The sequence below is a fragment of the Kocuria cellulosilytica genome (genome assembly GCF_040981245.1).
Lineage (GTDB): Bacteria > Actinomycetota > Actinomycetes > Actinomycetales > Micrococcaceae > Kocuria > Kocuria cellulosilytica.
This window is the reverse complement of sequence record NZ_JAVFWZ010000006.1, coordinates 113868-170067: the sequence shown is the minus strand read 5'-3', so window position 1 is coordinate 170067 and position 56200 is coordinate 113868. Positions and strand designations below refer to the sequence as shown.

At 73.3% G+C, this 56200-nt stretch carries 50 protein-coding genes, 1 tRNA gene and 1 pseudogene (2 of these 52 only partly in view); 18 read left to right on the top strand and 34 right to left on the bottom strand.

The features are described from left to right. Positions 1-1275: the 5' portion of an AI-2E family transporter gene (locus tag RCG67_RS11040; protein ID WP_368826222.1), read on the bottom strand. The gene continues 129 nt to the left of window position 1, outside the view; only the first 1275 of its 1404 coding nucleotides appear in the window; the start codon lies at positions 1273-1275; its stop codon lies beyond the left edge, outside the window. Between the two features lie 111 nt (positions 1276-1386). On the opposite strand from RCG67_RS11040, the gene RCG67_RS11035 reads away from it, so the two are divergent. Next, positions 1387-1989, top strand: coding sequence for a nitroreductase family protein (locus tag RCG67_RS11035; RefSeq protein ID WP_368826220.1), 603 nt, complete (start codon positions 1387-1389; stop codon positions 1987-1989). A gap of 101 nt (positions 1990-2090) precedes the next feature. Here RCG67_RS11035 and RCG67_RS11030 read toward each other — a convergent pair whose 3' ends face one another. Then, entirely contained in the window at positions 2091-2987 is an 897-nt protein-coding gene (locus tag RCG67_RS11030; protein WP_368826218.1) for a Bax inhibitor-1/YccA family protein, read from the bottom strand. Positions 2988-3190: 203 nt separating this feature from the next. Between RCG67_RS11030 and RCG67_RS11025 the strand changes: the two genes are divergently transcribed. The 4 genes from RCG67_RS11025 to RCG67_RS11010 all read left to right on the top strand — a co-directional run bounded on the left by RCG67_RS11025 (position 3191) and on the right by RCG67_RS11010 (position 7366). Next, positions 3191-3475 carry a hypothetical protein gene (locus tag RCG67_RS11025; protein WP_368826216.1) on the top strand — a complete coding sequence of 95 codons (285 nt, stop codon included), beginning with the start codon at positions 3191-3193 and terminating at the stop codon, positions 3473-3475. Between the two features lie 16 nt (positions 3476-3491). Next, a complete protein-coding gene (locus tag RCG67_RS11020; protein ID WP_368826215.1) occupies positions 3492-3764 on the top strand; it encodes a hypothetical protein in 273 nt (90 codons plus the stop codon). Between the two features lie 141 nt (positions 3765-3905). Beyond that, on the top strand, positions 3906-6329 hold the full coding sequence (locus RCG67_RS11015; protein ID WP_368826213.1) for a S8 family serine peptidase: 2424 nt from the start codon (positions 3906-3908) through the stop codon (positions 6327-6329). A gap of 203 nt (positions 6330-6532) precedes the next feature. Further along, a complete protein-coding gene (locus RCG67_RS11010; protein WP_368826212.1) occupies positions 6533-7366 on the top strand; it encodes a hypothetical protein in 834 nt (277 codons plus the stop codon). A 51-nt stretch (positions 7367-7417) separates the two neighbouring features. Here the strand turns inward: RCG67_RS11010 and RCG67_RS11005 are convergent, their stop codons facing one another. The 5 genes and pseudogenes from RCG67_RS11005 to RCG67_RS10985 all read right to left on the bottom strand — a co-directional run bounded on the left by RCG67_RS11005 (position 7418) and on the right by RCG67_RS10985 (position 9698). Beyond that, on the bottom strand, positions 7418-7552 hold the full coding sequence (locus tag RCG67_RS11005) for a hypothetical protein (RefSeq protein WP_368826210.1): 135 nt from the start codon (positions 7550-7552) through the stop codon (positions 7418-7420). Then, complete coding sequence (locus RCG67_RS11000) at positions 7536-8039, bottom strand: hypothetical protein (protein WP_368826208.1); 504 nt, start codon at positions 8037-8039, stop codon at positions 7536-7538. The genes RCG67_RS11005 and RCG67_RS11000 overlap by 17 nt, the downstream gene beginning before the upstream one ends. A 461-nt stretch (positions 8040-8500) precedes the next feature. After that, positions 8501-8590 (bottom strand): annotated as a pseudogene (locus RCG67_RS10995) (DUF6578 domain-containing protein); the annotation flags it as partial. Positions 8591-8741: 151 nt separating this feature from the next. Further along, a complete protein-coding gene (locus RCG67_RS10990) occupies positions 8742-9311 on the bottom strand; it encodes a dihydrofolate reductase family protein (RefSeq protein WP_368826206.1) in 570 nt (189 codons plus the stop codon). 313 nt (positions 9312-9624) lie between these two features. Further along, positions 9625-9698: transfer RNA gene (locus RCG67_RS10985), tRNA-Leu, on the bottom strand. A gap of 288 nt (positions 9699-9986) precedes the next feature. On the opposite strand from RCG67_RS10985, the gene RCG67_RS10980 reads away from it, so the two are divergent. Together RCG67_RS10980 and RCG67_RS10975 are read left to right on the top strand one after the other, a co-directional pair. Beyond that, the gene (locus RCG67_RS10980) at positions 9987-10232 is read left to right on the top strand and encodes a hypothetical protein (protein WP_368826204.1); all 246 of its coding nucleotides are present in this window, start codon (positions 9987-9989) and stop codon (positions 10230-10232) included. Positions 10233-10419: 187 nt separating this feature from the next. After that, positions 10420-11046, top strand: coding sequence for a hypothetical protein (locus tag RCG67_RS10975; protein WP_368826203.1), 627 nt, complete (start codon positions 10420-10422; stop codon positions 11044-11046). 118 nt (positions 11047-11164) lie between these two features. Here the strand turns inward: RCG67_RS10975 and RCG67_RS10970 are convergent, their stop codons facing one another. The 17 genes from RCG67_RS10970 to RCG67_RS10890 form a co-directional block, all read right to left on the bottom strand. Further along, on the bottom strand, positions 11165-12574 hold the full coding sequence (locus tag RCG67_RS10970) for an NAD(P)/FAD-dependent oxidoreductase (protein WP_368826202.1): 1410 nt from the start codon (positions 12572-12574) through the stop codon (positions 11165-11167). A gap of 75 nt (positions 12575-12649) precedes the next feature. Beyond that, positions 12650-14113, bottom strand: a complete 1464-nt coding sequence (locus RCG67_RS10965; protein WP_368826201.1) for a S8 family peptidase — start codon at positions 14111-14113, stop codon at positions 12650-12652. Between the two features lie 33 nt (positions 14114-14146). Continuing rightward, on the bottom strand, positions 14147-15097 hold the full coding sequence (locus RCG67_RS10960; RefSeq protein ID WP_368826200.1) for a Ppx/GppA phosphatase family protein: 951 nt from the start codon (positions 15095-15097) through the stop codon (positions 14147-14149). Positions 15098-15180: 83 nt separating this feature from the next. After that, the gene (locus RCG67_RS10955; protein WP_368826199.1) at positions 15181-15777 is read right to left on the bottom strand and encodes a DUF501 domain-containing protein; all 597 of its coding nucleotides are present in this window, start codon (positions 15775-15777) and stop codon (positions 15181-15183) included. Between the two features lie 8 nt (positions 15778-15785). After that, entirely contained in the window at positions 15786-16568 is a 783-nt protein-coding gene (locus RCG67_RS10950; protein WP_368826197.1) for an FtsB family cell division protein, read from the bottom strand. Positions 16569-16694: 126 nt separating this feature from the next. Beyond that, positions 16695-17978 carry a phosphopyruvate hydratase gene (gene eno / locus RCG67_RS10945; RefSeq protein ID WP_368826195.1) on the bottom strand — a complete coding sequence of 428 codons (1284 nt, stop codon included), beginning with the start codon at positions 17976-17978 and terminating at the stop codon, positions 16695-16697. A 186-nt stretch (positions 17979-18164) separates the two neighbouring features. After that, positions 18165-18899: a MazG nucleotide pyrophosphohydrolase domain-containing protein gene (locus RCG67_RS10940; RefSeq protein ID WP_368826194.1), complete on the bottom strand. Its 735-nt coding sequence runs from the start codon at positions 18897-18899 to the stop codon at positions 18165-18167. After that, on the bottom strand, positions 18896-20020 hold the full coding sequence (locus tag RCG67_RS10935) for an adenosine deaminase (protein WP_368826319.1): 1125 nt from the start codon (positions 20018-20020) through the stop codon (positions 18896-18898). Before RCG67_RS10935 ends, RCG67_RS10940 begins: the two co-directional genes overlap by 4 nt. A 44-nt stretch (positions 20021-20064) precedes the next feature. Continuing rightward, positions 20065-21858: a hypothetical protein gene (locus RCG67_RS10930; protein WP_368826192.1), complete on the bottom strand. Its 1794-nt coding sequence runs from the start codon at positions 21856-21858 to the stop codon at positions 20065-20067. Positions 21859-21948: 90 nt separating this feature from the next. Next, the gene (locus RCG67_RS10925; protein WP_368826190.1) at positions 21949-23256 is read right to left on the bottom strand and encodes a thymidine phosphorylase; all 1308 of its coding nucleotides are present in this window, start codon (positions 23254-23256) and stop codon (positions 21949-21951) included. 18 nt (positions 23257-23274) lie between these two features. After that, the gene (locus RCG67_RS10920) at positions 23275-23706 is read right to left on the bottom strand and encodes a cytidine deaminase (protein WP_438612661.1); all 432 of its coding nucleotides are present in this window, start codon (positions 23704-23706) and stop codon (positions 23275-23277) included. Positions 23707-23713: 7 nt separating this feature from the next. Then, positions 23714-25153: an ABC transporter permease gene (locus RCG67_RS10915; protein ID WP_368826189.1), complete on the bottom strand. Its 1440-nt coding sequence runs from the start codon at positions 25151-25153 to the stop codon at positions 23714-23716. Then, entirely contained in the window at positions 25150-26406 is a 1257-nt protein-coding gene (locus tag RCG67_RS10910) for an ABC transporter permease (RefSeq protein WP_368826187.1), read from the bottom strand. Before RCG67_RS10910 ends, RCG67_RS10915 begins: the two co-directional genes overlap by 4 nt. Beyond that, positions 26403-27959, bottom strand: a complete 1557-nt coding sequence (locus tag RCG67_RS10905; RefSeq protein WP_368826186.1) for an ABC transporter ATP-binding protein — start codon at positions 27957-27959, stop codon at positions 26403-26405. Before RCG67_RS10905 ends, RCG67_RS10910 begins: the two co-directional genes overlap by 4 nt. 105 nt (positions 27960-28064) lie before the next feature. Next, positions 28065-29174, bottom strand: coding sequence for a BMP family lipoprotein (locus RCG67_RS10900; protein ID WP_368826184.1), 1110 nt, complete (start codon positions 29172-29174; stop codon positions 28065-28067). A gap of 106 nt (positions 29175-29280) precedes the next feature. After that, positions 29281-30528, bottom strand: a complete 1248-nt coding sequence (locus tag RCG67_RS10895) for an amidohydrolase (protein ID WP_368826183.1) — start codon at positions 30526-30528, stop codon at positions 29281-29283. A 39-nt stretch (positions 30529-30567) separates the two neighbouring features. Next, a complete protein-coding gene (locus RCG67_RS10890; RefSeq protein WP_058874359.1) occupies positions 30568-31695 on the bottom strand; it encodes a mannose-1-phosphate guanylyltransferase in 1128 nt (375 codons plus the stop codon). A 225-nt stretch (positions 31696-31920) separates the two neighbouring features. On the opposite strand from RCG67_RS10890, the gene sdhC reads away from it, so the two are divergent. The 4 genes from sdhC to RCG67_RS10870 all read left to right on the top strand — a co-directional run bounded on the left by sdhC (position 31921) and on the right by RCG67_RS10870 (position 35631). Next, entirely contained in the window at positions 31921-32301 is a 381-nt protein-coding gene (gene sdhC / locus RCG67_RS10885; RefSeq protein WP_368826181.1) for a succinate dehydrogenase, cytochrome b556 subunit, read from the top strand. Between the two features lie 6 nt (positions 32302-32307). Beyond that, positions 32308-32796: a succinate dehydrogenase hydrophobic membrane anchor subunit gene (locus tag RCG67_RS10880; RefSeq protein WP_368826180.1), complete on the top strand. Its 489-nt coding sequence runs from the start codon at positions 32308-32310 to the stop codon at positions 32794-32796. 112 nt (positions 32797-32908) lie between these two features. Beyond that, entirely contained in the window at positions 32909-34660 is a 1752-nt protein-coding gene (gene sdhA / locus RCG67_RS10875) for a succinate dehydrogenase flavoprotein subunit (protein WP_368826178.1), read from the top strand. Next, a complete protein-coding gene (locus RCG67_RS10870; RefSeq protein ID WP_368826177.1) occupies positions 34660-35631 on the top strand; it encodes a succinate dehydrogenase iron-sulfur subunit in 972 nt (323 codons plus the stop codon). The genes sdhA and RCG67_RS10870 overlap by 1 nt, the downstream gene beginning before the upstream one ends. 112 nt (positions 35632-35743) lie before the next feature. On the opposite strand, the gene RCG67_RS10865 is transcribed toward RCG67_RS10870, so the two are convergent. The 8 genes from RCG67_RS10865 to RCG67_RS10830 form a co-directional block, all read right to left on the bottom strand. Beyond that, a complete protein-coding gene (locus RCG67_RS10865) occupies positions 35744-36850 on the bottom strand; it encodes a YihY/virulence factor BrkB family protein (protein ID WP_368826175.1) in 1107 nt (368 codons plus the stop codon). A gap of 12 nt (positions 36851-36862) precedes the next feature. Then, positions 36863-37426 carry a 2'-5' RNA ligase family protein gene (locus RCG67_RS10860; protein ID WP_368826174.1) on the bottom strand — a complete coding sequence of 188 codons (564 nt, stop codon included), beginning with the start codon at positions 37424-37426 and terminating at the stop codon, positions 36863-36865. A gap of 28 nt (positions 37427-37454) precedes the next feature. Continuing rightward, on the bottom strand, positions 37455-38519 hold the full coding sequence (gene trpS, locus RCG67_RS10855) for a tryptophan--tRNA ligase (protein WP_368826173.1): 1065 nt from the start codon (positions 38517-38519) through the stop codon (positions 37455-37457). A 53-nt stretch (positions 38520-38572) separates the two neighbouring features. After that, positions 38573-39409 carry an exodeoxyribonuclease III gene (locus RCG67_RS10850; RefSeq protein ID WP_368826172.1) on the bottom strand — a complete coding sequence of 279 codons (837 nt, stop codon included), beginning with the start codon at positions 39407-39409 and terminating at the stop codon, positions 38573-38575. 63 nt (positions 39410-39472) lie between these two features. Next, complete coding sequence (locus RCG67_RS10845; RefSeq protein WP_058874351.1) at positions 39473-40000, bottom strand: hypothetical protein; 528 nt, start codon at positions 39998-40000, stop codon at positions 39473-39475. Between the two features lie 132 nt (positions 40001-40132). Then, the gene (locus RCG67_RS10840) at positions 40133-41020 is read right to left on the bottom strand and encodes a bifunctional methylenetetrahydrofolate dehydrogenase/methenyltetrahydrofolate cyclohydrolase (RefSeq protein WP_368826171.1); all 888 of its coding nucleotides are present in this window, start codon (positions 41018-41020) and stop codon (positions 40133-40135) included. A gap of 2 nt (positions 41021-41022) precedes the next feature. Continuing rightward, a complete protein-coding gene (gene glyA / locus RCG67_RS10835) occupies positions 41023-42309 on the bottom strand; it encodes a serine hydroxymethyltransferase (protein WP_368826170.1) in 1287 nt (428 codons plus the stop codon). Between the two features lie 35 nt (positions 42310-42344). Next, positions 42345-43571 (bottom strand): heparan-alpha-glucosaminide N-acetyltransferase domain-containing protein, encoded by a 1227-nt coding sequence (locus tag RCG67_RS10830; RefSeq protein ID WP_368826168.1) that lies wholly within the window; start codon positions 43569-43571, stop codon positions 42345-42347. A 230-nt stretch (positions 43572-43801) separates the two neighbouring features. Between RCG67_RS10830 and RCG67_RS10825 the strand changes: the two genes are divergently transcribed. From RCG67_RS10825 to RCG67_RS10810, 4 genes are all read left to right on the top strand, one after another. Then, positions 43802-44548: a response regulator transcription factor gene (locus tag RCG67_RS10825; protein ID WP_368826167.1), complete on the top strand. Its 747-nt coding sequence runs from the start codon at positions 43802-43804 to the stop codon at positions 44546-44548. Between the two features lie 10 nt (positions 44549-44558). Then, positions 44559-46094, top strand: a complete 1536-nt coding sequence (locus RCG67_RS10820; protein WP_368826166.1) for a sensor histidine kinase — start codon at positions 44559-44561, stop codon at positions 46092-46094. A gap of 193 nt (positions 46095-46287) precedes the next feature. Beyond that, positions 46288-49611, top strand: a complete 3324-nt coding sequence (locus RCG67_RS10815) for a beta-phosphoglucomutase family hydrolase (protein WP_368826164.1) — start codon at positions 46288-46290, stop codon at positions 49609-49611. Between the two features lie 35 nt (positions 49612-49646). Next, entirely contained in the window at positions 49647-50183 is a 537-nt protein-coding gene (locus RCG67_RS10810) for a gamma carbonic anhydrase family protein (protein ID WP_058874345.1), read from the top strand. A 44-nt stretch (positions 50184-50227) separates the two neighbouring features. Here RCG67_RS10810 and RCG67_RS10805 read toward each other — a convergent pair whose 3' ends face one another. Further along, entirely contained in the window at positions 50228-50809 is a 582-nt protein-coding gene (locus RCG67_RS10805) for a TetR/AcrR family transcriptional regulator (RefSeq protein ID WP_368826163.1), read from the bottom strand. Positions 50810-51055: 246 nt separating this feature from the next. On the opposite strand from RCG67_RS10805, the gene RCG67_RS10800 reads away from it, so the two are divergent. The 3 genes from RCG67_RS10800 (at position 51056) to RCG67_RS10790 (ending at position 55240) form a co-directional block, all read left to right on the top strand. Further along, on the top strand, positions 51056-52150 hold the full coding sequence (locus RCG67_RS10800; RefSeq protein WP_368826162.1) for a Gfo/Idh/MocA family protein: 1095 nt from the start codon (positions 51056-51058) through the stop codon (positions 52148-52150). 144 nt (positions 52151-52294) lie between these two features. Then, positions 52295-52819: an Hsp20/alpha crystallin family protein gene (locus RCG67_RS10795; RefSeq protein ID WP_438612660.1), complete on the top strand. Its 525-nt coding sequence runs from the start codon at positions 52295-52297 to the stop codon at positions 52817-52819. A gap of 198 nt (positions 52820-53017) precedes the next feature. Beyond that, positions 53018-55240 (top strand): NADP-dependent isocitrate dehydrogenase, encoded by a 2223-nt coding sequence (locus RCG67_RS10790; protein WP_368826161.1) that lies wholly within the window; start codon positions 53018-53020, stop codon positions 55238-55240. Between the two features lie 170 nt (positions 55241-55410). Here RCG67_RS10790 and purH read toward each other — a convergent pair whose 3' ends face one another. After that, positions 55411-56200: the final stretch of a bifunctional phosphoribosylaminoimidazolecarboxamide formyltransferase/IMP cyclohydrolase gene (purH, locus tag RCG67_RS10785; protein WP_368826160.1), read on the bottom strand. It continues 821 nt past the right edge of the window; the window shows 790 of its 1611 coding nt (coding positions 822-1611); its start codon lies beyond the right edge, outside the window; the stop codon is at positions 55411-55413.

Below are 56200 nucleotides of genomic sequence, written 5' to 3'. Positions count from 1 at the left end.
CTTGAGGGCGGCCTGCAGCCGTTCCTTGGCGCGGGTCCGGCGGAAGCGCTGGAGCTGGGCCATGACCTGGTCGCGGGTGAGGTCGTTGCGGCGCGCGTGCTTCTTGATCTCCCACGGGAAGTAGTACGGCTCCCACGGGATCTCGTCGTCCGCGCGCCACGCGCCGTTCACGAGATAGCGCACCACCGTGTTGAGGAAGGCCATCAGCGGCACGGCGAAGAGCGCCCCGGTGATGCCGAAGAGGATGGTGCCGGACGCCACGGCCAGGAACACCGCGAGGGGGTGCAGGGAGACGGCCCGCCCCATCACGAGCGGCTGCAGGACGTTGGACTCGATCTGCTGCACCAGGAGCACCACGGCGAGCATGGCCAGGGCGGTGCCGAAGCCGTCGGCCACGAGGGCGACGAGCACCGCCACGATCCCCGTGACCACGGCGCCCACGATCGGGATGAAGGAGCCCAGGAACACCAGGATGCCGATGGGCAGCGCGAGCGGGACGCCGAGCAGGGCCGCGCCGAGCCCGATGCCCACCGCGTCCACGAAGGCCACGAAGCCCTGGACCCGCGCGTACTGCACGAGCGAGGTCCAGCCCCGGCGGCCGGCGCCGTTGACGGCCCGCCGCGCGCTGACCGGGAACAGCCGGACCAGGAAGAGCCAGATCCGCTCCCCGTCCATCAGGAAGAACAGCAGGGTGAAGAGCATGATGATGATGCCGGTCAGCACGTTGCCCGCCGTCGAGCCGAAGGACATGGCGCCCGAGAGGATGGCCTCGCTGTTGTCCTGGACCGTGGTGCCGAGGTCGTCGATCCAGTCGTTCACGCTGTCGGCGCTGAGGTTCAGGGGCCCGTCCTCGAGCCAGCCCAGGAGCTGCTGCGTGCCGACCACCACGTTCTCGGACAGCTGCGCGAAGCCCAGCACGATCTGCCGGCCGGCGAGCACCAGCAGGCCCGTCACGAGCCCGATGAGCAGGAGCACCGCGAGGCCCGAGGCCAGGCCCGCCGGCACGTGCCGGCCCCGCAGCCACTTCACCAGCGGGAACAGGAGCCCGGCGAGCAGGCCCGCGATGAGCACGGGGATGATGACCACCGTGATCGTGGAGAGCATGTAGCCGAGCAGCCCCACGGCCGCGAGGATGATGATGAGCCGCCACGACCACGCCGCGGCGACCCGCACGGAGACCGCGACCCCTCCCGCGGCGTTGCCGTGCAACGGGGGGAGCTCGTTGCTCGGCCCGGGCAGCGGAGGCCGCTCGGCGTCGTGCGAAGTCGAAGGCATGAAGACATCTTGGCACGCCCGTGCGACCGGCCGGCGACGCCCGGCCGGGGCCCGGGACGCCCCGGGACGCCGCTCCTGCCCGCGGCGCGCGCACGGTGGAAGACTGGCGGCATGTCACGCACGTTCCTCCGCGTCCTCGCCCAGCGCCGGCCGGCGCCCGCCCTGACCCCGGACGCCCCTCCGCGGGAGGAGCTGGAGGCCGTGCTCCGCGCCGCCGCGGGCACCGCGGCCGCCGAGCCGGGGCTGAGCTGGCGGGTGGCCGTGACCACCCGCCGCTCCGCCCCGGAGCTCGCGGCGGCACTGGCGGGGATGACCCGGGTGCCCAACATGTCGGCGCCGTTCCCACGGCTCAAGAGCAAGCAGCTGCGCCGGCTCGCGGCGTTCCGGGGCGCCCTGAAGTGGGCAAGCACGGGCGGGTTGGGCTGCGCCCTCGTCTTCAGCCCCGACGACGCCCTGGGCCTCTCCCGCAAGGAGCAGCTCAACGCGGCGCACGGGGCCCGCCCGCTGCTCGAGGCCGCGTTCTGGGCGGCCGGCTGGGGCACCGTGTGGGCCGAGCGCGACGGCGCGCGCGAGGACGCGGTCCGCGCCTTCTACGGGCTGGCCGCGGAGGAGAAGCTCCTCGGCTGGCTGTTCGTGGGCCGCCCGCCCCGCGGCGTGGCGGCCGAGCACGCGGCCACCCGGCCCACCCCCGGGCCCCGGATCTCCTACCACTGAGGCCCGGCCTGCGCCCGCGCGCCGGGGCACGACGACGGCCCGGCCCCGCGGTGGGCGGGTGCCGGGCCGTCGTGGGCGGCGCTGGGCCGGAGCGGAAGGACCTAGTTCGAGGTCATCTCCCGGATGATCGCCAGGATGCGCAGGATCTCGATGTAGAGCCACACGAGCGTGACCGTGAGGCCGAAGGCCGCGGACCAGGCCATCTTCTCCGGGACGCCGACCTCGACGCCGCGCTTGATGTTCTCGAAGTCGAGCACGAAGCTGTACGCGGCCAGCAGGATGGCGATCGCGCCGATGGCCAGGCCCAGCCAGGGGCCGAGCGGGCTGTCGGTGCGGATGTTGAAGCCGAACAGCAGGACCGCGCCCAGGTTGACGAGGGCGAACACGAAGTAGGCCATGAGCGCGACCATGAAGATCTTGGTCGCCCGCGCGGAGGCCCGCAGCTTGCCCGAGCGGAAGAGCACGAGCACGGAGCCGAACACCGCAAGGGTGCCGATCACGGCCTGGACGGCGATGCCCGGGTACATGGCCTCGAACATCTGCGAGATGCCGCCGAGGAACATGCCCTCGAACAGGCCGTAGGCCAGGATCAGGGCCGGCGAGGGCTGGCGCTTGAACGCGTTGACCAGGCCCAGGACGAGACCGATCAGGGCACCGGGGATGGTGAGGATCGGCATGATCCAGCCGGCGAGCGCGCCGACGACCACGGCGCCGAGCACCGTGGCGGTGCGCATGATGACGTCGTCGTAGGTCATCCGGCCGGTCTGGTTGGTCCCGGCGGCCGGGGCGTTGTACATCGAGTCGAGGCGCTCGGCCGAGTACGGGGCGCCCTGCTGCGGCCGGCCGTAGCCGCCCTGCTGGTAGCCCGTCTGCCCGTAGCCGGGCTGCTGCTGGTAGGGGGTTCCGTAGGAGTTCTGTCCGTACTGGTTCCCGGAGGGCTGGGCGCTGCCTGCGCCAGGCTTCGAGAAATCGCGGAGAAGCGGGTTACCGCCGGCCATTGAGGGGTCCTTCCGTGGCACTGATGTGCGAGATGTGCCTCCAGGGTAGCAACGGGAACCGCACGGAAGCAGGAGAACTGCTGTGCTTAAGCCGAGGGCGTGCGCGCCGCCCGGTGCGCGGCCCCAGGAGAGCGGACAGACAGGTCTTTGCGGTTGCACACATGCTGGGGGGAACGACCGTCGTCCCGCTCCGGAGGCCCGTCATGCCCGAGTCCGCCGCCCACTGGGTGCCGCTGGCCGCGATCCCGGTCCTGCTCGCCGTCGGCTCCCTGGCCGTCCTGCAGTGGAGCCGCTACCTCGGCGCCATCGGCCGGCTGCGCCGCGCGCAGGCCTCCCCGGGCACATCCCCGGGCGCCGCCCCCGCCCCGCACACCGCCGCGTGGCTCGAGCACCGCAGCGCCGAGCACTACCGCCGGGCCTACCGCCTCACCTGGGCGGTGGCCGGGGTGCTCGCCGTGGGCCTGGGCGCCGCCGTGCTCGCGGGCTGAGCCGGGGCGCGCACCGGTGGTCCAGCTGCCCGGAGCCGTCCTCCTCTACGGCTGCCTCCTCGTCGCCGGGTCCGGCGCCACGGCCCTGTGGAGCCTGGTCCAGGCCGCGCTCGACCTCGCGCCGGCCGCGCGCCGCCGCTCCCCCGCCGTCCGCGCCACGGCCCGCGCCGCCGCCCGGAGCCACCTGGGCCGCGCCACGTCCGCGACCGCCGTGGCCCTGCTGGCCGCCGGCGTCCCGTCGCTGCTGCAGCACCTGCGGTGGCTCGCCGTGCTGGTGGGAGCCGTCTGACCCGGTCCGGCCGGGCCGCCCCGCGGACCTCGGAGCGTCACACTTCGTGATGAAGCCGTGATCTTGACTTAGATCTATTCGCATCGATTTGCATGTGAGAACCTGTTCCGGGATCCCCCCACCCCCCCCAGGAGTTCGCCCATGCAACGATCCATGCTCGCCCCCACCCTGTCCGCTCTCACCCTGGCCCTCGTGCTGGCTCCCCTCGCGCCCGCGACGGCCTCCCCCGCCGAGAACGCCACGAGCCTGCGCCCCCAGCAGCTCAGCGGCGAGGCCCCTCCGGAGATCACCGACCGGATGATCGTCAAGTACCGCACCCCCGTCAGCGAGGCCGAGTCGGAACGGGCCGTCGAGGACGCCGCCGCCGAGGCCGACGTCCCGGAGGCCGAGGAGACCACCGAGGTCCGCACCACCGGCGACGGCGCGGCCGTCGTCGAGCTGGCCGGCGAGGTCTCGACCGACCAGGCCGAGAAACTCGCCGACGAGCTCACCAAGGACCCGGCCGTGGCCTACGCCGAGCCCGACCGCCTCGTGTCCACCGCCCGGATCCCCGGCACGGACGAGGCGGAGCCGGAGGGCATGGGCTCCGTCGCCGCGACCGCCACCGACCCGGGCGTCCCGTCCCTGTGGGCCCTCACCAACCTGCGGGCCTTCGAGGCGTGGGACACCGCCACCGGCAAGGGCGTCACGGTCGGGGTCGTCGACACCGGCTTCGCCAACCACCCGGACCTGGACTCCCAGACCATCGGCGGCTACGACTTCGTCTCCACCGCCGCCCTCGGCAACGACGGCAACGGCCGGGACACCGACGCCCGCGACCCGGGCACCTACTCCACGGCCGGGCAGTGCTACAGCGGCTCCGCGGCCACCAACTCCATCTGGCACGGCACGCACGTGGCCGGGACCGTGGCCGCCAAGCGCGACAGCTACGGCACCGTCGGCGTCGCCCCCGACGCGACCCTGCTCAACGCCCGCGCCCTGGGCGCGTGCGGCTACGGCTACGTCTCCGACATGGCCGACGCCGTGCGGTGGCTGGCCGGGGACCCCGTGGCCGGGGCCCCCGCCCCGCGCAAGCGCGCCGACGTGATCAACATGTCCCTGTCCATGGGCGGGGCGTGCTCGCCGACCCTGCAGAACGCCATCAACACGGCCTGGTTCCGGAACATCCCCGTGGCCGTGGCCGCGGGCAACAGCGGCCGCCCGGCGATCGAGTACGCCCCGGGCAACTGCTACAACGTGATCACGGTCGGCGCCATCGGCTCCGACCGGGTCCGGGCCAGCTACTCCAACCACGGCGGCGCCGTGGACATCTACGCCCCGGGCCACCACATCCTCTCCGCCGGCAACACCGGCCGGACCACGCCGGTGGCGCCCAACAGCCGCTTCGACTACGGCACCTCGATGGCCACTCCGCACGTGGCCGGCACCCTGGCCCTGCTCAAGCAGAAGAACCCGACGCTGAGCTCCGACCAGTACAAGCAGCTGATCCTGGACTCCGGGGACGTCTGGTCCACCCTGCCCGGGGGCAAGACGCTGAACTCCCACGACGCCCTCTGGATCACGAAGCCCGCCGTGACCGCGGCACCGGCCGCGCCGACGCCGACCTACACCACCAAGGGCGCGATCGGCTCGCTGTACCAGCGGATCAAGAGCGAGACGGGCGCGCCGACCTCGCACGAGCAGCCCATCGCCGGCGGGGTCCGCCAGACCTTCACGAAGGGCACGATCTACTGGACCTCGGCCACCGGCGCCCACTGGGTGCGCGGCGGGATCGAGTCCGCGTACAAGCGCAACAGCACCGCCGCGGGCGTCCTGCGCTTCCCGCGCTCCGACGAGAGGTCCAACGGCATCGGCGGGGCCTACCAGCTGTTCCAGAACGGGCGGATCCTGTGGTCCTCCCGCAGCGGGTCCCACGCCCTGACCGGGGACATCGACCGGACCTACGCCGCGGCGGGCAGCGAGAAGGGCGCTCTCGGGTATCCCACCGCGGACCGGCGGGGCAACGGCATCGGCGGGTACTACCAGACCTTCCAGAACGGGCGGATCCTGTGGAGCTCCGCCCACGGGGCGCACGCGATCACCGGGGCCACCAGCGCCGCCTACTCCCGGGCCGGCAGCGAGCAGGGCTCGCTGGGCTATCCCACGGCCGCGGCCGTCTCCGACGGCCGGGGAGGCACCTCCCAGTCCTTCCAGCGGGGCAGGATCGTCTGGAGCGCCGCCGCCGGGGCGCACCCCCTCAAGGGCTCGATCGGCGGGCGGCACGACCGCTCCGGCGGCACCGCCGGCCCGCTGGGCCACCCGACGTCCGACGAGGCGCCCACCGGCACGGGCGGCGTCTACCAGGTGTTCCAGAACGGCCGGATCTACTGGAGCCCCAGCACCTACGCCCAGGAGATCAAGGGCTCGATCGGCCGGTCCTACCTCGCGCTCGGCGGCACGAAGAGCCGCCTGGGCTTCCCCCGGACGGGGGAGATCACCCGCGCCGACCGGTCCGTGGTGCAGTACTTCCAGGGCGGCTCCATCACCTGGAGCCCCGGCGGGAAGATCCGGATCGACTACCGCTGATCCGGCACCGTCCCCGCAGCGGCCCCGCTCCGTCCTCGGAGCGGGGCCGCTCCGTCCTCGGAGCGGGGCCGCTGCGCGTCCGGGCCCGGGTGCGGGGTGACAGTGGGGAGGTGTCCTCTTCCGCAGCCGTTGCGGACGCCGACGGCGGACCCGGCCGACCCCGCGCGCCGCCGGACCGCCGCGGAGGGCAGTAGAGTCGCCCCATGGGTGATGTGCCGTACGAGCTGATGGATGCCACACAAGCCGCCGACGCGCTCGACGCCTACCTCGCCGAACGCGACCCGGCGCTCCAGCGCCTGCGCGCAGCGCTGGCCGGACACGGCATGGACCCGTCCGAGATGCTCGAGGGCTCCGTCTACTCCGTCTCCCCGCTGTGGGCCTGGATCTCCGCCCGGGCCGCCGAGCTCGGCACGGCCGCCCACTCCCTGACCGAGGATCCGACCCGGCCCGGCTGGCCGTCCTGGGCCCGGCACGGCCGGCTCGTGGACCCGCACCCACCGGCCGCCACGATCACCCTCGTCGACGGCTTCGTCTCCTACCTCGGCCAGGTCCTCGCCACCGCCGTGCCGCAGGCGACCTGGCAGGTCGGCGAGCACATCATGGCCGACCACCCGCTGCTGAACTACCCGGTGCTCGGCACCGACCACCACCACCTCTTCCTCCCCGGCCTGCCGCTCTACAGCGCCTACCAGTCCGCCCACGGACGTGCCCCGATGAGTGGGACCGAGATGCTCGCCCACACCCGCCGCACCATCGACGCCCTCCAGGGGGACGGTCCGGAGGCGACAGCCCTGCAGGAGCCGCTGGTGACCGTGGTCGCCGAGCTGGACTGCTTCGACGTCGGGCTGCGCGAGGACATCCCCGCCCAGCACCCGGGCCTGGTGGAGCACCTGATCGCCGAGCTGTGCGACCGCGACGGCGTCACCTCCGTCCACCGCTACGGGCCCGCCGCCCTGGTCGTCGACGTCCCGGACTGGGACGAGCTGCGGGTCAAGATGTGGTGCACCCTGTGGCTGCAGCGCCACCTGCCCCGGTAGCCCCGCCCAGGGACCGGCGCCGGTCCCGTCCTGTTCACCAGGACACAGCCATCAGCCCAGCACCGGCCACAGCAGCGCCGGCAGCACCACCGCCAGCACCGGGGTCGTCCACGGCGTCCCCGGGCTCACCACGAGCTCTCCTCCCGCCCCGTCCTGCTCTCCGTCCTGCTCACCGCGTCGCCCCACGAGCCGGCGGACGTCCGCGGCGGGCGTCCATGACGCGCGCGTGCTCCATCTCCATCCGGCCGTGGATCAGCGCGGTCGTGCCGAGGACCGGCCAGGGCGAGAGGGCCGACGCCGGCCCGAGGAGGATCAGCAGCAGCAGCGGGAGCGCCCATCCCAGCACCGCGGCGCCCCAGCCCAGGCAGAGACCGGCCTGGGCCTGGGTGACGTAGTCGTAGGCGGCCGGCAACGGGTCCGGGTCCCCCTCGGCTTCCCGTCTCGCGTGCTTGACGTGGGTGCGCTGGACCGCGATGAAGCACACCCCCAGGGTGAGCAGCCCCAGCACGGCGTTGGAGAACCCGTAGCCGCCGACGGCCACCATCCAGTCCAGCGCCGCCTCGAGGACCTCGTCGGCGACGAAGGTCCACAGGAACCACGCGGCGATCCACCACAGCCACGTCCGGGCCTTCTTCGGCGCCGTGGGCTCTCCGGCCTCCGGTTCCACGGGCATCGGCTCCCCCGTCCGCCTCGTCGTGGACCCCAGCGTAGCGACGGGGAGCCCGTCGTGTCCGTCCGCAAACATGCGCCGGCCGACCGTGGTGTCCGTGTCCCTCTCCGCCTGTCCCGCCCCGCCCCCTGCTCGCATCCTGGCACGCCGGCCACCGCGTCGTCGCTCTCCTCATGTGCGCCTGCCACTCGGCGTCGGCCCGCCGGTAGCGTCGGCGCCATGGACCGGCCCGCCCAGCGCACCGACGAGGTGCCCGTACCGCGTGCCGGACAGGTGCTGGTGCGGACGCTGCCTGCCGCGCTCATGCTGACCCTCGGTACTCCAGGACTGGCCCTGTGGGGACTGGACGAGAGCGGCAGCGCACGAGCCGAGTGGGTGCTGCTCCTGGGTCTACCTGCGCGTGCTGCACTCCGCCGGCCGCACCGGCTGACGATCCGTCGGACCGAACTGGGCCAGGCCTGCTCGTCGGGCACGTGGACCGGCAGCACTGCGTCGTCGACGACCTCCAGCTTCCAGGTGACGGTCGAGCCGATCCGGAACGGTTCACCGCAGCACTGCTGCCACCCACTCGCGCAGCTCCACCTCGATCATCATGACGTGAACCTGGCAGCGCCAGGCGACGCTCGCCCTGCCCGCTACCGGCACCTCGGGCGATGTCCCCCCGCCCGTCGCGAGGGAGCGGCCGATGTGCCAGGAGCAGACACGTCAAGCCGTCACTCGCGTGGGCCGGTATCGCTGGGCCACCGCCCCCGACCGGAACTCATGGCGGTCCACGAGCTCGAGCTGGATGCGCTCGCGCAGACCGGCGAGCAACGTCGGCCCGTGCCCGGCAAGGACCGGCTGCACCACGAACTCGTACTCGTCGATCAGTCCCAGATCCGCCAACGCCGTCGGAAGCGTCACGCCACCCACCCACAGGCCCTCGCCCGGCTCCTGCTTGAGCCGTTCGACCGCCGGCCCCACGTCGCCTCGCACCAGCTCGGCGTTCCAATCGACCTCGCTCAGCGTGCTCGACACGACGTACTTCTTCGCCCGGTCCATGGCCTCGGCGAACGGGATCTCCCACTCATTCATCCAGTCGGGCCACGGGCCCGTGGCCGGCTTCCGCCACGCCGACTGCATCATCTCGTAGGTCACCCGGCCGAACAGCAGGGCATCGACTCGCTCCATCTGAGTGGTCCAGTAGCGCATCGACTCCTCGTCCGGGGGAAGTCCCGCCTCGTGATGGCAGCAGCCGTCGAGCGTGACGTTGATCGAGTATCGAAGTGGTCTCATCTCGTCGTTCTCCCTTGCTGTGGCGCCGATGCTAGAGCCACTGGCATCACCGCGAAGATCACGGCGGCGATCGGGATGCGGATGCGCCACGGCATGAACCGGGTGAACTCCGGTGTCCCCCGCTCCCCTCGGTCGGTCATGCCTCATGATCGCCGACCACGCCGGCCGGGGGTAGACCCGGCGCCCGGCCGGGCAGGTGTCCCCGTTGGTGTTCGAGCACGAAGTGCTCCCTGCGGGACGAGTCAACGTCGGCCGGCCCGAGTGGGGCACTCGGTCCAGCCTCCGACTGCCGCGGAATACCGCGATTACAGCGTGCCCCCAGTCAGACTCGAACTGACACTGAGCGGATTTTAAGTCCGCTGCCTCTGCCGATTGGGCTATGGGGGCCGGTGCCGGCCACGTCACCGGGCCGCCGCCCCACCCTATCGTCTCCTTCCTGTCACCTCACCGGTCCGGGCGCGGGCCGCCGGGGAATCCCGTCTCGTCGAGCGGGCACCGGATCCAGTAGTCTGGCACCGTGGTCGAGCAGCCGGCCGCGACGTCGTCGCACCCGCAGGAGGCTGCCCCCGTGCACCACCCCATCCCCTCGTTCCTCCGGTTTCCTCCCGACGGCGGAGACCGCCCGGCGCCCGCCCCGGTACGGTCCGCCCCGGCACCCGACGGAACCACAGCAGCATGAGCGAGGTCGTCGCCCCGCCCTCCGGCAGGACCTACCTGATGCCCGACGACGCGTTCCCGGCCGATCTCACCGAGCTGTCCCTCGCCGAGCTGCACGTCCTGCACAGCAGGGTCGGCCGCCAGCTCGACCGGGAGTACCTCGGTGACGCGGCCGGAGCACACCCGGTCACCCTCGAGCGTCACCAGGAGCTGACCGTGGAGCTCGACGCCCGCGAGATCGCCCACCCCCAGCGCACCGCCTGACGGACGAGGGAGCCGGCCGGGACGACGGGGCCGACGGCGAGCGCCCGGACGGGCGCGCTTCGGCCGCTGACGCTCTCCGCCCCGGACTGCAAATCATGCAAAGCACTGGTCAGCAGGCGTGCGGCGGCCTAGCCTGGGAGGGGGTCGAGCAGCCGGCCGCACCGTTCCCGGTCGAGAGGTTGCCCTCATGAACCCCCAGCTCGCTCCGTCCCCGTCCCTGCCGTCGGTGGCGCCCTCGGCGCCCGACACGTTCCTGTCCCCCGCGGACCCGTTCCCCTCCGCCCTCGCGGAGCTGGACCTCACCGAGCTGCAGGTGCTGCACAGTCGTGTCTGCCGCCGGCTCGAGCAGGAGTACCTCACCGATCCGGACGGGCCCCATCCCGTGACGCAGGACCGCTGCCAGGAGCTGGTGGCCGAGCTCGACACCCGTCAGCAGTTCCTCGCCCCGCCGGTCCGACTCACCGAGGTGCCGTCCGGGTCGGAGCCGGCGCCCGGAGAGGAGCCCGCACCCGAGGGGATGACGGTGCGCTCGGGCGGGCCCTCGCCGGAGCCGGCGCCGCAGCTCGCACCTGTTCCCGGGAGCGAGCCGCCGGCCCGGGAGGCCGCCGGGACCGGCGAGGTGCTGCACGACCTGGGCGAGCTGCGCCCCGGGGACCGGATCGAGGTGTGGCACCGGGGTCTGCTGCACTGCCGGGGCACCGTGGAGGAGGTCTGCCCGGCCCTGGGCGTGGCCTGGCTGCGCGAGGCCGGGGACGGCTACCGGCGGATGGCCCACGCCCACGACAACGAGCTGCGCCGGATCCCCTCCCCCTGAGGCCGACCGCCGGCCGGGCCGGCACCTCCGCCCGGCGGGTTGGGGTACCGCGCCCGGGAACGGCTCGACCCCGCCCCGGCACGCGGCCGGGACGGGGTCGAACGAGGAGCGGGTCGGATCAGAGGTTGGCCTTGCGCGGGGCCGGGGCCTTGCCGGCCGCGACCTGGAACCGCGTGCGCGGGTCCCGCTCGTGGCGCAGCGTGGTGGTGTCCCGGCCGAACACGAAGTTCAGGGCCCACTCGGTGAAGACGCGGGCCTTGCGGTCCACGGTGGGGATCGCGTAGCCGTGGTAGAGCCGGTGCATGGCCCAGGCGGCGACGCCGGAGAACTCGAGGCCCTTCTCGGGCAGCCCGGGGAGGTTCTTGATGCTGGCCACCCCCTTGTACAGCCCGAGCCCGGCGACCGCGCCGAGGTTCTCGTGGTAGTAGTCCTCGAGCGGCTTGCCCGCGCGGGCGGCCAGGATGTTCTTGACCATCGTGTGCGCCTGGCGCACCGCGTGCTGGGCGTTGGGGACGCAGAACCCGCCGACTCCCCCGCCGGTCAGGTCCGGCACCGCGGCGACGTCGCCGGCCGCCCACGCACCCTCGAGGGGCCCGTCGTCGCCGGTGATCCGCAGGTCCGCACCGGTCCGGACCCGGCCGCGCTCGTCCAGCGGGAAGTCCGTGGACTTGACGAGCGGGTTGGCCTGCACGCCGGCGGTCCAGATCAGCGTGTCGGTGCCGAACTCGCCGGCCGGGGACTTGTCCTCCATGTTGACGAGCTTCAGGTGCTTGTCCACCGCGGAGTCGAGCGACGTGTTGAGCAGGACCTCGATGCCGCGGCTGCGCAGGTGCGCCACGACCTTCTCCGCACGCTCCTCGGAGACCTCGGGCATGATCCGGCCCATGGCCTCGATGAGCACGAAGCGCAGGTCGGAGACCTGCAGCCGCTCGTTGCGCTCGACCGCGCTGCGGGCCATGTCCTCGATCTCGGCGATGGTCTCGGTGCCGGCGTAGCCGCCGCCGACCACCACGAAGGTCAGCGCCCGGCGCTTGGCCTCCTCGTCGGTGGTGAGGGAGGCGACCTCGATGCGCTCGAGCACCCAGTTGCGCACCGCCACGGCCTCCTCGATGGTCTTGAGGCCGATGCCGTTCTCGGCGAGGCCCTCGATCGGGAAGGCGCGGGTGACGGAGCCGCCGGCGACGACGACCTCGTCGTAGGCGAGCTCGAAGGTCTCGCCCTCGTCGATGCCCTTGACGGTCGCGGTGCGGTTGGCGTGGTCGACCCCGAGCACGTGCCCGGTGACGATCTCGCAGTCCTTGAGGTGCTGCCGGTGAGGCACGACCGCGCTGCGGGCGGAGACGTTGCCGCCTGCCACCTCGGGCAGGAAGGGAAGGTACATCATGTACGGGTTGGGATCCACCACGGTGACGACTCCGCCGGAGTCCTTGATCCGCTTCTGCAGTTCCTGCGCCACGGTGAAGCCGACGTAGCCTCCGCCGACGATCAGCAGGCGAGGACGGTCCTTGGCCAGTTGAGTGAAAGACATGCCCCCGAGTCTACTCAGAACGCTGTCGATATCAGTCCTCGTGCGGGGCGCCCCCAGCGTGTTCCCGCGCACGCCTCAGGAGCGGCTCCCCGGCCCCTCCGCCGCGCCGTCCGCCACGATGCGGCGGATGTGCACCACGGCGCCCACGGTGAGGCCCAGCACGAGCAGCCCGAACCCGGCGAGCACCACCACGGGCAGCAGCCCGGTCTCGTCGATCGGGGCGACCGGCTCCGGCGGGGCGACCTCCGCCTCGACCTCCTCCGTGACGGGCGCCGCGCTCTCGGTGGGGCCCGGCGTGGGGGTCGCCGTGGCGCTCCTGCGGTGCACCCGCACCCACTGCTCCATGCTGCCGAGCGGGTTGCGGTCCACCTCGGGGACGTCCTCCGTGAGGGCGGCCTCGACGTCCAGGACCCCGTAGCCGTAGAGCGGGTCCTTGCCCGGCGCCCCGGTGTCCCGGGCGGTGGAGACGATGCGGTTCGCGATCTGGGCGGAGCTCATGTCCGGCCACTTCGACTTGATCAGCGCCGCGGTGCCGGCCACCACGGGCGCGGACGCGGACGTCCCGGCCCAGGTGGCGTACCGGTCGCCGGGGATCGCGCCGACCATGTCCTCCGAGGGGCCCGCCACGGCGATGGAGATCCCCTGCGAGGAGGACTCCCAGCTGGCCTCCCCGGAGCGGCCCACGCCGCCCACGGTCAGCACGCCGGGGATGGTCGCCGGGGCACCGACCTGGACGAGCCCCGAGCCCCGGTTGCCCGCCGAGGCGACGACGAGCACGTCCTGCTCCTCGGCGTAGAGGAAGGCCTCGTCCCAGCTCTCGGGCCACGAGGTCGCGTTGGAGCCCACCGACATGTTGATGACGTCCGCGCCGTTGTCCACGGCCCACCGGACGGCGTCCGGGAGCTGCTCGTCGACGCTGCGGACCTCCGGGCTCTCGTTCCCCAGCCACGTGGACACGGCGAGCACGTCGGCGTCCGGGGCCACGCCCACGATGCCGGCGGGCCGGCCGGGGGCGTCGTCGTCCCGCCCGCCCGGGGGCACGTGCCCGCGGCCCGCGGCCACGGACGCCACGAGGGTCCCGTGCTCCGGCTCGGTGCCGAGGCCCTCCTGGCCGTCGGCGGCACCACCCCCGGAGACGTCGGTGCCGCCCACCACGGCGCCCTCGAGGTCCTGGTGCGAGCCGTCCACCCCGGTGTCGATGACGGCGATCCGCACCCCTTCCCCCGTGGACTCCTTCCAGGCCTCGCGCACGCCGTACTCGTCCAGCCAGTACTGCAGGGGGCGGATCCCGTCCTCGGCGATGCGGGAGGTGTCCGGGGCGCGCGTGGCGCCCTCGCTCGGCACGGGCGCCACGCTGACGGGGTCCTCGAGCGGGATGCTCGGGGCCGGCCCGGGCACCGCGGGACGGGCCTCGGCCGGCCCCGCCCCGGGCAGCGCCAGCGCACCGGCGCCGAGCACGGCCGAGGCCGCGCCCACCGCGCCCCACCGCGTGAGGGCGCGGTGGCGCGGGGAACGACGGCGGGGTGCGCTGGAAGACATGTGTCCTTCCGGGTCGGTGGGGGTCCGGGCGGGTCAGCCGACCTGGGAGAGGGCGATCCCGTCCAAAATATCGTGCTCGCTCGCGATCGCCGAGTCCACCCGTCCGCCGGTGGCCGCCCCCACCCGCTCGACGATCCGCCGCCACACGAGGGCGCCGCCGCCGATGACGTCGACCCGGCCCTCGTGCATGTAGGGCAGTGCCGCGCGCTCCGAGCGGGTCATGCCCGTGAGCTCCCGGCACGCCTGCGCGATCCGCTCCGCCGGCAGCTCCGCGCCGTCGATCGCCGCGGGGTCGTAGGCGGACAGCCCGAGTGCGTGCGCGGTGACGGTCGTGATGGTGCCGGCGACGCCCACGAGCTGGGTGGTCTCGGCGAGGGGCACGCTCTGCAGGACCACGTCCACGGCGTGGTCGACGTCGCGCAGCACCGCGTCCTGCTGCTGGGTCGTCGGCGGGTTGGAGCCGAGGTGGCGCTCCGTCAGGCGCACGCAGCCGATGTCCATGCTGCGCTCGGCGAGCACTCCCTGGGCGTTGCCGAGCACGAACTCGGTCGACCCGCCGCCGAGGTCGATCACCAGGACCCGGTCCTCGGGATCGGCCCCGCCCACGGCCGCCGAGGCGCCGCGGAAGGACAGCTCCGCCTCCTCGTCGCCGCTGATGACCTCGGGGGTCACGCCGAGGCGCTCGCGGATCCCCGCGAGGAAGACGTCCCGGTTCCCGGCGTCGCGGGTCGCGCTCGTGGCCACGAAGCGCAGCTGCTCCACGTCGTGCTTCTTCAGCAGCTTGGCGTACTCGTCCGTGGCCGCGAACGTGCGTTCGAGCGCCGCCTCGGCGAGCCACCCGGTGGCGTCCACGCCCTGGCCCAGGCGGACCACGCGCATCTCGCGCACCACGTCGTCGAGCACCGTGCGGCGGTGCTCCTCCCGGGTGTCGGCGATGAGCAGTCGGATGGAGTTCGTGCCGCAGTCGATGGCGCCTACACGCATGGGGAGTCCTCGGGGTGTCGGGGGCGGGTGGATCTCGGGCCCGCGCCGGGCGGGGCCGCGGCGGCGGGCGCCGCGGGTGGGTCTCAGTCCTCGCGCCAGGCGGGGTCGCAGTGGCAGGCCCCGGGGGTCCACCACTCGGTGATCGCCTCGAGGGTCTCGTCCCCGAGCGGGTTCACGCCGGGCCCGGCCGCGAGCGCGTGGCCGGCCAGCACGTGCAGGCACTTGACCCGCACGGGCATGCCCCCGGCGGAGATGCCCTCGATCTCGGGAACGGGCCCGGTGCCGGCCTCGGCGCCGATCCGGGCGCGCTCGCGGAGGTAGTCCTCGTGCGCGGCGCGGTGGGCGGCGGCCAGGGCCTCGTCCGCGGCGATCCGGTCCGTCATCTCGTACATCAGGCCGGCGGCCTCGAGCCGGGACACCGCGGCCGTGATGACGGGGTGGGCGAGGTAGAACACGGTGGGGAACGGGGTGCCGTTGGCCAGCCGGGGGGCGGTGGCCGCCACGAGCGGGTTCCCGCACGTGCAGCGGGCCGGGATCTCGACGACGTCGCGCACCGGGCGCCCGAGCTGCCGGGAGAGGACCTGCAGGTCCAGGGCCGTGGGCTCGACCGTCTCGGCCGTCACCCCGAGCCCCCGGGGGGCGGATCGGTCGCCGGGCTCGTGTCCGTGCTGGGGGTTCACGCCGTTCCTCACTCCGCGGGGCTGCCGCGGCTGTCCGTCGCCGCGTCCTGCGGCGCGTCGGCCCCGTCCGCCGGGGCGGCCGGGACGGTCTCGTCTGTCGGTTCCGTCTGCTCTGTCTGCTCTGTCTGCGCTGTCCGCCCGGCGGCGCCGGACTCCTGGTCCGGGCCCGAGTCCCCGGGGGCGGCGGGGTCGCCCGGCTCCTCGCCGGAGTCCGTGCTGTCGGTGTCCGTGCCGCCGGACTCCGTGTCCTCGGCGGCCGCGGCGCCCGCCACGGGGCCGGCGTCCTCGTAGGCGGAGGCCACGACGGACTGCCAGAGGGCGTCCACCCATGCGGGCTTCTCGGCCTCGACCTGCGCCGCCGAGGAGTCCACCACGGCGCCGTCCATCTCCTCGGCGCCCACCACGAGGTAGGACCGCTCCCCCGGCATGACGTAGAGCAGCCGGTCCCGGGCCCGCTGCTGGACGTAGGTCTCGTCCGACCACTGGTCCACCTGGTCCTCGAGGGAGGCCTTCTGGGCCTCCATGTCGGCGATGGCGCGCTCGAGCTGGGCGATCTCCGCCCGCTGCTCGAGGAAGATCTTGGTGGTCGGCGCCGCCAGGAAGACGATGAGGACGGCCACGAGCGTGAGGATCAGGAACCGGCCGCTGAAGGTCCGGGCGGGAACGGGCGACCCCACGGCGCTGGACCCGCCGCCGGATCCGCCGGCAGGCCCGGCGTCGCGCCCCCGCGTCCCCTGCGCGGCGTCGCGCCCGCCGAGCAGGCGGGTGGTGCGCGGGCGGGGAGCGGGCATGCTGACCTCACGGGGGAAGGGCGGGGACGGGGACCAGTGTAGCGCTCACGGGTGAGCGGCCGCCCGGGGACGGCCGCTCACCCGCACGACGACGGGCCGGCCCGGCCGGTCAGCCGCCGCGGCTCGTCACTTCGCGGTGTAGCGCGGGAACGCGGAGGCGCCCGCGTAGCGCGCGGCGTCCCCGAGCTCCTCCTCGATGCGCAGCAGCTGGTTGTACTTGGCCACGCGCTCCGAGCGGGCCGGGGCCCCGGTCTTGATCTGCCCGGCGTTGGTGGCCACCGCGATGTCCGCGATCGTGGTGTCCTCGGTCTCGCCCGAGCGGTGCGAGATCATGCAGTGGAACATGTGCCGCTGGGCCAGGGAGATGGCGTCGAAGGTCTCCGTGAGGGAGCCGATCTGGTTGACCTTCACGAGCAGCGCGTTGCCGGCGCCCTCCTCGATGCCGCGGGAGAGCCGCTCCGGGTTGGTGACGAAGAGGTCGTCGCCGACGATCTGCACCTGGGTGCCCACGGAGGCGGTCAGGGTCTGCCAGCCCTCCCAGTCGTCCTCGTCCAGCGGGTCCTCGATGGAGACGATCGGGTAGTCCCGCACGAGCTCCTCGTAGTAGGCGGTCATCTCCGCGGCGGTGAGCTGCTTGCCCTCGAAGCTGTACTTGCCGTTCTCGAAGAACTCGGAGGAGGCGACGTCCAGGGCGAGCGCCACGTCGGTGCCCACGGTGTACCCGGCCTTCTCGATCGCCTCCGAGATGAGGTCGAGCGCGGCGCGGTTGGACTCGAGGTTCGGGGCGAAGCCGCCCTCGTCGCCGAGCCCGGTGGCCAGCCCTCGCTCCTTGAGCACGGCCTTGAGGGAGTGGTAGACCTCCACGCCGGTGCGCAGCGCCTCGGAGAAGGTCGGGGCGCCGATCGGGGCGATCATGAACTCCTGGATGTCCACGTTGGAGTCGGCGTGCGAGCCGCCGTTGAGGATGTTCATCATCGGCACCGGGAGCACGTGCGCGTTGGGCCCGCCCAGGTACTTGTACAGCTCGAGGTCGGAGGCGTTCGCGGCGGCGCGGGCCACGGCCAGGGAGACGCCCAGGATGGCGTTGGCGCCGAGGCCGGCCTTGTTGTCCGTGCCGTCGAGGTCGAGCATGGTCCGGTCGACCAGCCGCTGGTCGGTCGCGTCGAGACCGATCACGGCCTCGCCGATCTCCTCGTCGACGGCCTTCACGGCGTCGAGGACGCCCTTGCCGAGGTACACCTTCTGGTCGCCGTCACGGCGCTCGACGGCCTCGAAGGCACCGGTCGAGGCGCCCGAGGGCACCGCCGCCCGGCCGTAGCTGCCGTCCTCCAGCAGCACCTCGACCTCCACGGTCGGGTTGCCGCGGGAGTCGAGGATCTGGCGGGCGTGCACTGCGGTGATCATGGCCATGGGTTGCTCCTGACGTTGGTGCTGGGCTTGTCGCTGTCGTGGGTGGTGCGGGTGCGGCGGGTCGGCCGGGGCTCCGGTGCCGGGCACCGGCCGGGGTCCCGCTCCGGCGGGGCCGGGCACCCCCGGCGGCTCCAGCCTAGCGACTCGGCGCCGGAGGCCGGCCGTGGGCGGCGGCGCGTGACGGGATCAGTGCCCGTCCCGGGCCGCGGCGTACGCGCGGGCGGCCCCGCGCAGGGCCCGCTCGGCGTCGTGGCCGCGGGCGGAGGCGGTGCGCACGAGCGCGAACAGCGCCGCGCCCAGCTCCTCCTCGGTGTCCGGGCCGCCGGGCTCCTCCGCGCCGGGGGCCGCCGGTTCGAGACCGTGCTTGCGGGCCCGCGCCAGCGTCTTCTCCGCGAGGGCGAGGGCCGGCAGGTGCGGCGGGATGCCGTCGAAGGGACCGGTCCGCTCGGGCTTCTCCGCCCGTTTGAGGTCCTCCCAGCGGGAGTGCAGCTGCTCGAGGGAGTGCTCCCCCGCCACGTCCCCGGTGGCCCCGGGGCCGAAGACGTGCGGGTGGCGGCGGACCAGCTTGGCCGTGATCGCCTCGAGCACGTCCGCCACGTCGAAGCCGCCCTCGGCGCGCGGGCGCTCCTGCGCGACCCGGGCGTGGAAGACGACCTGGAGCAGGACGTCGCCGAGCTCCTCGACGAGCAGCCCGGCGTGCGCGGCCGGACCGCCCTCGGCCTCGACCGCCTCGACCACCTCGTAGGCCTCCTCCACGAGGTAGCGCACGAGGGACTCGTGGGTCTGCTGCCCGTCCCAGGCGCAGCCGCCCGGGGAGCGCAGCCGGTCCATGACCGCCACGAGCTCCGCGAAGCGCTGCGCGGTCCGCTCCGGGACGCCCAGTCCCGCCGCGACGTCGTCGGTGCCGTGCCCCTGGCTCATGCGTGCATCCCCTCGAAGCCGTCGGTGATCATCCCGTCCAGGGCGGTGCGGTCCTCGAGCGGGAGGAACGCGGCGGCCGCGGCGTTGCGCTGCAGCCGCTCCAGGTCCTCGAGCCCGTAGCCGAAGTGCGCCACGAGGAGGGCCAGCTCGTCCGTGACCGTGGTCCCGCTCATGAGCCGGTTGTCCGGGGAGACGGTCACGGTGAAGCCGGTCCGGTAGAGCATGTCCACCGGGTGCCGGTCGAGGCTGCCGCCGAACGCCGCCACCGCGCCGGTCTGGAGGTTGGACGTGGGGCACACCTCGAGGGCGATGCCCCGGTCGCGGACCCACTCGGCCGTGCGCCCGAGGTCGACGACGGCGACGTCCTCCAGGTAGTCGATGTCGATGTCCTCCGCGATGCGCACCCCGTGGCCCAGGCGCAGGGCGCGGCCCGTGGCCAGGGCGTCCCGGATGGACTCGATGCCCGCGGCCTCCCCGGCGTGCAGGGTGACGGGCATCAGCTCGTCCGCGAGCAGCTCCAGGGCCGCGCGGTGCCGGGCCGGCGGGAAGCCGTCCTCGGGACCCGCGAGGTCGAACGCCACCACGCCGCGGTCCCGGTTGGCGACCACGAGGCGGGCGACCTCCAGGGAGCGGTCGGCCTGGCGCATGGCGCACAGGATCTGGGTGACGGACACGATGTGGCCGGCGTCCTCCGCGGCGAGCACGCCCTCCGAGAGCCCGAGCCGGACGGCCTCGACGGCCTCCGCCATGGACAGCCCGCCCGCGGTGTGCTGCTCGGGCGCCCACCGCACCTCGGCGTGGACCACCCCGTCCGCCACGAGGTCCTCGACGTACTCCCGGGCGCAGCGCACGAGCGCCTCGGGGGTCTGCATCACCGCGACCGTGTGCTCGAAGGTGGCCAGGTAGCGCAGCAGGGAGCCGGAGCCGGCGCTCTCCCGCATCCACCGGCCCAGCGCCTCCGGCTCCTCGGCCGGCAGGCGGTGCCCGGCGGCGGCGGCCAGCTCCACCACGGTGGCCGGGCGCAGGGCGCCGTCGAGGTGGTCGTGCAGGCACACCTTGGGCAGGTCGCGCAGCACCCGGTCCGGCACACGGCCCGGGTGCCGTTCGGCGGCGGTCAGCATCACGGTCGGGACGGCCCCTGTCTCGGTCGGTGTCTCGGTCGGTCTCAGTAGTTCCAGTCCTGCAGGGCCTCGTTCATGTGCTGCGGGATGTGCGCCCCGGTGCGGGGGTACATGCGCAGCTCCTCGAGGTAGTTCTGCGCGGGCAGCCGCTCCTCGTAGCGCACGAAGGCCTCCTCGTCCGCGTAGTCGAAGTTCACCTCCGGGGGGATGCCCGGGCGGAAGCGGAACATCATCGCGAGCGGCGCGCCGTTGCCCTCCACGTAGGACTCGTCCTTGAGCTCCTGCACGTGCAGCAGCTCCTCGGGGATCAGGTCGAAGGTGCGCCGCTGGTCCCAGAAGCCGTTCTTGCGCACGTGCGTGAGCGCGTCGTAGTACGTGCCGAGGGCACGCACCCGCACGAGGACGGTGGAGACGTCCATGGCCGTGCCGTCCTCGCCGAACAGCCGCCGCTGCGCGTCGCCGAGCCGGCGCAGGACGTCGACCTCCTTGAGCACGAGGTTGCCCTCGGCCAGCTTGTCCTGGGACGGCCGGTCCGGGGTCCCCGCCGGCGCCCGGTAGGACGGCGAGACGTCGGTGGAGACCGCGGTCTCCGGGGCGGAGGAGCCGTGGTCGTCCGCGGCGGTGCCGGCGGCGGCCGCGGCGGCCGTCGCGGCCGCCGGCCCCGTGGGCGCGGGCGGCTCGACGTCCTCGTGCCACTCCTCGTGGTCGACGTGCTCGGGGACGTCGTGGTGCGCGGTGCCGGAGCCAGGGGCCTCGTCGGGGCGGACGTCGTGGTCGGGGGCGCGCTGCTCGTCGTCCGCCCGGTCCGCCGGGCCCTCCGTCGCGGCGGCGGGCTCCGCCCCGGCGGCCGCCTCGGGCTCCGGGACCCCGGTCCGCTCGGGCGCGGACACGTCGGCCGGCTCGGACGCAGGGACTGCGGCGGCGCCGGCCGCGGAGGACCCGGCCCCGGCGGCAGCCGCGGCGGCGGGGAGCCCGCCGCCCGCGTGCTCCGGGCTCGGCGCCGCGGGTCCGTCGGAGGCGCCGGCGGAGTGCTGCTCGCCGGCCGTCCGAGCGTCGTCGGGCTGCGGCTCGGCACCGGGCCGCGTCCCGCCGGCGGACCGCGCGTCGTCGGACCGCGCGTCGTCGGCGTGCTCCGTGCCGGCGGCGGACTGCCCGCCGCCGGCCCCGGCGTGACCCGGCGCGGGCCGGCCGGACCGCCAGGTCCGGACCTCCTCGCCGCCGTCGGGGAACCCGTAGGTCGTCACCACGGGCCGGACCCCGTCCTGCTCCGGGCCCACCTCGATGCGGGCGTTCTGCCACGCGCCGCGCGGCGAGGACATGGCCTCGCTGTAGAGGTCGGCCACGGGGTCGAACAGGGGCGAGTCCTGGTCCACGGTGCCGGACTCCACGGACGGGTCGGCGCCGCCCACGGACTGCTCGGTCTGGTGCGTCATGGTGTTGCCGCGCTGGACGAGCGTGAGCACGGCGCGGTCCGCCCCCCGGGACGTCAGCCGGTCCACGAGGAAGGGCAGCGGCCCACGGTCCGGCAGCGGCCGGGGCTCCCCGGTGCTCTGCTCCCCCGTGCCGTGCTCCCGCGGGCCCTGCTCCTCGGGGCCGCGCCCGTCGGGGCGGCGGGGGCCGGTGTCCTGGCCCCCGGTGTCCTGGCCCCCGGCGTCCTGGCCCCCGGCGTCACGGGCGCCGGTGTCCCGGGCCTCCGTGTCGCGTCGGTCGGGGCCGGCGGTCCGGTCGGCCGGCTGCTCCGGCCGGCCGGTTTCGCGGCGCGGCGTGCTGTCCTCGGTGTTCTTCCGGAAAATGCCTCGCAGACCCAACTGGACCCACCCTTCCGAGCGTGCGCGCACGCCCTCGGTTCTCGTTTCGCGCTGGTTCTCTCCGCAGTATAGGCGGGCCCCCGGCCCGTCCTCGGTGCGGTCTGCCCGGCGGGCGGCCGCTCAGCGCACGGTCTCCAGGACCACGGCGCGGTCCGGGCGCGCGGCCGGGGCCTCCGGGGCGATCACGGCGGCGCCCTCGAGGGCCTCCCGGGCCCGCGCGAAGCGCTCGGGGGTGTCCGTGAGCAGGGTCAGCAGCGGCTGCCCGGCCCGGACGGTGTCCCCGGGCTTGGCGTGCAGCAGCACGCCGGCGCCGGCCTGGACCGGGTCCTCGCGCCGGGCCCGGCCCGCCCCGAGCCGCCAGGACGCCATCCCGACCCGGAGGGCGTCGAGCTCGGTGAGCACGCAGTCGGACTCGGCCACCACGGTCTCGGACTCCCGGGCCCGCGGCAGCGGGGCGTCGGGGTCGCCGCCCTGGGCGGCGACCATGGCCCGCCACACGTCCATGGCCCGGCCGTCCCGCAGCGCCTCGGCCGGGTCGGCATCGGGCATCCCGGAGGCGGCGAGCATCTCCGCGGCGAGCGCCACCGTGAGCTCCACGACGTCGGCCGGGCCGCCGCCGGCGAGCACCTCGACGGACTCCTGGACCTCCACGGCGTTGCCGACCGCCAGGCCCAGCGGCGTGGACATGTCGGTGAGCAGCGCCGTGGTCGTGACCCCGGCGTCCGTGCCGAGGTCGACCATCGTGCGGGCCAGCTCGCGGGCGGACGCGAGGTCCTTCATGAACGCCCCGGACCCCACCTTGACGTCGAGCACGAGCGACTGGGTGCCCTCGGCGATCTTCTTGGACATGATCGAGGACGCGATGAGCGGCACGGACTCGACCGTCCCGGTGACGTCCCGCAGCGCGTAGAGCTTCTTGTCCGCGGGCGCCAGGCCGGACCCCGCCGCGCAGATCACCGCGCCCACGTCCCGCAGCTGGGCCAGCATCTGCTCGTTGGACAGGGCGGCGCGCCAGCCCGGGATCGACTCGAGCTTGTCGAGGGTGCCGCCGGTGTGGCCGAGGCCGCGCCCGGACAGCTGCGGGACGGCCACTCCGAAGACCGCCACGAGCGGGGCCAGCGGCAGGGTGATCTTGTCCCCCACCCCGCCGGTCGAGTGCTTGTCCGCGGTGGCCGAGCGGGCCCCGGAGCGCACGAGCTCCGAGAAGTCCATCCGCTCGCCCGAGGCGATCATCGCGCGCGTCCAGTGCGCGATCTCGTCCCGGTCCATGCCCCGCAGGAAGACGGCCATGGCCAGGGCGCTCATCTGCTCCTCGGCCACGACCCCGCGGGTGTAGGCGTCCAGCACCCACGCGATCTGCTCGGGCGACAGCGAACCGCCGTCGCGCTTGGTCCGGATGACGTCGACGGCGTCGAACTGCTCGGTCATGGGTGGTCCTTTCGGGGACTAGAGGTTCTCGGGGCCGAAGGCGTCGGGCAGCACCTCGGCCATGCTGCGCACCCCGGAGACGGTCAGCAGCCGCAGGTCCGGCGCGCGGTGCTCGTGGAGCAGCTGCCGGCACCGCCCGCACGGCATGAGGACGTCGCCGCGCCCGTCGACGCACACGAACGCGACGAGCCGGCCGCCGCCGGACATGTGCAGGGCGGAGACCAGCGCGCACTCGGCGCACAGGGTCAGCCCGTAGGAGGCGTTCTCCACGTTGCACCCGGAGACCACCCGGCCGTCCTCGGTGAGGGCGGCGGCGCCCACGGGATAGTGCGAGTACGGGACGTAGGCGTGCTCGCGGGCGGCCACGGCGGCCTGCCGCAGCCGGTCCCAGTCGATCCGGTCCGTTGCGTCGCCGGTCGGGGCGCCGCCGGTGGGCTGGTTCTCGTGCACGGGGTGCTCACTCCTTGGTGTAGGGCTTGCCGATGGCCGCCGGGCCGCGGGAGGTGCCCACGAGCCCGGCCACGGCGAGGATCGTGACCACGTACGGGAGCATGGCCAGGAACTGGCTGGGCACGGGCGTGCCCAGGAAGGACAGGATCGACTGCAGGTTGGACGCGAAGCCGAACAGCAGGGACGCGAGCAGCGCCCCGACCGGGTTCCACCGGCCGAAGATCAGGGCGGCCAGCGCGATGTAGCCGGCGCCGGAGGTCATGTCGCGGGTGAACGCGGAGACGGAGACCAGCGTGTAGAAGGCCCCGCCGAGGCCGGCGACCATCCCGCCCAGCAGCACGTTGCGGAAGCGCAGGGCGTTGACCTTCACGCCGAGGGTGTCGGCGGCCTTGGGGTGCTCCCCCACGGAGCGGGTGCGCAGCCCCCAGCGCGTCCGGTGGAGCGCGAACCACACGAGCGCCACGGCCGCGTACATCAGGTAGCCGATCACGGACTGGTCGAAGACGATGGGCCCGATCAGGGGGATCTCCGAGAGCACGGGCACGGCGAAGCGCGGCAGCCGCGGCGGGGAGTTGAACACGCCCGGGTCCGACTCCAGCACCGTGGCGAAGAGGAAGCCGGTCAGCCCGGACACGAGCACGTTGAGCACCACGCCGACGATCACCTGGTTGACCCGGTAGGTGATCGAGAACAGGGCGAGCACGAACGAGACGAGCCCGGCGCCCAGCACGGCGGCGAGCAGGCCCACCCAGGCGCTGCCGGAGAGCGAGCCGGCCACCGCGGCGGAGAACGCCCCGAACAGCAGCTGGCCCTCGATCGCGATGTTGATCACGCCGGAGCGCTCGCACAGCAGGCCGCCCAGGGAGCCGAAGATCAGCGGGATGGCCAGGGCCACGGAGCCGGCCAGCAGCCCGGACAGGGACACGTCCGGGCTGCGGGCGCTGCCCACGACCCACACGAGGAAGCCGCTGACGAAGAAGAAGCCGAACAGCAGCACCGCCCACCGGGGCAGGTGCGCCCCGGTCCGGGCGCGCAGGACCGCGAGGACGGTCAGCCCGGTGAGCACGGCCACGGTGAGCCAACCCCACAGGACGCCGTGCACCACGAGGCCGGGCACGCGGAAGAGGTCGCCGGCCTCCGAGACGCGGAAGCTCACGGTGTTGTCCGGGGCGTTGAGCCCGAACAGCAGGAGGGCCACGAGGCTCAGCAGGCCGAGGACCACCGGAGTGCGCCGGCTCGGGACGCCCACGACCTCGCCGGACGCGGAGCTGGACGGCTCGGTCCCGGCCGGCGGGGGCGGGGTCGCCGTGGTCGTGCGGCTGGGAGCGCCGTCGGCCGTACCACCGGGAGCGCTGCCCGCGGCGGTGCTGCCGCCCGGACCGCCGGCTGCACCGCCGGACGACCGGGGCGCCTGTCCGGGGCGCGGTTCCGGATGCTGCGGGCTCATCCCCGGCCTCCTTCGGTGGGGGCAGTGGCGGCAGTGCTGCTGCCCCGGCCGCGGCGGGCGCGGGCCCGTCCGGTCCGCACCAGCGGCGGCAGGGCGATGAACAGGACGATCAGGGACTGCACGACCAGGACGATGTCGATGTTCGTGCCGGTCATCGACTGCATGGTGACGCCGCCGGCGCGGAACCCGCCGTAGAGCAGCCCGGCGAAGAACGTGCCCCACGGCCGCGACCGCCCCAGCAGGGCCACCGTGATCGCGTCGAAGCCGAAGGACGCGGCGACGCCCGTGGTCAGGGCACGCTCGGTGCCCGAGATCTGGGCCACGCCCGCGAGGCCCGCGAGCGCGCCCGCGAGGACCATGACGACGACGAAGCCGCGCGTGACGGAGATGCCGGCGGTCCGGGCCGCGCGCGGGTTGGCGCCCACGGCCCGCAGCTCGAAGCCGATCGTGGAGCGCTTGAGCAGCCACGCGACGAACACGGTGGCGAGGATCGCGAGCACGAACCCCCAGTGCAGCCGGAACTGCTCGCCCAGCAGCTTGGGGAACATCGCGGTCTCCGCGACCTGGGGGCTCACCGGGTTGGAGGAGCCCGGGCGCAGGAACGCCGGGCGGGTGAGGAGCCAGGCGACGAGGTTCAGCGCGATGTAGTTGAGCATGATCGTCAGGATCACCTCGTGGGCGCCGGTGCGGGCCTTGAGCACGCCGACGACCGCGCCCCACAGCGCGCCGCCGGCGGCCCCGGCGAGGACGACGGCGAGCAGGTGCACGCCCACCGGCAGCTGCCACGCGAAGCCGACCCAGGCCGCGAGGGCCGCGCCGATGAGCAGCTGCCCCTGGGCGCCGATGTTGAACAGCCCGGCCTGGAAGGCCACGGCCACGCCGAGACCGGCCAGGACCAGCGGCGTGGCCACGGTCAGGGTCTCCGCGAGGGGGTAGACGCGCTGCGCGAGCGTGGCGCCGTTCGGGTTGTAGACGGCGCCGTAGAACATCGCCTCGTAGGCGGCGGACGCCGCGGCCCACATGGCCGCGAGGGTGTCCGCGGGGCGGGCGAAGAAGTAGCTCGCGGCGTCGGCGACCCGGTCGTCGGTCAGGGCGATGAGCAGCCCGCCCAGGACCAGGGCGGCGACGATCGCGAGCACGGACTGCAGCGCGGAGCCCGTCCACGCGCGCCGGGAGGCACCGGGCGCGACGGTCGTGGGCGGGGGTGCCTCCCGCTGGTCGGCGGCCGCGGGGGCCGTGCCGGTGGCGCTCATGCCTGCTCCTCCGTCCGCGGCGCGGCGGTCCGCCGGGGGCCGGCCGCGAGGAGCTCCTCGGCGGTGGCCCCGGCCATCATCTGCCCCAGGACGTCGCGCGGGGTGTCGGGGCCCACGATCCCCATGAGACGGCCGTGGAAGAACACGGCGATCCGGTCGGCCAGCGCGTACACCTCGTCGAGCTCGGTCGAGACGATGAGGACGGGCACGCCCTTGTCCCGCTCGGCGACGATCTGCTCGTGGATGAACTCGACCGACCCGACGTCCACCCCGCGGGTGGGCTGGGAGGCGAGGAACAGCTCGAGGGGCCGGGAGAGCTCCCGGGCGAGCACGACCTTCTGCTGGTTGCCGCCGGACAGGGTCTGCACGGGGGCGTCCACGGAGGGGGTGCGGACGTCGAACTGCTCGACGGCACGGCGGGCGTTGGCCCTGACCTCGCCCAGCCGCAGGGACGGGCCGCGGGAGAAGCGGTCGTCGCCGTAGAGGTCCAGCACGAGGTTCTCGGCGACGGTGAACGAGCCGACGAGCCCGTCCGTGGAGCGGTCCTCCGGGACGAAGCCCACGCCCGCGTCGAGGACCTGGCGCACCGACCTCCCGAGCAGCTCCGTGCCGCCCAGCCGGATCGAGCCGGTGGCCCGCGGCCGCAGGCCGAGGATCGCCTCCGCCAGCTCCGTCTGGCCGTTGCCCTGCACGCCGGCCACCGCGAGGATCTCCCCGCGGGCCACGTCGAAGCTGACGTCGTCGAGCAGCCGGACCCCGCTGTCCGCGAGCACGGTGAGCCCGGAGACCTCGAGGGCCCGTTCCCCCGGGTCGGCGTCGTCCTTGGCCACGGTCAGGGACACGTCCCGGCCCACCATGAGGGCCGCCAGCTCGGCGGTCGAGGCCTCGGGCGACGTCTGCCCCACCACCCGGCCGCGGCGGATCACCGTGATGACGTCGGAGATCGCCTTGACCTCCCGCAGCTTGTGCGAGATGAACAGGATGGACCTCCCGGAGCCGCGCAGCTGGCGCATGATCTCGAGCAGCTCGTCGGTCTCCCGCGGCGTGAGCACCGCCGTGGGCTCGTCGAGGATGAGCACCTGCGCGTCCCGGACGAGGGCCTTGATGATCTCGACGCGCTGCTGCACCCCCACGGGCAGGTCCTCGACCACGGCGTCCGGGTCCACGTGGAAGCCGTAGCGCTGCGAAATCTCCCGGACCCGGCGGCGGGTGGTCTCCAGGTCGAGGGTGCCGCCGCGGGTGCTCTCCGCGCCGAGGGCCACGTTCTCCGCGACGGTGAACACCGGCACCAGCATGAAGTGCTGGTGCACCATGCCGATCCCGGCGGCCATGGCGTCCCCGGGCCCCCGGAAGGACACCTCGGAGCCGTCCACGAGGATGCGCCCCCCGCTCGGCCGGTACAGGCCGTAGAGCACGTTCATCAGGGTGGACTTGCCGGCCCCGTTCTCGCCGAGGAGGCAGTGGATCTGCCCGGGCTCCACGACGAGGTCGACGTCCTCGTTGGCCGCGAAGGAGCCGAACCGCTTGGTGATGGACTGCAGTTCCAGCTTCATGGTGGGGTGGTCCTCCTCGTGGGCCGTCCGCCGGCCCCCGGGGCCGGCACGCCGCCGCCGGGCTGCGGCCGGGCGGCGGCGTGCGGTGGTCGGTGCGGCCCGGGCTCAGGCCTGCGGCGAGTTCTCGGACTCGACCGTGAGCGTGCCGTCGATGATGTCCTGCTTCAGCTGCTCGACCTCGGCCGCGAGCTCCTCGCCCACGGCCTCCTCCTGGTCGTGGTAGGGGGCGATGCCCACGCCGTCGTTGTCGAGGGTGCCGACGTAGGGCTCGTTGCTGAACTCGCCCTCCGCCGCGTTCTGCACGACGTCCTGCACGGACGTGCTCATCTGCTTGAGCACGGAGGTGAGCTGGTACTGCTTGCCCTTCTCGAGGGTCTCGTAGCCGTCGGCGTCGACCCACACGAAGCGCACCTCGTCGCGGTCGCCGCTGTTGGCCTCCACCACGGCGTCGATCGTGCCGAGGGCCGCCTGCCCGGCCACGGGCAGGACGATGTCCGCGCCCTCGTTGACGAAGTTCTGCGTGGTGGTCTTCGCGGCGGAGGTGTCCGTGAAGCTGTTCACGAAGGTGCCGTCCTGGGTGTCCTTGTTCCAGCCCAGCAGCCGGACGTCCTCGCCCTTGGTGTCGTTGTAGTGCTCGATGCCGTCGGCGAAGCCGTCCATGAACACCGTCACGGTGGGGATGTCCATGCCGCCGTAGGTCGCCACGGTCCCGGTGCCGGTGCTGCCCGCGGCCACGTAGCCGGCGAGGAACGCGGCCTCGGCCGTGTTGTAGACGAGCGGCTTCACGTTGGGCAGCTCGATCGAGGCGTCGTCGACGATCGCGAAGTCCGACTCGGGGTTGGCCTCGGCCACGGTCCGGGTGGCGTCGGCGAGGAGGAAGCCCACCGACACGGTCAGGTCGCACCCGGCCTGCACCATGGACGTCAGGTTGGGCTCGAAGTCGGTCTCGGCCTGGGACTCGGCCTGGTTGACCTCGATGCCCATGGACTCCTCGACGGCCTGCAGACCCTCGTAGGAGTTCTGGTTGAAGGAGCGGTCCTGGAACCCGCCGGAGTCGGAGACGATGCAGCCGGTGAAGTCGGTGGCCTGCTCCTGCGCCTCGCCGCCCTCCTCCGGGGCGGCGCCGCAGCCGGCGAGGACGAGGGCGGAGAGGCTCAGCAGCGCGGCGGCCGGGAGCGGGCGGTGTCCTCGGGGCGTCCGGGGCGAGAAGGTCATGGTTCCTCCAGGAGACGGGCGCGGCCGGGCCGTGAGCCCGGTCACGCGGGTGCGCGACGTGGTGCCACTCTACCCACGGGTAGGCACAGAGCGCCGGAGGCCGGCGTCAGTCCGACGCGACGTCCGGCCGGGCCTGCCGGGAGTGCAGCCGGATGGCGCGCAGGGCCGTGTTGGCCATGACCTGGATGCCGCAGCCGATCGCCGCCTCGTCCGCGACGTAGTCCGACTGGTGCAGGTCGTAGGTGTGCCCGCCCCGCGTGCGCGTGCCCAGCCGCATCATCGCCCCGGGGACCTCCTGGAGGAACCACGCGAAGTCCTCCCCGCCCATGGACTGGTGCACCAGCACCACCGCGTCCTCGCCGAGCTCGGCGCGGGCGGCGTTCTCGATCAGGGTCGTCTCGACCTCCCCGTTGACCACGGGCGGGACGCCGCGGATGTGCTCGAGCTCCACGTCCACGCCGTAGGGCGTGGCGACCTGGTGCACGACCTCGTCGAGCAGCTTGCCCGCCCGGTGCCACGCGTCGGCGTCGAGGCAGCGCATGGTCCCGGACATGAAGCCGGTGGCGGGGATGGCGTTGGGGGCCACGCCGGCGTGCATCTGCCCCCACACCACGGCCACGCCGGAGCGGACGTCGATCCGCCGGGACAGCACGGCCGGGACGTTCACGGCGATCTGCGCCATCGCGTAGACGAGGTCCTGCGTGAGGTGCGGGCGCGAGGTGTGCCCGCCGCGGCCCGTGAACTCGATGCGCACGGTGTCGGAGGCGGACGTGATCGCGCCGATCCGGGTGCCCACCCGGCCCACGTCGACCTTGGGCTCGCAGTGCAGGGCGAACATCCGGGGCACGCCCTCGAGGACGCCCTGGCGCAGCACGGTGAGGGCGCCGCCGGGCAGCTGCTCCTCGGCGGGCTGGAAGACGATCCGCACGGTCCCGGCGATGTGGGCGGTGCGGTGCAGGTCCGCGAGCACCTTGGCCACGCCGACCATCACCGTGGCGTGGAGGTCGTGCCCGCACGAGTGCGCCACGCCGTCGTTGACGGAGGAGTACTCCAGGCCGGTGCCCTCCTGGATGGGCAGCGCGTCGATGTCCGCCCGCAGGCCCACGGCGATCGGCCCGTGCCCGATGTCCACGTAGCACCCGGTGTCCGAGAGCCGCACCGGGGCGAGGCCCATGTTCTCCAGCGCGCCCACGATCCGGTCCGTGGTCCGGAACTCCTGGTAGGACAGCTCGGGGTGCCGGTGCAGGTCCCGCCGGAAGGCGATCAGGTCCGGCAGGTACCGCTTGAGCAGGGGGCCGATGGCGGGCGGGAGGCCCGCCTCCAGGGCCGCGGAGGAGGATGGCGCGTCAGACATCTGCCCAGACTACTCCCGGGCGCGCACGGCCCGGGACGATCACAGGACGTCCGTGTTGCCGCTCTGCTTGAGCGAGGCCACCGCGTCCTTGACGCGCTGCGCGTGCTCGCGCGTGGTCACCAGCAGGGCGTCCTGGGTGTCGACCACCACGATGTCCTCGACCCCGATCAGCGCGATCAGCCGGCCCGTGTCCGAGACCACGATGCCGCTCGAGCTGTCCGAGAGCACGCGGCTGTTGTCGCCGAGGACCGTGACGTCGGGGTCGGTCTCGGGGTCGACGTGGTTGAGCCGCCGGATCGCGGCGAAGTCCCCGACGTCGTCCCAGGTGAAGCTCGCCGGGACCATGGCGACGTCCCCGGCGGCCGCCGCGGGCTCGGCCACGGCGTAGTCGATCGCGATCTTGGGCAGCCCGGGCCACACCCGGTCCACCACCTCGTCCTGGGCCGGCGTGCCCCAGGCCTCGGCGATCTCGGTGAGCCCCGCGTGCAGCTCCGGCTGGCTGGCCGCGAGGTGGCGCAGCATCAGGGACGCGGGCGCCACGAACATCCCGGCGTTCCACGTGTAGTTGCCGCCGGCCACGTAGTGCCGGGCGGTGTCCTCGTCGGGCTTCTCGACGAACTCCTCGACCTGCAGGGCGTGCGGGGCGTCCGCCAGCCCGAGCTGGGCGCCGGCCCGGATGTAGCCGAAGCCGGTGGCCGGGGAGCTCGGCGGGATGCCGATCGTCACGATCCGCCCCGAGGCCGCCGCGGCCACGGCCTCCCGCACGACGTCCTGGAAGGCCTCGGCGGGCTCGATCACGTGGTCGGCCGCGAAGGACCCCACGATCGCCTCGGGGTCGCGGCGCTGGACGAGCATGCAGGCCAGGCCGATGGCCGCCGCCGAGTCCTTCGGGGACGGCTCGAGCACGAGGTCCTCGCCGGAGAGCTCCGGGAGCTGCCGGCAGACCGCGGCGGCGTGCGTGCGCCCGGTCACGACCATGACCCGGCCGCCGCCCAGGCCCGCGAGCCGGTCGTACGTGGCCCGCAGCAGGGAGGAGCCGGAGCCGGTCAGGTCGAGCAGGAACTTGGGGGCGTCGGCCCGGGACAGGGGCCACAGCCGGGAGCCGACCCCTCCGGCAGGGATGAAGGGGTGGAAGTGCGCGAGTGGGGAGGTCACGGACAACACCATACGACCTCGCCCCCGGGAGCCACGGAAATCGACGTCCGCCCGCGGCGGGAACCGCGCTCCGGCGCGGGACAGGCTGTCAGTAAACGGCGTCCGTGCTGGTATCGTGGGAGGGAACTCGCGCATCATCCGACACAGAGCCGGAGGGCTCCGCTCACGTCGTGCGCAGTGCGAATTCCCGAACATTTCTAGAGCGCACGACGGCGAGCGACTCAGGGAGGTTTTTCAGTGGCGAAGACATCCAAGGGCACCCTGTACCGGGGCCAGGCTCATGGCCAGTGGTCCTGGGTGGCCCATCGCATCACCGGCGTGGCCATCTTCTTCTTTCTTCTGGTCCACGTCCTGGACACCGCGCTCGTGCGGGTCTCGCCCGAGGCCTACAACGCGGTCATGGCGACCTACAAGAACCCGGTCATGGGCCTCGGCGAGGCCGGCCTCGTGGCGGCCATCGTCTACCACGCGTTCAACGGCCTGCGCATCATCATGGTGGACTTCTGGTCCAGCGGCACCAAGTACCAGAAGCAGATGCTCTGGGGCGTCCTGCTCCTGTGGGTCCTCGTCATGGTCCCGTTCCTCATCCGTCACCTGTCCCACGTCTTCGGGGGTTAATTCACAATGAGCACTCCGCTCAAGGCACGCATCTCGGTCCCCCGGAGCAAGGACCTCGAGGTCAACGGCGTCAAGTACAACCGCTCCTCCTCCCGCCGCAACAACTTCGAGATGTACGCGTGGCTGTTCATGCGCCTGTCCGGCGTGGTCCTGCTCGTGCTCGTCTTCGTCCACCTGTGGGTCAACCTCGTGGGCCCGGAGGGCGGCGTGAACGCGGTGGACTTCGCGTTCGTGGCCGGCAAGTGGGCCAGCCCGTTCTGGCAGGTCTTCGACATGCTCCTGCTGTGGCTCGCCATGCTGCACGGCACCAACGGCCTGCGCGTGATCATCGACGACTACGCGGAGAGGGACCGGACCCGCTTCTGGCTGAAGGTCTTCCTCTTCACCACGTCCGCCTTCGTGATCCTGCTGGGCACCCTGGTCATCTTCACCTTCGAGCCCTGCCCGGCCGGCGCGGACCCCGCGCTGCTCGCGAGCTTCTGCGCGGCGGGCTGAGAGCCCTGCCGGAGGCGGCCCGCCCCCCGCGGCGGGCCGCCTCCGCCGTCCGGTCACAGGCGACCGGACCCCAGCACATCCGACGGAACACCCAACAGAAAGAACTACCGGTATGCAGGTTCACAAGTACGACGTGGTCATCATCGGCGCCGGTGGTGCCGGTATGCGCGCCGCCATCGAGGCCGGTCAGCGCTCCCGCACTGCCGTACTGACCAAGCTGTACCCCACGCGTTCCCACACCGGCGCGGCGCAGGGCGGCATGTGCGCGGCCCTCGCCAACGTCGAGGAGGACAACTGGGAGTGGCACACGTTCGACACCATCAAGGGCGGTGACTACCTGGTCGACCAGGACGCCGCCGAGGTGATGGCGAAGGAGGCCATCGACGCCGTCCTCGACCTCGAGAAGATGGGCCTGCCGTTCAACCGCACCCCCGAGGGCAAGATCGACCAGCGCCGCTTCGGCGGCCACACCCGGGACCACGGCAAGGCCCCCGTGCGCCGCGCCTGCTACGCCGCGGACCGCACCGGGCACATGATCCTCCAGACGCTGTACCAGAACTGCATCAAGCACAACGTGGAGTTCTTCAACGAGTACTACGTCCTGGACCTGATCATGACCGAGGTGGACGGTCAGCGCCGCGTCGCCGGCGTCGTCTCCTACGACCTCGCCTCCGGGGAGCTGCACGTCTTCCAGGCCAAGTCCGTGGTCTTCGCCTCCGGCGGCGCCGGCAAGGTCTTCAAGACGACCTCCAACGCCCACACCCTCACCGGCGACGGCATGGCGATCGCGTTCCGCAACGGCCTGCCCCTGGAGGACATGGAGTTCATCCAGTTCCACCCGACCGGCCTGGCCGGGCTGGGCATCCTCGTCTCCGAGGCGGCCCGCGGCGAGGGCGGGATCCTGCGCAACGCGGACGGCGAGCGGTTCATGGAGCGCTACGCCCCCACCATCAAGGACCTCGCCCCCCGCGACATCGTGGCCCGCTCGATGGCCAACGAGGTGCGCGAGGGCCGCGGCGCCGGGCCGAACAAGGACTACGTCCTGCTCGACCTCACCCACCTCGAGCCGGCGCACATCGACGCGAAGCTGCCCGACATCACGGAGTTCGCCCGCACGTACCTGGGCGTGGAGCCCTACACCGAGCCCGTCCCGGTCTTCCCGACCTGCCACTACGCCATGGGCGGCATCCCGACCAACATCAAGGCCGAGGTGCTCCAGGACAACGAGACGGTGGTCCCGGGCCTGTACGCCGCGGGCGAGGTCGCCTGCGTGTCCGTGCACGGCTCCAACCGCCTGGGCACCAACTCGCTGCTGGACATCAACGTGTTCGGCAAGCGCGCCGGCATCTACGCGGCCGAGTACGCGCAGCAGGCCGAGTTCGTGCCCGTCCCGGACACCGCCCTGGACAGCACCGTGGCGCTGCTCGACAACGCGCGCAGCGGCACCGGCACCGAGAAGGTCGCCGCGATCCGCAAGGACCTGCAGGACACCATGGACCTCAACGTCCAGGTGTTCCGCACCGAGGAGACCCTGCAGGCGGCGCTGGACGACATCGCCGCCCTCGAGGCCCGGTACGCGAACATCTCCATCCAGGACAAGGGCAAGCGCTTCAACCTGGACCTGCTGGAGGCCGTGGAGCTCGGCTTCCTCCTCCAGCTCGCGAAGGTCATGACCGTGGCCGCCCTGCACCGCACCGAGTCCCGCGGCGGGCACTTCCGGGAGGACTTCCCGGAGCGCGACGACGCCAACTTCATGAAGCACTCGATGGTCTACCTCGACCCCTCCTCCCCCACCGCGGGGATCCGGCAGGAGACGAAGCCCGTCATCTTCACCCGCTACGAGCCCATGGAGCGTAAGTACTGATGTCTACCGCACACACTCCCGACCGCCCCGAGGACGGCCGCGACGACGACCCGCAGGACCGCGCTCCCGAGCACGGCCACGACCCGGGGCACGACCAGGACGACCGCGCCGGCTACAAGACCGACGCGGACGCCGGGTCCGTCGACGAGCGCGACGACGCCGACGCCCCGGCCGTGGACCCCGCCGCCGAGAACGCCGAGGGCGAGGCGCCCGCCGCGCGCGTGGAGCTGCCCGAGGAGCAGCAGGGCGAGCAGGAGATCCCCACCTTCGACCTCACCCTGCAGATCCGCCGCTACAACCCGGAGCTCTCCGACGAGGTGCACTGGGACGAGTTCAAGCTCACCATGTACGGCACCGACCGCGTGCTGGACGCCCTGCACAAGGTCAAGTGGGAGATCGACGGCTCGCTGTCCTTCCGCCGCTCCTGCGCCCACGGCGTGTGCGGCTCGGACGCCATGCGCATCAACGGCCAGAACCGCCTCGCCTGCAAGGTGCTGCTCAAGGACCTCGACCTGTCCAAGCCCGTCACGGTGGAGCCCATCAAGGGCCTGCCGTGCGAGAAGGACCTGATCGTGGACATGGAGCCGTTCTTCCAGTCCTACCGCGAGATCATGCCGTTCCTGGTGGCCGGCGGCAACGAGCCGACCATGGAGCGCTACCAGTCCCAGGAGGACCGGGCGCGCTTCGACGACACCACCAAGTGCATCCTGTGCGCCGCGTGCACGTCGTCCTGCCCCGTGTTCTGGACCGACGGCCAGTACTTCGGGCCGGCGGCGATCGTCAACGCGCACCGGTTCATCTTCGACTCCCGCGACGACGCCGGGGACCTGCGCCTGGAGATCCTCAACGACAAGGAGGGCGTGTGGCGGTGCCGCACGACCTTCAACTGCACCGAGGCGTGCCCGCGCGGCATCCAGGTCACCAAGGCCATCGCCGAGGTCAAGAACGCCATCCTGAGCCGCTCCATGTGAGCGTGCCCCGAGGCCGCGGCGGCCCGTCCCCTGCACGGCAGGGGGCGGGCCGCCGTCGTGCGGGCGGATGCCGGCCCGGACGCCGGCTCAGCGGCGGACCGGCAGGGCGGCTTCAGCGGCGGACCGGCAGGGCGGCCACGGGCACCACGGTGACGGCCACGGCCTCGCCGTCGGGCTGCACCCGCCCGCCGCGCTGGTCCGCGTGCACGATCGCCCCGATGGCCGCGGAGAACAGCAGGATCTGGTTGAACAGGTAGAACCACAGCAGCACGCCGACCACGAGGGCGACCGAGAGCAGGTACGGGTTGGTGGTGGCCCCGGCCACGATCGCCCCCCCGATGTAGCGCAGCGCGAAGTTGCCGGCCGCCGCGGCGAGCACGGTCACGAACAGGGCGCGGCGGGTCATCCGCAGCCCGGCGACGCCCCGCACGAGCTCGAGGGCGAACAGCGCGTCGAGCACGACGACGAGCAGCGTGCTCAGCGTCCAGGTCAGCCCGGTGCGCAGCCACTCGGGTCCGCGGCCCCAGCCGAGCTCCCCGGTGATGTCGAGCAGGAAGCCCAGGAAGCCCGAGGCCGCGCCGTTGGCCACGACCGACAGCGCGAGCAGCACGCCCAGCACCAGCAGGCCCAGCAGGTCCCTCGGCACGGCCGCGATGGGCAGGCCCTGCGCCGGGGGCACCTCGAAGAGCCGTCGGAACGCGAGCCGCACCCCCGAGACCCAGCGCCAGCCGGCGAAGAACAGGACCGCGCCGCCGATCACCGTGGCGAGGGTGAAGGGCCGCGTGTCCTCGAGCAGCTCCAGGGGGACCACTCCCCCGTCCCCGGTGTCGAGCAGACCGGGCACCCGCTCGGTCACGGCCGCCACCACGGCGTCCCGCACGAGGGGGTCGTTGCCGAGGAACACGCCGATCACGGAGAAGCCCATCACCAGCAGGGCCGTGGAGGCGAAGATCAGCACGAAGGACAGGCCCGCCGCCATGAGCGGGCCGCCGTGGAAGAGGTAGTGCAGCACCACGCGGACCGGCATCCGCCGGTACACCGCGGTGAGCGCCGCCCCGAGCGCCGCGCCGGCCACGGCGCGGGCGCCGGCGCCGGCGGCCCGCTGCTCGCGCAGCAGCGCCCGCTGGCGCAGGGCCTCGCGCCGCATGCCGTGCCGGTCGATCGCGCGGGGCGGCAGCTCCGGGACGGGAGCGGTGCGGGGACCGGCGCGGGTGCTCATGGCCGGGGCGGCTCAGCGCCGGTCGCGGTCGCGGCCCCGGAAGGGGAACTCCTCGCGGATCTGCCAGACGCCGAGGCCGTCGAGCTCGTAGAGGCCGATGCGGTCCACGAGGAACCCGGCGCGGTAGGTCCGCAGCATGTCCTGCGCACGGTCGAGGTCCTCCTCCTCCACGGCCTGGGCGATCGTGACGTGCGGGTGGAACTCGAAGGGGGAGGCCGAGACGAGCTGCTCCTCGTGCAGGGCCTCGTGCAGCGCCCGGCACTGCTCCTCGCCCTCCTGGATGCGCAGGTAGACCACCGGGCTCACGGGACGGAACGTGCCCGTGCCGTTGATCTCCACCCGGAACGGCTCCCACTCCCGGGCCACGGAGCCCACCCGCTCCACGACCTCGTCCCAGCTCTCCGCCTGCGGGGCGATCATGAGGGTGATGTGTGCCGGCACCGCGTAGGAGGCCGGGTCCCCGAAGGACGCGCGCCAGTCCTGCAGCTCCCGGCCCACGGGCTCGGGCAGCTCGATCACCACGCCCGCGTACACCTGGCCGGGGCGGATGGTGGGGGACTGCTGCGTACGGGTCAACTCAACTCCTCACAGGACGGGACCCAGCCTAGCCCAGCCCCCCGGACCCGCCCAGGCGCGGCAGGAAGCCCATCCGGTCGTAGACCCCCGCCAGCGTCCGCACGGTGATCTCCCGGCCCTTCTCGGCGCCCCGGGCGAGGAGGCGGTCCAGCTCCGCGGGATCGTCGAGCAGCTCGTGGGCGCGGGCCTGGATGGGCTCCAGGGTCTCGGTGACCACCTCGGCCAGGCCGACCTTGAGGTGGCCGTACAGCTTCCCCTCGTACTCCCCCACGACGTCGTCCACGGCCCGGCCGGTGAGCGCCGAGTAGATGGTGAGCAGGTTCGCGATGCCGGGCTTGGCCTCCCGGTCGAAGCGGATCTCGGTGCCGTCGTCGGTGACCGCGGACCTGATCTTCTTCGCGTTCTTCTTGGCCGGGTCCAGCAGCCGGATCAGCCCGTTCTCCGACGCGGCGGACTTGGACATCTTCGCGGTGGGGTGCTGCAGGTCGTAGATCTTGGCGGACTCGGCCAGGATCTTCGGGTCCGGGACCACGAACGTGTCCCCGAACCGGGCGTTGAACCGCTGGGCGAGGTTGCGGGTCAGCTCGAGGTGCTGGCGCTGGTCCTCGCCCACGGGGACCTGGTGGGCCTGGTAGATCAGGATGTCCGCGGCCATGAGCACCGGGTAGGCGAACAGGCCCACCGTGGCGTTCTCGGCGCCCTGTTTGGCGGACTTGTCCTTGAACTGGGTCATCCGGGACGCCTCGCCGAAGCCCGTGATGCAGTTGAGCGCCCACGCCAGCTGCGCGTGCTCGGGCACGTGGGACTGCACCAGCAGGGTGGAGCGCTCGGGGTCGATGCCCGCGGCGATGTACTGGGCCGCCGTGACGCGGGTGCGCTGGGCCAGGGTGGCCGGGTCCTGCTCGGCGGTGACGGCGTGCAGGTCGGCCACGAAGAACACGCACTCGTTCTCGTCCTGCAGGTCCACCCAGTTGCGCACCGCGCCCACGTAGTTGCCCAGGTGCAGGGAGTCCGCCGAGGGCTGCACCCCCGAGACGACACGGGGCTTGCCGGAGGCGGTGGGGACGTCGAACGGGGCGGGCTCAGGGGTCACGGTGCGGGGTCCTTCGATCGGGCGTGCGCGGGTGGCGCGGAACGGGAACGGGGTCAGAACTGGTAGTCGACCACCACGGGCGCGTGGTCGGAGAAGCGGGTGTCGTAGCTGGGGGCACGGTCCACCACGGCGGTCACGGCCCGGGCCGCGAGCCCCGGGGTGGCCATGTGGTAGTCGATCCGCCACCCGGCGTCGGTGTCGAAGGCCTTGCCGCGGTAGGACCACCAGGTGTACGGCCCGGGCACGGGTCCGGCCAGCTCCCGGGCGACGTCCCGGTACCCCTGCTCGCCGAGGAAGCGGTCGAAGTAGGCGCGCTCCTCGGGCAGGAAGCCGGCGTTCTTGACGTTGCCCTTCCAGTTCTTGATGTCGAGCTCGGTGTGGCCCACGTTGAGGTCGCCGACGACGAGCACGTGGTCGCTGCCCCGGGCGAGCTCCGGCAGCCGCTCGGTCATGGCGTCGAGGAAGCGGTACTTGTCGTCCTGGCGGGGGGTGCCGACCTCCCCGGAGTGGACGTAGGCCGAGACCACGGTCAGGGTGCTGCCGTCGGCCAGGGCGTGGTCGGTCTCGACCCACCGGCCCGAGGTCTCGAAGTGCTCGGGGCCGATGGAGCCGCGCCGTGCGACCGGCAGCAGCGACCCGCCGTGCGCGTCGCGGCGGGTGGCCACGGCCACCCCGGCCCGGCCCTTGTCGGCCGCCTCGGCGTGGTGGACGTCCCAGGTTTGCTCGTCGAGCAGCTCCCGGACGATCCGGTCGGGGGCGCGGACCTCCTGCAGGCAGAGGATGTCGACGTCGCGGCCGCTCAGCCAGTCGGCCATGCCGCGCTTGTAGGCGGCGCGGATGCCGTTGACGTTGACCGTGGCGACGCGCAGGAGGTTCTCGGGGCGGGACATGCGGGGGCACCTGGCTTCCGGGTGGTGACGAGCGGGGGGGTAGTGCTGCGGGGCGGGCGGCGGTCAGTCGACCACGGTGCCGCTGAGGGGTTCCTGGCGCAGCATGCTCATCCCGTTGCCGGCCGTGATGTCGATCGTGTCGAGGGCGCGGTCCAGGGCCTCGCGCTCGGGGCCCTCGACCGGCAGCGCGGCGAGCTCCTGCTTGATCACCTTGGACTGCACCAGGACGATCTGGAAGCTGTGCGAGAGCTTCTCGTCCCGCATCGAGTCCGCGGCACCGGAGCGGGTGGCGGCGGGGGCACGGCCGGAGCCGCTGCGCAGCTGCTCCCGGGCCTCGTCCACCTGCCGGCGGCCGAACCGGGCGGCCCTGCGGACCATGAGCACCACCCAGGTGGCGAGCATCAGCCAGCCGAGGGCGATGCCGGCCAGCGTCCAGCCCAGCCACGAGTTCGCGTTCGCGGCCTGCAGCAGGGCGACCACGAAGATGACCACGAGCACGGCCAGGCCGAGCGCCGTGCCCCACCGGGCGGCACGGCCGCCGGGCTCGGCGGCCGGGGAGGAGGACGGGGTCGGAGATCCGAGGGAGCGCATGGTCCCATTGTCGCAAATCCCGGCCCGGGCCACGAACCGGCGCGGGCGCCCGCTCCCCGGGAACGGCCGCGCCCCGGGAACGGCCGCGCCCCGGGAGCGGCGGCTCCCGGGGCGCGGCGCGGTGGTCGGTGCTCAGCGGAGGCCGGCGTGCCGCTCCGCGGTCTCCACGACGTTGAGCAGCAGCATGGCCCGGGTCATGGGCCCGACCCCGCCGGGGTTCGGCGAGATCCAGGAGGCCTTCTGCTCGGCGGCCGGGTCGATGTCCCCGGTGAGCTTCTTCTTCCCGGTCTCGGGGTCCTCCACCCGGGAGACCCCGACGTCGAGGAGCACCACGCCGTCCTTGAGGCGGTCGGCCGTGATCATGTGCGGGCGGCCGGCGGCGGCCACGACGACGTCGGCCTGCGCCAGCAGCTCGTCGAGGTTCTGCGTGCCGGTGTGGGCGAGCGTGACCGTGGCGTTGATCTCCTTGCGGGTGAGCAGCAGCCCGATCGGCCGTCCGACCGTCACGCCGCGGCCCACGACGAGCACGTGCCGGCCCGCGAGCTCGACGCCGTTGCGGCGCAGGAGCTCGATCACCCCGTTCGGCGTGCACGGCAGCGGGGAGGCCATCGGCTCGGAGACGTTGAGCACCAGGCGGCCGAGGTTCGTGGGGTGCAGCCCGTCGGCGTCCTTGTCCGGGTCCACGCGCTCGAGGATCGCGTTCGTGTCGATGTGCTCCGGCAGCGGCAGCTGGACGATGTAGCCGGTGCACGCGGGGTCCGCGTTGAGCTCGTCGAGGACGCGCTCGAGCTCCTCCTGGGAGACGTCCGCGGGGAGGTTGCGGCGGATCGAGGAGATGCCGACCTCGGCGCAGTCCTGGTGCTTGCCGCCCACGTAGGAGTGCGAGGCGGGGTCGTCGCCCACCAGCACCGTGCCGAGGCCGGGGGTGACCCCCCGCTCCGCGAGCGCGGCGACGCGCTCGGCGAGCTCGGCCTTGATCGCGGCGGAGGCCGCCCGTCCGTCGAGGACTCGCGCGCCCACGCTCACCACTCCTCGAGGCCGTCGTAGAGCGGGAAGTCCGCGGCGAGCCGGTCCACGCGGGCCCGCAGGGCGGGGATGTCCGCCCCGGGCTTGAGGGCGGTCGCGATGATCTCGGCGACCTCCTCGAACTCGGGGGCGCCGAAGCCGCGGGTGGCCAGCGCGGGGGTGCCGATCCGCAGCCCGGAGGTGACCATCGGCGGGCGCGGGTCCCACGGCACGGCGTTGCGGTTGACGGTGATCCCGGCCTGGTGCAGGAGGTCCTCGGCCTGCTTGCCGTCCAGCTCGGAGTGGCGCAGGTCCACCAGGACCAGGTGCACGTCGGTGCCGCCGGTCAGCACGGAGACCCCGGCCGCGGCCACGTCGTCGGCGCCGAGGCGCTCGGCGAGGATGCGCGCGCCCTCGACGGTGCGCTCCTGGCGGGCGCGGAACTCCTCCGTGGCCGCGATCCTGAAGGCCACGGCCTTGCCCGCGATGGCGTGCATGAGCGGTCCGCCCTGCTGGCCCGGGAAGACGGCGGAGTCGATCTTCTTCTTCAGCTCGCCCGTGGTCAGGATCACGCCGGAGCGGGGACCCGCGAGGGTCTTGTGCACGGTGGAGGTCACCACGTGGGCGTGCGGCACGGGGTTCGCGTGCAGGCCCGCGGCCACGAGGCCCGCGAAGTGGGCCATGTCCACCCACAGCTTCGCGCCGACCTCGTCGGCGACCGAGCGGAACGCCTCGAAGTCCAGCTCCCGCGAGTACGCGGACCAGCCGGCCACGATGACCTGCGGGCGCTCGGCGAGGGCCTGCTCCCGCACCTTGTCCATGTCGATGGTGTAGGTGTCGGGATCGACCTCGTAGGCGGCGATCTCGTAGAGCTTGCCGGAGACGTTGAGCTTCATCCCGTGCGTGAGGTGGCCGCCGTGGGCCAGGGAGAGGCCCATCAGCTTGTCGCCGGGGGTCATCAGCGCCTGCATGACCGCCGTGTTGGCCTGGGCCCCGGAGTGGGGCTGGACGTTGGCGTGCTCGGCGCCGAACAGGGCCGTGGCCCGGTCCCGGGCGAGGTTCTCGACGACGTCGACGAACTCGCAGCCGCCGTAGTAGCGGCGCCCGGGATAGCCCTCGGCGTACTTGTTCGTCAGCACCGAGCCCTGCGCCTCGAGGACCGCGCGGGGCGCGAAGTTCTCGGAGGCGATCATCTCGAGGGTGCCGCGCTGGCGGCCGAGCTCGTCGGCGATGGCCGCCGCGATCTCCGGGTCGACCTCGGCGAGGGGCTGGTTGGTGACGGACGGGGACGTGCTCGTGGACATGCCGCTCCTGAAGTCGGGGACCGTGGGTGGACCGTCTACGAGTTTAGGCGATGCCGCAGGACCAGGTCCCGCCCGGCGTGCGAGGCGCGGCCGACGACCCGCTCGAGGGGTCCCTGCCCCCGGGCCCGGCGCCAGAGGACGGCGAGGACGGTGCCCGTCAGGACGTGCACCAGGAACCACAGGACCGGCCGCTCGTAGTGCAGCTCCAGGAAGAGGCCGAGCAGGTGCGCCGAGTAGAGGGTCAGGGTCATCGAGCCGGCCGCGACCAGCGGCAGCAGCACGTGCTCCGCACGGCGGGCCACCAGCAGGCACAGGCCCAGCACGAGGGCCCCGGTGCCCACCCCGCTCAGCAGGGCGAGCGGGGTGTTGGTGTGCGGCCCGGTCACGGCCAGCCACCACCAGCTGGAGGAGGGCAGGACGGGGTCCGGCCCGTACACGATGACGTCCTGGACGTCCTCCCGGGACAGGAAGGGGCTCGCCGCGAGCAGCCGCTCCATGCCGCCCAGGGGGTGCAGCAGCAGCCAGGAGGTGACGGCGGCCGCCGCCGCGAGCGCGGCCCCGCCGAGCAGCAGGCCGAGCTGGGTGCGCGCGGCCGAGAGGTCCAGCCGTCCCAGGGCCAGGCCGGCGAGGAGGAGCACGAGGTACGTCACACCGGGGTACGAGCCGGTCACGAGCAGCTGGGCGAGGGTGGTGCCCGGCTCGGCGAGGAGCTCGGCGACGCCGGGGTTGTGGACGGCGAACGCCGGCAGGACGGGCCCCAGGGCGTGCACCAGGACGGGGCCGAGCACCGCGAGCCCCGCCGCCCAGGCGAGCAGGGCGCGCGCGGACAGGTGCAGGAAGGGCAGGGCGAGCAGGAAGAAGACGCCGTAGTAGACCAGGATGTTGTAGGCGGGCGGGTCGTCCGGCGAGAGCTGGTTGATCAGCAGCCCCAGCACCGTGATGAGCACCGCGCGCACCAGCAGCCCTGCCCGGTCCGCGGTCGTCCGGGGCCCCTCGTGCACCCGGGTCCCGCCCGAGCCGAGCGCCAGCCCCACACCGGCGAGCAGGGCGAACAGGGCGGCGGCCCGGCCGGAGAACAGGGTCCACTGGGCGGTGGCCTCGAAGGTCTCCGGGTCCCAGGACGGCAGGATGTGCACGGAGACCATGCCGAGCAGGGCGAGGCCGCGGGCGGCGTCGATCCCGGTCAGGCGCCGGCGGGCGCGCGGTGCGGCGGACGGCTCCGCGGACCGGGCCTCCCCGACCGGGTGGTGGGTGTGCAGCATGACGGCGGTTCCCCTCTCGTGGTGCTCCGGCGGGCTCCTGCCCGCCGGGTCCGGGCCCCCGGCCCGTTTCCTGGTCCCACCTCAGCAGACGGGGATGTGGTGCTCTTATCGGCTTCCTGTGCCGCGGCTGTGAAGTGCGTCCGCAAAGGACCCGGCGGCGGGTGCGGCGCTACGCTGAGGTCGGTCCGAGGACGCCGGTGCCGCCGGCGGGGACCAGGAGGGAGCACGCCGTGACCGAGCCCGTGCAGCGGCCCACCGCCGTGGACCTCCCGCGCCTGCGGCACCCCGACGGCGCACCGGTGCGCGCGCTCGTCGTCGACGACGAGCCGCTGCTGGCGCAGATGGTGTCCATGGGCCTGTCGATGCTGGGCTGGGACGTGCGCTCCGCCCACGACGGTGACGCCGCGGTCGCCGAGGCCCGCCGCTTCCGGCCCGACGTGCTGGTGCTGGACGTCATGCTCCCGGGCTGCTCGGGGGTGGCGGTGCTCGAGCGGATCCGCTCCTTCTCCCCCACCGTCCCGGCCCTGTTCCTCACCGCGAAGGACAGCACCGAGGACCGCATCACCGGCCTCGCGGCGGGCGGGGACGACTACGTGACGAAGCCGTTCGACATGGAGGAGCTGCTGCTGCGGCTGCATCGCCTGGTGCAGCGCGCGGGCATCGCCCACCCGGACTCCGCCGAACTGGTCGTGGGCGACCTCGTGCTCAACGCGGACACGCGGGAGGTCCGCCGGGGCGGCGCCGAGATCGCGCTGACCGCCACCCAGTTCGACCTGCTGCGCTGCCTCATGGAGAACGCGCGCCGGGTGCTCAGCAAGCCGCAGCTCCTCGAGCTGGTCTGGGGCTACGACTTCGGCGGCCAGACCAACGTCGTGGAGCTCTACATCTCGTACCTGCGCAAGAAGGTCGACGCCGGCCGGCCGCCCATGATCCACACGGTGCGCGGCGCCGGCTACGTCCTCCGACCGGCCGAGTGAGCACCCTCCGATGAGCGCGGGAGGCACCGGTGCCCGGCCGCGGCTCCGCGGGCCCGGCCGGGCGCTGCAGCTGCGCACCAAGCTGCTGCTGACGGTCCTGGCGCTGCTGACCGTCGCGTGCGCCGCGGTGGGCGCCCTGGGCCTCGCCGCGCTCAACGTGTCCCTGGGCGAGCAGCTGGACCGCCAGGTCCGGGACGCCTCCTTCCGAGCGATCGAGTACGGGGTCCGGGCCGCCGCCGGGCCCTCGGAGGAGCTGGAGGCCATGATGGACGTCCCCGCGCAGGGCGCGGGCACCCTCAACGCCCGGATCGTGGACGGCGAGGTGGTCCGCGCCGGGCTCTTCGCCGCCGACGGGACGCGGCAGGAGCTGACCGACGCGGACCGGCGGCGGCTCGGGGAGCTCGTGACGGCGCTCGGCGCGGAGTCGGACGAGGACGGGGGCGAGCAGTGGGGTCCCGTGGACGTGCAGCTGGCCGTGGGCGGCTACCGGGTGCTGGTGGTCGACGACCCGTGGGACTGGGGGCTCGTGCTGACCGGCCTGCCGCTGGCCGACAAGCAGCACACCCTGCGCAGCTTCGGGGTGAGCACCGCGGCGATCTCGACCGGCGCCATCGCCGCCACGGGGCTGCTCGGCCTCGTCGTCGTCCGGCGCACCCTGCGTCCCGTGGAACGGCTCTCCGACGTGGCGACCCGCGTCTCGGAGCTGGACCTCGACCACGGGGAGGTGGTCCTGCCCGTGGGGGCCGTGGCGCCGGCCGCGCACCCCGACACGGAGGTGGGCCGGCTCGGCCACGCCTTCGGGCGGATGCTGGACAACGTCGGCCACGCCCTGGTCGCCCGTCAGCGCAGCGAGACGCGCGTGCGCCGGTTCGTGGCCGACGCCAGCCACGAGCTGCGCACCCCGCTGGCCAGCATCCGGGGCTACGCGGAGCTCATCCGGCTCACCGAGCCGATGAGCCCGCAGGGCCGCGGCTCCCTGTCCCGGGTGGAGTCCGAGGCGGCGCGGATGACCGCGCTCGTCGAGGACCTGCTGCTGCTCGCGCGCCTGGACGAGGGCCGGGCGGTGGTCACCGAGGACGTCGACCTGCTCGAGCTGGTGATCGAGACGGTCAGCGACCTCCGTGTGGCGGCGCCCGGCCACGTCTGGCGCCTCGAGCTGCCCGACGAGCCCGTGCTCGTGCGGGGCGACCCCGCCCAGCTGCGCCAGGTGCTCATCAACCTGCTCGCCAACGCCCACCAGCACACGCCCGCCGGGACCACCGTCACCGCGTCCCTCGCCGTGGAGACCGGCGGCCGGCCGCGAACCTGCGGCGAGGCCGTGCTCGCGGTGGCCGACGACGGCCCCGGCATCGGCGCGGACTTCCTCGAGCACATCTTCGCCCGCTTCGCCCGGGAGGACCACGCCCGGGCCGGGACCTCCCGCGGCACGGGTCTGGGGCTCTCGATCGTGGAGGCCATCGTGCACGCGCACCACGGGCGGATCGACGTCCGCAGCGTCCCGGGCAGCACCCGGTTCACGGTCCGCCTGCCCTTGGCGGACCACTGAGCGGACGCGGCTTGCCCCTGCGGGCCCCGGGCCGTTTAATGAACTGGTCAGGAACCGTCGGCACGGACGGCCGTCACCGCTCCAGTGCCAAACCGCAACGCCGCGTCCGGGGTCCGTCGCGTGCCGTGTGCTGGGGTCTCTCCGTGCGGTTCCGGGGGCCACGGAGAACGCACCCACTTCCGGAGGAACTCTCGTGAACGCACTGCCCACCGCCCCGTTCACCGCGTCCCTGCCGCGCATCCAGGGCCCGGACGCACCGGCCCAGGCGGTCGACCAGCTGCGCATCCCGCACGAGGCCGTGATCTTCGACATGGACGGGGTGGTCACCGACACCGCCGCCGTGCACGCCGCGGCCTGGAAGACCCTCTTCGACGCGATCCTGGCCGACGACCGGCTCGAGCCGGCCGAGGAGGGCACCACGGTGGACCGGCGGCCCTTCGACGCCGACGCGGACTACCGCCACTACGTGGACGGCAGGCGGCGCGAGGACGGGATCCGCTCCCTGCTCGCCGCCCGGGGCGCGCGCCTGCCCGAGGGCGACGAGACGCCGGGGGCGTGGACCGTGCAGGGCCAGGCCGTGCTGAAGAACTCCTACTTCCAGGACGCCCTGCAGGTCCAGGGCGTGCGGGTCTTCGACCGGACCGTGGCGCTCATCGAGCGGCTGCGCGGGGCCGGGGTGCCGGTGGGCCTCGTGACCGCGAGCCGCAACAGCGTCCCGGTGCTCGCGGCGGCGGGGCTGCAGGACTCCTTCGACATCATCGTGGACGGCCACTTCGCCGCGGAGCACGGGCTGCCCGGCAAGCCGGCCCCCGACACGTTCCTCACCTGCGCGAAGATGCTCGGCGTGAACCCGGCCCGGTCCGTGGTGGTGGAGGACGCCGTGTCCGGGGTGCAGGCCGCGGCCGCCGGCGGCTTCGGCCTGGTCGTGGGCATCCGCCGCCACGGCGAGCGCAACGACCTGTACCGGGCCGGGGCCACGGTCGTGCTCAACGACGTCGGGGAGCTCGACCTCGGCGCCCGCCGCGACGACCCCTGGAAGCTGGTCTTCGAGGGCTTCGACCCGACCACCGAGGCCCGGCGGGAGACCCTCCTGACGCTGGCGAACGGCTACATGGGCGTGCGCGGGTCCGCCTGCGAGTTCCCCGACAACGGGGTGCACTACCCCGGCAACTACCTGGCCGGCATCTTCAACCGGGTGGTGAGCCACCTGAGCGGCCGCGACGTCGAGCACGAGTCCATGGTCAACGCCCCCAACTGGACCCACCTGGACCTGCGCGTCTCCGGCGGCGACTGGTGGTCGGAGGGCGGGCTGGTCCCGTCCGACGAGCGGACCGAGCTCGACCTGCGCCGCGGCCTGCTCATCCGGTCCCTGACCCTCACCGACCTCAACGGCGACCGGGGCGAGGACGGCGCCCGCGCCCGGCTGGAGATCGTCCAGCGCCGCCTCGTGTCGCTGCGCTTCCGCCACCTGGGGGCGCAGGAGACCACGGTGACCGCCCGGGGGTTCTCCGGGCGGCTGCACCTGCGCACGGGCATCGACCCCAGCGTGCGCAACAACGGGGTCGCGGAGTACCAGGACCTCAACGACCACCACCTCGTGGACCTCGAGTCGACGTCCCTGCCCGACGACCACGAGACCCTGCTCTCCCACGTGCGCACCACCCAGTCCAAGATCGAGATCACCACGGCCCAGCGCACCACCATCGAGGGCGGCCAGAACGTCCGGGAGCGCCGCGAGATCCGCCCGGGCGGCACCGAGTTCCGCCGCCACCAGGTCAACATCTCCGACGGCCGCCCGGTGATCATCGACTCGACCACGGCGGTGGTCACGAGCCGCGACGCGGCGATCGGCTCGCCCCGCGAGGGCGCGCTCGCGGAGCTGGACCGCAACCCCAGCGGTGTCCGGGGCCTGCTGCCCTCGCACGAGATCGAGTGGTCGCTGCTGTGGGACCGCTTCGACGTGGACGTGTGCCCGGACCCGGAGAACAGCACCGGGGAGCTGTGCCTGACCCAGCTGGCGCTGCGCGTGCACCTCTTCCACGTGGCCCAGACGCTGGCGCCGCACATGTCCCTGCGCGACGCCGGCGTCCCGGCCCGCGGTCTGCACGGCGAGGGCTACCGGGGGCACATCTTCTGGGACGAGCTCTACATCCTCCCGGTGGTCAACCTGCACCAGCCGCAGGTGACGCGCGCGCTGCTGTCCTACCGCTGGCGCCGGCTGCCCATGGCGAAGCACCGGGCCACCGAGTTCGGGCTCGAGGGCGCCGCGTTCCCGTGGCAGTCGGGCTCCGACGGCCGGGAGGAGACCCCGCCGGAGCTGTTCAACCACCACTCCAACCGGTGGCTGCCGGACAACTCGTGGCGCCAGTTCCACGTGGGCCTCGCGATCGCCTACAACGCCTGGATCTACTACGAGACCACCGGCGACCTGGACTGGCTGGCCGGCCAGGGCTCGGAGCTGATCATCGGGATCACCCGGCTCTTCGCGTCCCTCACGGACTACGACCCCGCGGACGGCCGCTTCCACATCGCCGGGGTGATGGGCCCGGACGAGTACCACGACGGCCCGCGCGGCCAGCACGGCGGCGGCCTCAAGGACAACGCGTACACGAACGTGCTGGCGGCCTGGCTGTTCCGGCACAGCGCCCACATCTTCCACGACATGGTGGAGCACCAGCGCGAGGAGCTCTCCGCCCGCTTCGACCTCTCGCCCGAGGAGGTCGGGACGTGGCAGCAGATGGCCGAGCGGATGTTCGTGCCGTTCAACGCGGACGGCACCATCAGCCAGTTCCACGGCTACGACGACCTCGACGAGCTGGACTGGGAGTACTACCGGGCCAAGTACCGCAACATCGGCCGCCTCGACCTCCTGCTGGAGAACGAGGGCGACATGACCAACAACTACAAGCTGGCCAAGCAGGCCGACACGATCATGCTGGTCTACCTCTTCGGTCCCGACGGCCTGGTCGAGGAGCTCGGCCGGATGGGCTACGACGTGGACCACGCCGCGATCGAGCGCACCGTCGACTTCTACATCGCGCGCTCCTCCCACGGCTCCTCGCTCTCCCGGGTGGTCAACGCCTCGGTGCTCGCGTGGCTGCACCCGGACCGTTCGTGGTCGTCCTTCCAGGACGCCCTGCTGGTGGACCTCGACGACACCCAGGGCGGGACCACGGGCGAGGGCATCCACCTGGGCGCCATGGCCGGCTCGGTCGACGTCGTGACCCGCGCCTACGCGGGGCTGCGCGTGCGGGGCGGGTGGCTCGAGTTCGACCCGGCCCTGCCGAGCCAGCTGCAGTCGGTGACGTTCACGGTGCTGTACCGCGGGCAGGTGATCCGGGTCTGCATCGACCACCACGTCCTGGAGCTCGAGGGCTCCTCCCGCCGCGCGGACGACGTCACGATCCACGTGCACGGCGCGGAGTACGTGCTCAAGGGCGGCCAGAAGATCCGGGTGGCCCTCCAGCACGGGCACCAGCGCTCCGCGCGCCCGGCGGTCGCCCGGCAGGACGCCTGAGCCGCGGGCCGCGGCTCCGCCGCTAGGCTGGGCGCATGGCACACTCCACGACGCCCGGCCTGGTCCTCCCGCACGGCGGGCACGAGCCCCGGATCGACCCGTCCGCCTTCGTGGCCCCGACCGCCACGGTCGTGGGCGACGTCGAGCTGGGCCCCGGGTCCGGGACCTTCTACGGCGCCGTGGTGCGCGGGGACCGCTCCCCCGTCCGGCTGGGGGCGCGGTCGAACCTGCAGGACAACGTGGTGGTCCACTCCGACCCCGGCCACGCCTGCACGATCGGGGCGGACGTGAGCGTCGGCCACGGCGCCGTGGTGCACGGCTGCACCGTGGAGGACGAGGTCCTGGTCGGGATGAACGCGACCGTCCTCAACGGCGCCGTGATCGGCACGGGCTCCCTGGTCGCCGCGGGCGCCGTCGTCCTCGAGGGCACCGTGGTGCCGCCGCGCTCGCTGGTGGCCGGGGTGCCGGCCAAGGTCCGGCGCGAGCTCACGCAGGAGGAGCAGGAGAAGGTCCGGGCCAACGCGCGGACCTACGTGCAGCTCTCCGCCGAGCACCGCCGGCTCAACGCCTGACCGGCTCCCGCACCGGGCCGCGGCGCCCGGTCACGGCACCCCGGTCACTGCGCCGCGAGGGTGCGCGCGTAGTCGAGGTACGCGCCGTGGTCGAAGCCGGGCAGCAGGCAGGACTGCACCACCCAGCCCTGCAGCACCGAGAGGATGGCCTGGGCGAACATCCCGGCCCACTCCCGGGCCGCGCCGGGGTCGAGCCCCAGCTCCTCGGCCGCCCACCGCCCGTAGCGCTCCTCGACGCGGTCGCGCACACGTCCCAGGTGCTCCCCCGCCAGCCCGGCCAGATCCGGGTCGGTCACGGCGCCGCCCCACGTGATGAGCAGCAGGCGGGTGGTGGCCGGGTCCGCGGCCAGCCGCTCCAGCAGCCCCACGACCCACGCGGCGGGGTCGGTCCCGGGCTCGTCCTCCGCGGCCGCGAGCACCCGGTCCAGCGCCGCGCGGGCGGCCGCCGCCACGAGCTCCTGCTTGCTCGGGAAGTGGTTGTACAGCGCTCCCGCGGACAGGCCCGTGGCGGCGATGATGCGGTGCATCGACGCCCCCTCGAAGCCGTGCTCGAGGAAGCACTCGCTGGCGGCGGCCACGATCTCGCGGCGGCGCTCGTCCTTGTACTGCTGGCTCACCCGGGGCACGGGGCCAGTCTAGGCGATGAACGGTCGTTCGATCGGCGCGTCCGGACAGGACGGCGCACGGCTCGGAGCGGGCGGACGGCGCCGAGCGGGCGGCACGAGGCGGCGGCGCCAGGCGAACGGCGCCGAGCGGGCGGCACGGGGCGGCGGCGCCGGGCGAACGGCGCCGAGCGGGCGGCACGGGGCGGCGGCGCCGGGCGAACGGCGCCGAGCGGGTGGCGCCGGGGAAAGGCGTGGCAGAATGCGCCCATGCCCGCCCAGATCCTCAGCCCGTTCGTCGCCGCCTCCCTCGACGCCGCCCACCTCGACGACCCCGGCACCCCGACGGGCCGCACGCTCGGGTGGGGCGTGGTCAGCACCGCCGGCATCGCGGAGAAGGTGGTCGCGGACCTCGCCGCGCTGCCCGACGCCCGGCTGGTCGCCGTGAGCTCGCGGGACCAGCACCGCGCCGAGGACTTCGCCCGCCGGCACGGGGTGGAGCGCGCCTACGGCAGCACCGCCGCCGCCACGGGCCTGGACCGCCTGGCGGCCGACCCGGACGTGGAGATCGTCTACGTGGCCACCCCGCACGGCTACCACCACCGGGACGTCTCGGCGCTGCTGCGGGCCGGCAAGCACGTGGTGTGCGAGAAGGCCCTCGCCATGACCGCGGCGGAGGTCCGGGACCTGTTCCGCCTGGCGCGCGAGCACGGCGTCTTCCTGATGGAGGCCGTCTGGACCCGCATGACCCCCGGCTTCCGCACCGCGATGCGCTGGGTCCGGGAGGGCCGGCTCGGCCGGGTGCGCTCGGTCGAGGGGTCCATCGGCATGCACCGCCCCCTCGACCCGACCCACCGGCTGTTCCGCCGGGCCGACGGCGGCGGGGTGCTGCTGGACATGATGGTCTATCCGCTGACCTGGACCTCCGCCGTGCTCGGTGTCCCGGAGCGCTGGAGCGCCCGCGCCGAGCTCGGCGCCACGGACGTGGACGTGGACACCGCCCTGACCCTGGACTACGGCTACGGCCGGGCCCACGTGAGCGGCACCCTGTCCAGCACGGTCCCGCACCAGGTGACGATCAGCGGAACGGAGGGCTGGCTGCGCGTGGACGGCCGGATCAACTGCCCCACCACCCTGGTGCTGCAGACCGCCGCAGGCGCCCGCGGCGGCGCCGACCCCGCGGTGGAGCGCGTGGCCGTGCCGGGCGCGGGCTACGCCTTCGAGATGCGGGAGGCCACCCGCTGCGTGCAGCAGGGCCTGCTCGAGTCCCCCGTGATGCCGTGGGCCGACTCCCTCGAGCTCGTGGAGCTCTTCGACCGGGTGCGGGAGCGGATCGGCGTGCGCTACCCCCACGACACCCCCTGACACGGCGGCCCGCACACGCCCGCCGACGGGCGGTTCGCCGTGGGCGATCCGGCCCCGGACCTGTTGAAGAGCTCTCAGGGCGGCACTATCATGGTCAACAGTTGAGTTGATCCGACTCAACTAAATGTCGAAGACATTGCTCACATGGTTGAGGAGATGATTGACGTGGCCACGATGTTCACCCCGTTCAACGATTTCGACCGGCTCGCCGCCTCGCTGTTCGCCCGGCAGGGCCTGCGCGAGATGCCCATGGACCTGTACCGGGACGGCGACCAGTACATCCTGCGGGCGGACCTGCCCGGGATCGACCCCGAGAGCGTCGACGTCGACGTCGACGGCCAGCTGCTGACCATCCGCGCGGAGCGGAAGCTGCCCGAGGTCCAGGACGTCCAGTGGATCACCCGGGAGCGGCAGAGCTCCTCGTTCGTGCGCCAGCTCAACCTGGGCCAGGGCATCGACATCCAGGGCATCGCGGCGAACTACGACAACGGCGTGCTCACGGTGACGATCCCCGTCTCCGCGCAGGCCAAGCCGCGCAAGATCCAGGTGGTCTCCGGCCAGGGCGAGCAGCAGGCCCTGGGCGAGAGCCGGGACGACTCCGGCGACCGCGTGATCGGCGAGGGCGAGCTCGTCAACGGCGAACGCTCCACACAGTCCACCGAGGGCTGAGCCCGGTTCGGCCGGCAGCGGCTCCGCACCGGCCGGGACGCCACGGCCCGGGCCCGTTCCCCCGCGGGGAACGGGCCCGCCGTCGTGCCCGGAGCCCCCGCACTCCCCGGGCGGCCAGCGGACGGGGCGCCGCCTCGGGTATCTTGGCACCAGGAAGCACCACCCCGATCCGACGACATCCTGGGAGACAGCCCGCACATGGCCAAGATCATCTACACCCGCACCGACGAGGCGCCCCTGCTCGCCACCTACTCGTTCAAGCCGATCATCGAGGCCTACGCCTCGACGGCCGGCGTCGAGGTGGAGACCCGCGACATCTCCCTGGCCGGTCGCATCCTCGCCGCCTTCAACGACCGCCTGCCCGAGGACCAGCGGGTGGCCGACGCCCTCGCCGAGCTCGGCGAGCTGGCCAAGAAGCCCGAGGCCAACATCATCAAGCTCCCCAACATCTCCGCCTCCGTCCCGCAGCTGAAGGCCGCCGTCAAGGAGCTGCAGCAGCAGGGCGTGGACCTCCCGGACTACCCGGACGAGCCGCGCACCGAGGAGGAGCAGGAGATCCGGGCCCGCTACGACAAGATCAAGGGCTCCGCCGTCAACCCGGTGCTGCGCGAGGGCAACTCGGACCGCCGCGCCCCCTCCTCGGTGAAGAACTACGTCCGCAAGAACCCGCACCGGATGGGCGAGTGGACGGCGGAGTCGAGGACGAACGTCGCCACCATGGGCGCCGACGACTTCCGGGACAACGAGAAGTCCGTGGTCATGGAGGACGACGACACCCTGACGATCCGGCTGGTCGGCGAGGACGGCGGCACCACGGTGCTCAAGGAGTCCGTCCCCGTGCTGGCCGGCGAGGTCGTCGACGGCACCGTGATGCGGGCCGAGGCCCTGGACGCGTTCCTCGCGGAGCAGGTCGAGCGCGCCAAGCGGGAGGACGTCCTGTTCTCGGTGCACCTGAAGGCCACCATGATGAAGGTCTCCGACCCCATCATCTTCGGCCACGTGATCGAGGCCTTCTTCCCGGAGGTCTTTACTACCCACGGCGCCGCCCTCGAGGAGGCCGGCCTGAGCTCCGACAACGGTCTCGCCGCGATCCTCGACGGCCTCGACGCCCTGCCGGCCGACGTGCGCGACGACGTGCGGGCCGGGATCGACAAGGGCCTCGCCGAGGGCCCGAAGCTCGCCATGGTGAACTCCGACAAGGGCATCACGAACCTGCACGTGCCCTCCGACGTCATCGTCGACGCGTCGATGCCGGCCATGATCCGCACCTCCGGGCACATGTGGGGCCCCGAGGGCGAGGAGGCCGACACCCTCGCGGTGCTGCCGGACAGCTCCTACGCCGGGATCTACCAGGTGGTCATCGACGACTGCCGCGCCAACGGCGCGTTCGACCCCACCACCATGGGCTCGGTGCCGAACGTGGGCCTCATGGCGATGAAGGCGGAGGAGTACGGCTCCCACGACAAGACCTTCGAGATCCCCGCGAAGGGCACCGTCCAGGTCGTCGACTCCTCCGGCGCCGTGCTCATCGAGCACGAGGTCTCCCCCGGCGACATCTGGCGCGCGTGCCAGACGAAGGACGTCGCGATCCGGGACTGGGTCAAACTCGCCGTGACCCGCGCCCGGGCCTCCTCCACGCCGGCCGTGTTCTGGCTGGACCGCACCCGCGCCCACGACACCAACCTCATCGCCAAGGTCGAGGAGTACCTGGCCGAGCACGACACCGAGGGCCTGCAGATCGAGATCATGTCCCCCGAGGAGGCCACCGCCTTCTCGATCGAGCGGATCCGCCGCGGCGAGGACACCATCTCGGTCACCGGCAACGTGCTGCGCGACTACCTGACGGACCTGTTCCCGATCCTGGAGCTGGGCACCTCCGCGAAGATGCTCTCGGTGGTCCCCCTCATCAACGGCGGCGGGCTGTTCGAGACGGGCGCCGGCGGGTCCGCGCCGAAGCACGTCCAGCAGCTGGTCGAGGAGAACCACCTGCGCTGGGACAGCCTCGGCGAGTTCCTCGCCCTGGCCGCGAGCCTCGACCACCTGGCGTCGACGGCGGACAACGCCCGCGCCCGCATCCTCGGCGAGACCCTGGACCGGGCCACGGGCACCTTCCTGGAGGAGAACAAGTCCCCGAGCCGGAAGGCCGGCGAGATCGACAACCGCGGCAGCCACTTCTACCTCGCCCTGTACTGGGCCCAGGAGCTGGCGCGCCAGGACGAGGACACCGAGCTGGCCCAGGCCTTCGCCTCCGTGGCGGAGCAGCTGGCGGACCACGAGGACACCATCAACGAGGAGCTGCTCTCCGTGCAGGGCCGGCCCGCCGACATCGGCGGCTACTACCGCCCGGACGACGCCAAGACGTTCTCGGTGATGCGCCCCTCGGAGACCTTCAACCGGGTCCTCTCCTCGCTGAGCGCATGAGCTGAGCGCGCCGGCCGGGCACCCGGACCGGCGCGAGCGGCACCCACGGCAGCGGCCGCACTCCCCGCGGGGAGTGCGGCCGTCGTCGTGCGGCTGCGCCCCACCGCCGTGCCGGGCGGCCGTCGAACGGCGCCGGGCCGCGGCGGTGGGACGCGGCGGTGGGTCGCGGCTCAGTGGAAGAAGTGCCGCGCTCCCGTGAAGTACATCGTCACGCCGGCGGCCTCGGCCGCGGCCACGACCTCCTCGTCCCGGATGGACCCGCCGGGCTGGACCACGGCGCGCACCCCGGCGTCCAGGAGCACCTGCAGACCGTCCGCGAACGGGAAGAACGCGTCCGAGGCCGCCACGGCCCCGCGGGCGCGCTCGGCGCCGTCCTCGCCGAGGGCGTTGGCGCGCTCCACGGAGAGCCTGCAGGAGTCCACGCGGTTGACCTGTCCCATGCCGATGCCCACGGAGGCGCCGTGGTCGGCGAGCAGGATCGCGTTGGACTTCACCGCCCGCAGCGCCTTCCAGGCGAAGGCGAGGTCGGCGAGCGTCCGCTCGTCCGCCGGCGCCCCCGCGGCCAGCGTCCAGCCGGCCGGGTCGTCGCCCTCGGCGTCGAGCCGGTCGGCGACCTGCAGCAGCGCGCCGCCGGAGACCTGCCGGTACTCGAGGACGTCCCGCTCGAAGCCCTCGGGCAGCTCCAGCAGGCGGATGTTCTTCTTGGCCTGCAGGATCTCGAGGGCCGCGGGCTCGAACCCGGGGGCCACGAGGACCTCGGTGAAGATGTCGCGCACGGTCTCGGCCATGGCCCGGGTCACGGTCCGGTTGGCGGCGATCACGCCGCCGTAGGCGGAGAGCGGGTCGCACGCGTGGGCCTTGCGGTGGGCGTCGGCGATCGGGTCCTCGGCGCCGGGGGTGGCCACGGCGAGCCCGCACGGGTTGTTGTGCTTGACGACGGCCACGGCCGGCTCGTCGAAG

Coding starts and splice junctions, on each gene's coding strand:
- RCG67_RS10915 (WP_368826189.1), bottom strand. CDS start 25,153: ATGAGCCCGCAGCATCCGGAACCGCGCCCCGGACAGGCGCCCCGGTCG.
- RCG67_RS10795 (WP_438612660.1), top strand. CDS start 52,295: ATGGTTGAGGAGATGATTGACGTGGCCACGATGTTCACCCCGTTCAAC.
- RCG67_RS10935 (WP_368826319.1), bottom strand. CDS start 20,020: ATGCTGACCGCCGCCGAACGGCACCCGGGCCGTGTGCCGGACCGGGTG.
- RCG67_RS10895 (WP_368826183.1), bottom strand. CDS start 30,528: ATGTCTGACGCGCCATCCTCCTCCGCGGCCCTGGAGGCGGGCCTCCCG.
- RCG67_RS10865 (WP_368826175.1), bottom strand. CDS start 36,850: ATGAGCACCCGCGCCGGTCCCCGCACCGCTCCCGTCCCGGAGCTGCCG.
- RCG67_RS11015 (WP_368826213.1), top strand. CDS start 3,906: ATGCAACGATCCATGCTCGCCCCCACCCTGTCCGCTCTCACCCTGGCC.
- RCG67_RS10900 (WP_368826184.1), bottom strand. CDS start 29,174: ATGACCTTCTCGCCCCGGACGCCCCGAGGACACCGCCCGCTCCCGGCC.
- RCG67_RS10905 (WP_368826186.1), bottom strand. CDS start 27,959: ATGAAGCTGGAACTGCAGTCCATCACCAAGCGGTTCGGCTCCTTCGCG.
- RCG67_RS10845 (WP_058874351.1), bottom strand. CDS start 40,000: ATGCGCTCCCTCGGATCTCCGACCCCGTCCTCCTCCCCGGCCGCCGAG.
- RCG67_RS10790 (WP_368826161.1), top strand. CDS start 53,018: ATGGCCAAGATCATCTACACCCGCACCGACGAGGCGCCCCTGCTCGCC.
- RCG67_RS10965 (WP_368826201.1), bottom strand. CDS start 14,113: ATGTCTTCCAGCGCACCCCGCCGTCGTTCCCCGCGCCACCGCGCCCTC.
- RCG67_RS11000 (WP_368826208.1), bottom strand. CDS start 8,039: ATGCCCGTGGAACCGGAGGCCGGAGAGCCCACGGCGCCGAAGAAGGCC.
- RCG67_RS10850 (WP_368826172.1), bottom strand. CDS start 39,409: ATGTCCCGCCCCGAGAACCTCCTGCGCGTCGCCACGGTCAACGTCAAC.
- glyA (WP_368826170.1), bottom strand. CDS start 42,309: ATGTCCACGAGCACGTCCCCGTCCGTCACCAACCAGCCCCTCGCCGAG.
- RCG67_RS10890 (WP_058874359.1), bottom strand. CDS start 31,695: ATGGTGTTGTCCGTGACCTCCCCACTCGCGCACTTCCACCCCTTCATC.
- RCG67_RS10940 (WP_368826194.1), bottom strand. CDS start 18,899: ATGAGCCAGGGGCACGGCACCGACGACGTCGCGGCGGGACTGGGCGTC.
- RCG67_RS10950 (WP_368826197.1), bottom strand. CDS start 16,568: ATGCCCGCTCCCCGCCCGCGCACCACCCGCCTGCTCGGCGGGCGCGAC.
- RCG67_RS10925 (WP_368826190.1), bottom strand. CDS start 23,256: ATGACCGAGCAGTTCGACGCCGTCGACGTCATCCGGACCAAGCGCGAC.
- RCG67_RS10820 (WP_368826166.1), top strand. CDS start 44,559: ATGAGCGCGGGAGGCACCGGTGCCCGGCCGCGGCTCCGCGGGCCCGGC.
- RCG67_RS11010 (WP_368826212.1), top strand. CDS start 6,533: ATGGGTGATGTGCCGTACGAGCTGATGGATGCCACACAAGCCGCCGAC.
- RCG67_RS10800 (WP_368826162.1), top strand. CDS start 51,056: ATGCCCGCCCAGATCCTCAGCCCGTTCGTCGCCGCCTCCCTCGACGCC.
- RCG67_RS10970 (WP_368826202.1), bottom strand. CDS start 12,574: ATGTCTTTCACTCAACTGGCCAAGGACCGTCCTCGCCTGCTGATCGTC.
- eno (WP_368826195.1), bottom strand. CDS start 17,978: ATGGCCATGATCACCGCAGTGCACGCCCGCCAGATCCTCGACTCCCGC.
- RCG67_RS10910 (WP_368826187.1), bottom strand. CDS start 26,406: ATGAGCGCCACCGGCACGGCCCCCGCGGCCGCCGACCAGCGGGAGGCA.
- RCG67_RS10980 (WP_368826204.1), top strand. CDS start 9,987: ATGAGCGAGGTCGTCGCCCCGCCCTCCGGCAGGACCTACCTGATGCCC.
- RCG67_RS11025 (WP_368826216.1), top strand. CDS start 3,191: ATGCCCGAGTCCGCCGCCCACTGGGTGCCGCTGGCCGCGATCCCGGTC.
- RCG67_RS11035 (WP_368826220.1), top strand. CDS start 1,387: ATGTCACGCACGTTCCTCCGCGTCCTCGCCCAGCGCCGGCCGGCGCCC.
- RCG67_RS10990 (WP_368826206.1), bottom strand. CDS start 9,311: ATGAGACCACTTCGATACTCGATCAACGTCACGCTCGACGGCTGCTGC.
- RCG67_RS10975 (WP_368826203.1), top strand. CDS start 10,420: ATGAACCCCCAGCTCGCTCCGTCCCCGTCCCTGCCGTCGGTGGCGCCC.
- RCG67_RS10830 (WP_368826168.1), bottom strand. CDS start 43,571: ATGCTGCACACCCACCACCCGGTCGGGGAGGCCCGGTCCGCGGAGCCG.
- RCG67_RS11030 (WP_368826218.1), bottom strand. CDS start 2,987: ATGGCCGGCGGTAACCCGCTTCTCCGCGATTTCTCGAAGCCTGGCGCA.
- RCG67_RS10880 (WP_368826180.1), top strand. CDS start 32,308: ATGAGCACTCCGCTCAAGGCACGCATCTCGGTCCCCCGGAGCAAGGAC.
- RCG67_RS10960 (WP_368826200.1), bottom strand. CDS start 15,097: ATGCGTGTAGGCGCCATCGACTGCGGCACGAACTCCATCCGACTGCTC.
- RCG67_RS10870 (WP_368826177.1), top strand. CDS start 34,660: ATGTCTACCGCACACACTCCCGACCGCCCCGAGGACGGCCGCGACGAC.
- sdhA (WP_368826178.1), top strand. CDS start 32,909: ATGCAGGTTCACAAGTACGACGTGGTCATCATCGGCGCCGGTGGTGCC.
- RCG67_RS10810 (WP_058874345.1), top strand. CDS start 49,647: ATGGCACACTCCACGACGCCCGGCCTGGTCCTCCCGCACGGCGGGCAC.